This is a genomic window from Cupriavidus sp. CuC1, assembly GCF_044627735.1.
Lineage (GTDB): Bacteria > Pseudomonadota > Gammaproteobacteria > Burkholderiales > Burkholderiaceae > Cupriavidus > Cupriavidus ulmosensis.
Map to the genome: position 1 here is coordinate 1 of NZ_JBIUHC010000046.1, position 56613 is coordinate 56613.

The window sequence follows — 56613 nt, forward strand, 5'->3', positions numbered from 1 at the left end:
CAGTTGGGCGGCGCAAGCCGCGTCAACGAAGTGCGGATAAATCCAATGCTCAACTTTGAGCAGATTTTATGGAACAGATCAAGAACATGGAGGCGGCCTTGGTCCCCGCCGATGGCACTGCCATCGAAATCCTCAAGAAGGAGAAACTGCATCTGAAGGACCAGCTGTACGTCATCCTGCGCAAGGCTTCGGCTTCCTGACGCCAATTTCCAATCCGCCAAATCCGACATTCGAAAGGCCATCCCATGTTCAAACACATCCTGCTCCCCATCGACGGATCGGAACTCTCGCGCAAGGCATTCCCGGCCGCCATCGAGTTCGCGCGGACGACCGGCGCCAAGCTGACCCCGTATATGTGCCTGGAGGAGTATCCGTTCCTGATGTCCAGCGACGCCGGCCATGAGAAGAAGTCGGTCTTCGAGCATCGCATCGAGGCTGCGGCGCGCGAGGAGCTGGCCAAGGTGGAAGCGGCCGCGGTGCTGGCCGGCGTGCCGTGCACGGGGGCTACTTCCACCGCGGCCGCGCCTTATCGCGGCATCATCGGCATGGCGAAGGAGCTTGGCTGCGATGTGATCTACATGGCGTCGCACGGGCGGCGCGGCATCAGCGGCTTGTTACTCGGCAGCGAAACCCAGAAAGTATTGACGCATAGCGATATTCCGGTTCTGGTGTTCCGCTAAATCGCTTTCATGCTCGAATAGGAAATTTCTCCGGAGAAAGCAGAAAATTCCTGCGGCCATCTCATGCTTCCTTGACATAGCATCGCGCTCGATGTGGGGCTTTCGTCTCACGCGAACGTCAAGGAGCACGAATGCATCGACGAACGTTTCTAGCGGGGGGCGTGATCGCTCCCTTTGCTTTGGGTGGCTGCATGACCCGCGCTAGATCACAACCACGGAGACCGAGGCTTATACGGAAACGGTCAGTCAGATCCTGATCTCGCAGGATGGCAAGTCCATCGTGATCCTTGGTGCTACGTTTCATTACGTACTGGATGCCAACCCCAACCTGATGCAGGCGATCTCGTCCAGCTTGCATGCCAAGCTGGTTGCAAGTTTTAGTGAATTTCGAGTGGACCGGGAGAGGGAGTTGAAGGGCCGTGTCACCTTGTCGCTCGACGGCGCGGCCGCGGAGGACGCGCAGCAACAGGCAACGGCCTTGGGTTTCAAGCGGAGCGGGCGTGGGGGTTCGGATGACATGCTGTCCCGTTCCTATTACATGGAAGGGAAGCGCTATCGCGCTGGGCGATTTGCCATGTCGGATCGGGCCAAGCAGCTTAATCAGACCTATACCTTCTCCGTCAATGTCGAGAGGGCCGTCGGCGGCAAGGCTGCCCTGGCACTGCTGACACCGATCACGGTCGCTGCGGACGGCGCGATCTTCCTCCTCGCAATTCCGCTCGCCCCGATTGCAGTGGGGGTGATGGCTGCCATGAAAAACTAGCATTGCCCTGGCGAACCTGCCCGGCCTGGCAGCGATGGGCGCAGCCAGGCCGGGCATTTCAATGCGTGCGTGGTTGCCGTCCGTGGTTGCCTTTTGTGCTTACGCCCCAAGCACCACCGCCACCACCTCCCCCTCATTCACACTATCGCCCTCCGCCACACTGATCTCCCCAACCCGCCCGCTCACCGGCGATTCAATCGGGATCTCCCCTGCCACACGATGGCGTGTGGCAGATGCTGTGGGTCACCAGCCAGCCGCTGGACTACATCACGGCCCAGCGCCGCGTGCAAAGCGTGAGCGACTACGAGCAGGTGCTGGCTGCCATCGCCGGCGGCGATGCCCAGGCCGCCGAGCGCGCCATGCGCAAGATCATGCAGGACTCCCGCAACGAGGTGCTCTCGCATTTGCAGCAGGCGCACCCGGAGCCGATCGAAAGCTTCCGGCTGCAGACGATCTAGCGCATCCCCGGGCGCGGGCCATCGACTCAGGCCGCGGACTCCATCATCTGGCGCTGCCGATATTCCCCCGGCGCCACGCCCGTCCATTTCTTGAACGCCCGATGAAACGCGCTGGGTTCTGAAAAGCCCACGCGCAGCGCCACCTGCTGCAGCGGCAGGTCCGTGTGTTCGAGCAAGGCGATGGCCGCGTCGCGGCGCAGGCTGTCCTTGATGCTCTGGTAGCCGCGGCCTTCGTCGCGCAGGCGGCGGCGCAGGGTTTGCGGGGTCAGGCGCAGGGTTTCGGCCATTTGCTCCAGCGAGGGCAACTCGTCGTCCAGGTGGCAGCGCAAGTGGCGCCGGATGCGCTCGGCGAGGCAGGAGTCGTCGCGGTAGCGGGTGAGCAGGTTGCGCGGCGTGTCGTTCAGGAAGGCCTGCAGGCTGCTGGCGTCCTGGACCACGGGCAGGCGCAGCCAGTTGGCGTCGAAGTGCAGGGCAGTCTGCGGCTGTCCGTAGCGGACTTGCGTGTTGAATACACGCTCGGTGTCGGTGAGCCTGGATGGCCCGCCCGATTGCTCCGGCGCGCGCGCGGCGAGGTCGACGCCGAGCAAGGGGATGCGCTGCGCCACCAGCCAGTTGGCTACGCCGTATGCCTGGAAGGCGAAGGTGGATTCCGCATACAGGCGGCACGCCGTGGCGGGCGCGCGGGGCAGCAGGAGCAGGGTGGCGCGGCCATCGCGCTGCTGCAGCCGCGGCACGAAATCGACCAGGTGCAGGCGGTACTGGTTCAGCCCCGCGCGCATGGCATCTTCCAGCGTGGCACAGTGGACCAGGGCCTGGCAGGCCTGGGCGAACACGCCCGGCGCCACGGGCCGGCTGAGCAAGCCCCAGAATTCATCGCGCATGACGCGCCGCATGGAGCGCATCAGCGCGGCAAACTGGCCCTGGGTCACGCGTGCGTTGGGCGATTGCAGCAACGCGGGCGAAATGGCGGCGCGGCGCAGCAGGGCGTCGATGTCGCAGCCAAGGCGGCGCGCGCCTTGCACGATCTGGTGCAGCTGCAGCACGGCAATGGTGTGTCGGGCGTGCGGCGGGCCGGCATCCGCGCGCGGCGCTTCCCGGCGGCGCGTGAGTATCGCTCCCGGCGGGCGGGCATTGAGCGGCACCGTCATCGATGATGGTGCGGTTGCCCTGAGTGCGGCGATTTGCATTGTCTCCTCGTCCTCAACGGGCTCCGGGCACTGGTCCGGAATTACCCTGGGATGCGTCCCGTTGCACCGCAGCGCAAAGGGCGGGTTTGCCGGGGCGATGCCGGGTTCAATCCCGGCTATGCCCGTCAGTTAGCCCGATGCTGCGCCCCCGCACAATCCGGATTTACCAAAGGCAGGCTTTTCCCTGAACGATTCGGCCAATCATTTTGGGCCGAAAGGTCATTGTCCACGCAGTGCAGCATCGCGCAATCTCATCCCTTGCCGGCCTGTGCATCCGCGGGGCGCGGCGTGGCGGTTCAAGATGGGAGAGCAGGATGCAGGCGGAACGTCGCAGGACCCTGTTACGGCTTGGCGCGGCCTCGCTGGCCGCGGGCGGCAGCTTCTGCGGGATCGCCAGCGCGCTCGCGCAAGGCGCTGTGCCCACCGGATACCCTGCCAAGCCGGTGCGCCTGGTGGTGCCTTATCCGGCGGGCGGCGCCACCGACGTACTCGCCCGTGCCATTGCCGCGCCGCTTGGCCAGCAGTGGCAGCGCACGGTGGTGGTGGAAAACCGTCCGGGCGCCAGCGGCATGATCGGTGCCGATGCGGTGGCCAAGGCGCCGCCCGACGGCTACACCTTGCTGCTCACGCTGACCAGCGTGGTGCAAGTGCCCAGCCAGTATGCAAAGCCGCCTTTCGACCCCATGCGCGACCTGGCCGCGCTGTCGGAGCTGGCGACCACGCACCTGGTGGTGGCCGCCAATTCGTCCATGCCCGGGAGCCTTGCCGAGGTGGTGGAAATGGCGAAGCGCAAACCGAAAGGGTATTCCTACGGCACCTACGGCACCGGCAGCGGTGCGCATCTCTATATGGAAGTGTTCACCGGCGCCGCCGGGCTGGACATGATCCATGTCCCCTACAAAGGCGAGGCGCCGCTGCTCAACGACCTGCTGGGTAGCCAGGTGTCGGTGGGGACCATCTCCGTGATGGGGATCAAGCCGCATGTACGCACCGGCCGCCTGCGCGCGCTGGCGGTTGTGGGCAACACCCGGGCGCCCATGCTGCCCGAGGTGCCGACTTTCCAGGAACTGGGTTACAGCGGCCTGGACGGGCCTGGCTGGTTCGGCCTGTTTGCCCCGGCCGGCACGCCCCGGCCGATCGTGGACAAGGTCTCGGCGGACGTGAACGCCATCCTGGCCGCCCCCGATATCCGGCAGCGCATGACCGACATTGGCGTGATCGTCAAAGGGACCCGGCCGATGGAGTTCGCCGAGGTGGCACGCGCCGACCAGGCTTACTGGACCGGCGTGATCCGCAAACTCAATATCCGGCTCGACTGAGCCCGCAGCATTCCCCAACTCTCTCATGCCCGTGCCGGGCTGATTCAGGAGAAGCGATGCAGCACACGCGCCGCAAGGCATTGCAGCAGATCGGAGCCGGCGCCCTCGCCGCCGGCGGCCTGGGGCTGGGCCTCAGCCCGGCTCGCGCCGACGGCTTCCCGTCCAAGCCGGTGCGGCTGGTGGTGCCCTATCCCGCGGGCGGCGCCACCGATGTGCTGGCACGCGCCATTGCCGAGCCGCTCGGCAAGATGTGGCAGCGCCCCATCGTGGTGGAAAACCGCCCGGGCGCCAGCGGCATGATCGGCGCCGACGCCGTGGCCAAGGCCGATGCCGACGGCCACACCGCGCTGCTTACCATCACCACGCTGGTCCAGGCCCCAAGCCTGTACACCAAGGCGCCGTTCGACCCGGTGCGCGATTTTGCCCCGGTGTCCAATCTCGGCACCACCAGCCTGGTGTTCGCGGTGCACAACTCGGTGCCCGCCACCACGCTGGCCGAATTCATCGCGCTGGTGAAGTCCAAGCCAAAGCAGTTCAACTATGGCTCCTACGGCACCGGCTCCAGCGGCCACCTCTATTGCGAAGTGTTCAACGAGGCGGCGGGGCTCGACATGACCCACGTGTCATACAAGGGCGAGGCGCCGGAGTTGAATGACCTGCTCGGCGGCCAAGTGCCCGCGGCCATCATCTCGGTGATGGGCGCGCGCCCGCACACCGCTACCGGCCGCCTGCGCGCGCTGGCCGTGACCGGCCCCGCGCGCGCGCCGCAACTGCCCGACGTGCCGACCTTTCGCGAGTGCGGCATCGCGGGCATGGATTCGATGGGCTGGTTCGGGCTGTTGCTGCCGGCCGCCGCGCCACGCCCGGTGGTGGCGAAGTTCTCCGCCGACGTCAACCGCGTGCTGGCCATCCCGGCCGTGCGTCAACGCATGAACGACATGGGCGTGGTGCTTGCCGGCAGCACGCCCGATGCCTTCGCCGAGACCATGCGCAGTGATTACGCGCGCTGGGGCAAGGTCATCCGCACCCAGAACATCCGCCTTGACTAACTCCGCCTTGATGAACGCCGAGCCGGCGGCGGCCGGCGATTTTCCTTCTTTGTGTTTCCCATGAATCAAGCTGCTTCTGCTTCCCTGGTCTCCCGGGCCCCGGCCTACCGCTCCCCCCACTGGCCTGCGGGCATGCCCGCCGAGGTGCGCGTGCCGCGCACCAGCCTGGCCTACAACGTCGAGGTGGCCGCCCGGCGCTATCCGGACAAGACCGCGATCCAGTATTTCCATGCCGCCATCTCCTACGCCAGCCTGCACGCGCAGATCGAGCGCATGGCCGGCTACCTGCAGCAGGCCTGCGGCGTGGCGCCGGGCGACCGCGTGGTGCTGTTCAGCCAAAACTGCCCGCAGTTCATCGTGGCCTACTACGCCATCCTGCGCGCCGAGGCGGTGGTGGTGCCGGCCAACCCGATGTGGCTGACCGGGGAGCTCGAACACGTGGTCGCGGACAGCGGCGCGGTGGCGGCGTTCGTCGCGGCGGAGCTTTATCCCCAGATCGCGCCGCTGCATGGCGCCAGGCTGCCGCACGTGATCGTGCATCAGTACGGGGACATGCTTGAGGCGGCCGGTGGCAGCGATGGCGTGCCCGCCTGGCTTTACGAGCCCACCCCGCTGCCCGCCTGCACGCCGGCAGGCGCCACGCTGGCGGCCTGGAAGCAGGCCAATGCCGCGGGCCATGCCCCGCGCGCGCATGAGGCCGGTTATGGCACGCTGTGCATGCTGGCCTACACCTCGGGCACCACCGGCCATCCCAAGGGCTGCATGCATACGCACGGCACGCTGATGAGCGCGGCGGTGGGCTCGCAGCTCTGGCGCAGCGCCAGCCCCGAGAGCGTGTGCCTCTCGGTCGCGCCGATGTTCCATCTGCTGGGCATGCAGAACGGCATCCACGCTCCGCTTTACCTGGGTGCCACCATCGTGTTGCTGCCGCGCTGGGATCGCGCGCTGGCAGCAGACCTGATCGAGCGCTACCAGGTCTCCACCTGGGGCGCGCCGCCCGCCATGCTGGTGGATTTCTTTGCGCAGCCGGGCATCGGCGAGCGCAACCTCTCCAGCCTTGCCTACCTGGGCGGCGGTGGCGCGGCCATGCCGGATGCCGTGGCCACCATGCTGCAGGAGCGCTTTGGGCTGCCTTACGTGGAGGCTTACGGCCTGACCGAGACCGCCGCCTTCTTGCTGTCCAACCCGCGCCACCGGCCCAAGCGCGAATGCCTGGGCATCGCCACGTTCGGCGTGGACGCGCGTGTGATCGACCCGCACACGCTGGCCGAGCTGCCGCAGGGCGAACTGGGCGAGATCGTGACCCATGGCGCGCAGGTGATGCGCGGCTACTGGCGCAACCCGCAGGCCGACGCGGAATCGTTCGTCGAGATCGACGGCAAGCGTTTCCTGCGCACCGGCGATCTCGGCTTCATGGACGAGGAAGGCTACTTCTTCATGCGTGACCGGCTCAAACGCATGATCAACGCATCCGGCTTCAAGGTCTGGCCGGCCGAGGTGGAGAACCTGCTCTACGGGCATCCCGCCATCCACGAAGCCTGCGTGATCGCCGCGCGCGACGCGCGCCGCGGCGAGACCGTCAAGGCTGTGGTGGCGCTCAAGCCGGCCGCGCGCGGCACGCCCGAAGCCAGCGCCGAGCAGATCATGGCGTGGTGCCGCGAGCGGCTGGCGGCGTACAAGGTGCCGCGCATCGTCAGCTTTGTCGATGCCTTGCCCAAATCGGCCACCGGCAAGATCCAGTGGCGGGCGCTGCAGGAGCTGGAGCTGGACCAAGGCGGGGAGCAGCCGGCCGCCGCCGGCAGCGCGGCCTGAACAAGAACAAGGGGAGACATCATGAAGACATCGAGACGAAACTGGCTGGGCCAGGCGGCAGCGCTGGGCGGCGGCGCATTGCTGGGCGGATGGCAGTTGCCCGCGCTGGCGCAGGGCACCTATCCGGGGCGGCCCATCCGCATGGTGGTGCCGTACCCCGCCGGCGGCGGCACCGATACCATCGCGCGCATGATTGGCCAGCGCCTGACCGAGGCCTGGGGCCAGCCGGTAGTGGTCGACAACAAGCCCGGCGCCAGCGGCATGCTCGGCAACGACATCGTGGCCAAGGCGCCGCCCGACGGCTACGCGGTGCTGCTCGGCATCACCGCCATGATCCAGTCGCCCAGCTTGTACAAGCGCATTCCGTACGACGTGGCCCACGACTTCGCGCCGGTTTCGCTGCTGGCCAGGTCCTCCGACCTGTTCGTGGTGCCCAACCGGGTGCCGGCCAGCACGCTTGCCGAGTTCGTGGCCCTGGCCAAGGCCGGCAAGCTCAGCTACGGCTCCTACGGCAACGGCACCTCCTCGCATTTGCATGGCGAGCTGCTCAAGATGCAGGCGCACGTGGACCTTGCACACATCCCATACAAAGGCGCCGCGCCGCTGATGAGCGACGTGCTGGGCGGGCAGGTCGATTCGGCCTTTGTCGATGTGACCTCCGCCAACAGCTATCTAAATAGCGGGAAGTTCAAGATCCTCGCCATCACCGGCACCCAGCGCTACAAGTCGATTCCGTCCGTGCCGACCTTCGCCGAAGCCGGTTTCTCCGGGTTTGAGCCGAGCGGCTGGTTCTCGGTGTTCCTGCCCGCCAATACGCCGCGCGACGTGGTCAGCCGGCTCTCCACCGAGATCGCCCGCATCGTGCGGCTCCCGGACATCTCGCAAAAGCTGTCGGCGATGGGGCTACAGCCGGTGGGCTCCTCCCCGGAGGAGCTGGCGGCGGTGATCGCGACGGACACGCCCAAGTGGGCCCGCATCGTCCGCGACGCCCATATCCAGCTCGACTGAGCCGCCGATCCTATGACGGCTACGACATATATTCACCGGGGCCACCCAGAGGAGTTCGCCATGGAGACCATCCGCTACGCCGTTGCCGACGGTGTTGCCACCCTCACGCTCGATTTCCCCAAGCGCAAGAACGCCCTGAACGGCACCATGCGCCGCGAGATCGGCGATGTCGTGCACCAGCTGCGCCAGGACACCAGCGTGCGCGCGCTGATCCTCACCGGCGCGGGCACGGACTTCTGTTCCGGCGGCGACATCAGCTCGATGCAGGGCGAGATCAGCGCTGACCAGGGCCGGCAGCGCCTGGCGGCCATCCATCCCTGGCTGGAAGACCTGATCCACCTCGACCGCCCGGTGATAGCGGCGGTGGACGGCGCGGCCTATGGCGCCGGCTTCAGCCTGGCGCTCGTGGCCGACATCATCCTGGCGACGCCGCGCGCGCGCTTTGGCCTGCCCTTCCTGCGCCTGGGCCTGATCCCGGATTGCGGCGTGTTCTACACGCTGCCGCGCATGATTGGCCTGCAGCGCGCCAAGGCGCTGATGTTCTCGATGCGCGAACTGAGTGCCGCAGCGGCACTGGAGCAGGGCATCGTGATGGAAATCGTGCCACCGGAGGATCTGCAGGCCCGCGCGCTGGCGCTCGCCTCGGCCTTTACCGACGCCTCGCCGGTGGCGGTTGCGCTGACCAAGAAGGCGCTCAATGCCTCGCTGAACCAGGACCTGCATAGCATGCTGGAGATGGAGGCGGACGGCCAGGGTATCGCTTTCGCCACCGAATACCGCAAGGAGGCCGCCGCACGCTTCCTGGAAAAGCAGCCGCCGCGCTATCGCTGGCCCGACTGAACACCACCCGACAACAACCGCGTGGTGCTGCAACGCAACACCGGCATCACCGGCATCACCGGCAACCATCAAGGAGAACAACATGGGAAATTCCGACAAGAACATGGCGATGGCCGCCCGCAGGGTGCCCTGGATGAGCGAAGACCTGGTCATGTTCCAGGACACCGTACGCCGCTTCGTGGAGCGCGAGCTGGTGCCGAACGAGGCGCGCTGGGCCGAGCGCGGCTACATCGACCGCGAAGTCTGGAACCGCGCCGGCGAGGTTGGCCTGCTGTGCGCCAGCATTCCCGAGGCGTACGGCGGCGGCGGCGGGAACTTTGCCCACGAGGCGGTGATCTGTAACGAAATGGCACGTGCCATCGCCACCAGCCTGGGCAATGGCGTGCACAGCGGCATCGTGGCCCATTACTTGCTCAACTACGGTACCGAGGCGCAGAAGCGCAAATGGCTTCCGCAGATGGCTTCAGGCGCCATGGTGGCCGCCATCGCCATGTCGGAACCCGGCGCGGGCTCGGATCTCAAGTCGGTACGCACCCGAGCGGTGCGTGAGAAGAACCAGAATGGAGACATCTATCGCATCAACGGTGCAAAAACCTTCATCACCAACGGCTACCATGCCGACCTCGTTTGCGTGGTAGCCAAGACCGATCCCGATGCCGGCACGAAAGGGGTCTCGCTCATCATGGTCGAGACCCGGGACCAGCCTGGCTTCAGGCGCGGCCGCATTCTGGAAAAAATCGGGCAGAAAGGCCAGGACACCGCCGAGTTGTTCTTCGACGACGTGTGCGTGCCGGTCGAGAACCTGCTGGGCGACGAGGAGGGCAAGGGCTTCTATCAGCTGATGCAGCAACTGCCGCAGGAGCGCATGATCATCGCGCTTGGTGCGGTGGCGAGCATGCAGCGCGCGATCGAGCTCACCACCGACTACGTACGTGAGCGGCAGGTGTTCGGAAAACCGCTGATCGATATGCAGAACACGCGCTTCAAGCTGGCGGAGTGCAAGACCGAGGCAACCATCGCCGCGACATTCGTCGATGATTGCATGGTGCGCTTGCTCGCCGGCGAACTCGATGCCCCCACTGCGGCCATGGCCAAGTGGTGGTGCTCGCAGAAGAACTGCGAAGTCATCGATGAATGCCTGCAGCTGCATGGCGGGTATGGTTATATGCTCGAATACCCGATCGCTCGCATGTATGCGAACGCGCGGGTCAGCAAGATTTATGGCGGCTCCAACGAGATCATGAAGGAGCTGGTGGCGCGCACGCTGTGATGCGTGGGCGCGGGGCCATGCGGCAAGCCTCTCATGCCAACGTCGTAGTACGTTGGAAGTAGGCCGGCCGCAAAGCCCCGCCCAGCGCGGGTTGCGAGGGGGCAAGCGCGTTTCTCGTTACAAAAGCAGGTGTGCACGGAATAACGGAAAGGTGTAATGTGTGTCACAAGACATGGTTCAAATGCCCGTCGCGAGTGGGGCCTGGAGTGGTAGTACGGTGAGTCGAGCTGATCCGTTGCGCCATTGCAAAGTTCGTCAACCGACTCTCAGCTCTCGCCGTTATTTGACTATGATTAAGTAAAGATTTCGCAACATGGCAGCACCGCCAAGCCGGGGTGGCGGAACCGCAAGCGCTGCCGCGGGATCTTGATTTGTAGTAGATCTACCTTCGCCTCGGACGGGTCTCTGACGGGAGTGAGGTATGGACATTTTCGGCCACTACGCCACACGCTTCGAAGGTCGCAAGGAAGAGGAATACAGCATCCAGGAGTACCTGGATATCTGCAAGAAGGATCCTTCCGCCTATGCGACCGCATCCGAGCGCATGCTCGCCGCCATTGGTCAGCCCGAACTGGTGGATACCCACCACGATCCTCGGCTGTCCCGCCTGTTCTTCAACAAGGTCATCAGGGTCTATCCGGCCTTCCGCGAGTTCTACGGCATGGAGGACACGATCGAGCAGATCGTCGCCTTCTTCAAGCATGCCGCGCAAGGGCTCGAGGAGCGCAAGCAGATCCTTTACCTGCTTGGGCCTCCGGGTGGTGGCAAGTCCTCGCTCGCGGAAAAGCTCAAGGCGTTGATGGAACAGATTCCCATCTACGCATTGAAGGGTTCGCCTATCCATGAATCGCCGCTCGGGCTGTTCTCCCCCGAGGAAGACGGCAAGATCCTGGAAGAGGACTACGGCATCCCGGTGCGCTATCTCAACACCATCGCCTCGCCCTGGGCGGTCAAGCGCCTGCATGAGTTCAACGGCGACATCACGCGCTTTCGCGTGGTCAAGCTGCGCCCGTCGGTGCTGTCGCAGATCGCGATTTCCAAGACGGAGCCGGGCGATGAAAACAACCAGGACATCTCCTCGCTGGTCGGCAAGGTAGATATCAGGAAGCTGGAAGATTTCCCGCAGGACGATCCGGACGCTTACTCGTATTCCGGCGGGCTGTGCCTGGCCAACCGCGGGCTGCTTGAGTTCGTGGAGATGTTCAAGGCGCCGATCAAGGTGCTGCACCCGCTGCTGACCGCGACCCAGGAAGGCAACTACAAGGGTACCGAGGGCTTCGGCGCGATCCCCTTCGACGGCATCATCCTGGCGCACTCGAACGAAGCCGAGTGGACAACCTTCAAGGCCGACAAGAACAACGAGGCTTTCCTCGACCGGATCTACATCGTCAAGGTGCCGTACTGCCTGCGCGTGTCGGAGGAGGTGAAGATCTACGACAAGCTGTTGCGCAGCAGTTCGCTGTCGGCCGCACCTTGCGCGCCCAACACCTTGAAGATGATGGGGCAGTTCGCCGTGCTCACCCGCATCAAGGAGCCGGAGAATTCGAACATCTTCTCCAAGATGCGCGTCTATGACGGCGAGAGCCTGAAGGATGTCGACCCCAAGGCCAAGTCGTACCAGGAGTATCGCGACTACGCGGGCATCGACGAAGGCATGAACGGCTTGTCCACGCGTTTCGCCTTCAAGGTCTTGTCCAAGGTCTTCAACTTCGACAATACCGAGGTGGCCGCCAATCCGGTGCACCTGCTCTATGTGCTCGAGCAACAGATCGAGCGCGAGCAGTTCCCGCCGGAGCAGGAAGCCAAGCTGCGGTCCTACATCAAGGAGTATCTGACCGCACCGTTCGTGGAGTTCATCGGCAAGGAGATCCAGACCGCTTACCTGGAGTCGTACTCCGAATACGGCCAGAACATCTTCGATCGCTACGTGGTGTTTGCCGACCTGTGGATCCAGGACCAGGAGTATCGCGACCCGAATACCGGCGAGATTCTCGACCGCAACGCGTTGAACGACGAGCTTGAGAAAGTCGAGAAGCCCGCGGGGATATCCAACCCCAAGGACTTCCGCAACGAGATCGTCAACTTCGTGCTGCGCGCGCGGGCCAACAACGCGGGCAAGAACCCCGCGTGGACCAGCTACGAGAAGTTGCGCATGGTGATCGAGAAGCGCATGTTCTCCACTACCGAAGACTTGCTGCCCGTGATCTCGTTCAACGCCAAATCCTCTCGCGAGGATCAGGACAAGCACGCGAACTTCGTCAACCGCATGGTTGAGAAGGGGTACACCGCGAAGCAGGTCCGCCTACTTGTGGAGTGGTATTTGCGCGTAAGAAAATCATCGTAACGGCGCCTGGACGAGGCCTCTCCAAGAGAGCAAGCATATGGCCACGGTCATCGATCGGCGCGAGAACGGCGGCAACAAAAGTGCCGTCAACCAGCAACGCTTCATCAAACGCTACCGCGAACAGATACGCCAGGCGGTAGCGAAGGCGGTGTCCGGCCGGAAGATCATGGACATCGAGCAAAGCGGGCAGGTGTCCATTCCGGTCAAGGACATCTCCGAGCCAGCCTTTCACCACGGCCAGGGCGGCCGGCGGGAGTGGATCCATCCGGGCAACAAGAAATTTGTCCGGGGGGATAGCTTCGACCGCCAGCAGCAAGGGGGCGGTGGAGGCGGTTCCAAGGCGAGCGATTCGGGTGAAGGCGAGGACGATTTCGTCTTCACGCTGTCGCGCGAGGATTTCCTCAATTTCTTTTTCGAGGACATGGCGCTGCCGGACATGGCCAAGCGCCATCTTGCCAAGATCGCCGAGGTCCGCAAGGTCAGGGCAGGCTTCTCCATCGACGGCACGCCGTCCAATCTCTCGATCCTGCGCACGATGCGAAGCTCGCTGGGGCGCCGTATCGCCTTGTCGAGCCCGTACCAGAAGAAGCTCGCGCTGCTGGAGCAGGAGTATGGCGAGGTGCTGGAGCAGGACGGACCCTATTCGGCACGGGCGCTCGAACTGATGAAGGAAATGCGCCACCTGCGCTCGTGCGTGGAACGCGTGCCCTTTATCGAAAAGCTCGACCTGCGCTACAACAACCGCGTGCTGAAGAAACGCCCGCAGGCGCAGGCGGTGATGTTCTGCCTGATGGACGTCTCCGGCTCCATGGACGAGAGCCGGAAGGATCTCGCCAAGCGCTTCTTCATGCTCCTGTACCTCTTCCTCAAGCGCAACTATGACCGCATCGACGTCGTGTTCATTCGCCATCACACGGTGGCGAAGGAAGTCAACGAGGAGGACTTCTTCCATTCGCGCGAATCCGGTGGTACGGTTGTGTCCAGCGCGCTCAAGCTGATGGTCGAGGTGATCCACGACCGCTATCCCGCCAGCCAGTGGAATATCTACTGCGCCCAGGCATCGGACGGCGACAACTGGGCGGGCGATTCGGAGTTGTGCGGGCGCCTGCTGCGCGAATCCATCCTGCCGCTGGTGCAGTACTACGCGTATGTGGAGGTGGCGTCGGAGGAGCCGCAGAATCTCTGGGAAGAATATCTGGCGGTGAAGGAGCGCCATGAGAACTTCGCCATGCAGCGCATCATCGGGCCGGACGAGATCTATCCCGTGCTGCATGACCTGTTCCAGAAGAAGGCAGCCTGGCCGTCAAGCCGCTGAGTCCGGCGGCGAGCATGGTGCGCACGTGCGCACCCACCATAAGTTTTTTTCCCCTCTCCCCTCAGGGAGAGGTAGGGGGAAAGGGGTGGTTTTCAGGCGCGGACACTTCGTCGATGCACCCGCCCTCTCCCCCGGCCCCTCTCCCGCTCGCGGGAGAGGGGAGCAACCCAAGGTCGTTGTAGGACTCGTTGTAAGACTGACACGCGGGCAAGGGCTTCACCCGCAACGGGGGTCGTAAATGGCATATCTCTCCACCGGCTCGGAGTGGACCTTCGAGCTGATCCAGCGCTATGACCGCGAAATCGCCCGCATTGCCGGCGATTTCGGCCTGGACACCTATCCCAATCAGGTCGAGATCATTACCGCCGAGCAGATGCTCGATGCCTACGCATCGTCCGGCTTGCCGGTGGGCTACAGCCACTGGTCGTATGGCAAGCATTTCCTCGCGTCCGAGCGCAGCTACCAGCGCGGGCACATGGGGCTGGCCTACGAGATCGTCATCAACTCGAATCCCTGCATCGCCTACCTGATGGAGGAAAACACCATGCCCATGCAGGCGCTGACCATCGCGCACGCCTGCTACGGCCACAATTCCTTCTTCAAGGGCAACTACCTGTTCCGCACCTGGACCAACGCCGACGCCATCATCGACTACCTGCTGTTCGCCAAGAACTACGTAGCCGAATGCGAGCAACGCTATGGCGAGCAGGAAGTGGAGTTGCTGCTGGATTCCTGCCACGCGCTGCAGAACTACGGCGTGGACCGCTACAAGCGGCCCAAGAAGCTCTCCATTGCCGAGGAGCAGGCGCGCCAGACCGAGCGGGAGAACTACCTGCAGACGCAGGTCAACGACCTGTGGCGAACCCTGCCCAAGCACCGCGCGCACGCGCTGGAAGACGATGAAGGCTTCGAGCGCGACGCCGCCTTTCCGCCGGAGCCGCAGGAAAACCTGCTCTACTTCATCGAGAAGAACGCGCCAAAGCTGGCGCCGTGGCAACGCGAGATCGTGCGCATCGTGCGCAAGATCGCCCAGTATTTCTACCCGCAGCGCCAGACCAAGGTCATGAACGAAGGCTGGGCCACGTTCTGGCACTACACCATCCTGCATCAGCTCTATGAAGAAGGCCTGGTCAACGACGCCTTCATGATGGAATTGCTGCAGGCGCACACCAACGTGATTTACCAGCCGCCGTACAACAGCCCGTACTACAGCGGCCTCAACCCGTACACGATAGGCTTCCTGATGTTCCAGGACCTGCGCCGCATGTGCGAGAACCCGACCGAGGAAGACTACCGCTGGGCGCCGGAATTTGCCGGCAGCGACTGGCGCAAGACGCTCGACTTCGCCATGCGCAACTTCAAGGACGAGAGCTTCCTGCTGCAGTTCCTGTCGCCGCGCGTGATCCGCGAGCTCAAGCTGTTCTCCGTGCTCGACGACGACCGCGAAGGCAAGCTGCGGGTGACCGCCATCCATGACGACGAGGGCTACCGCAACATCCGCCAGTTGCTGGCCAACCAGTATGACCTGTCGAACATGGAGCCCAACATCCAGATCACCAATGTGGATGTGGGGGGCGATCGCTCGCTGACCTTGCGCCACCTGCAGAACGACCGCCGCCCGCTGGCGCAGAACTTCGACGAGGTGATCCGCCACGTCACGCGGCTGTGGGGCTTTACGGTGCGCCTGGAAGTGGCCTACGAAGACGGCCGGCGCGAATCCAAGTACGAATGCAAGCCGGAACGCCGGCATCGCAAGGCGGCTTGATGGCCGAGGAGGGCGGCGCACCACGCGCCGCCCTATTTGCAGACAGCGTTACGCCGCTGCGTCGACGCTCCAGGTTCGCACCTGGTCGATGAGGCCCACGCTCGGCTCCGGATACCCGCACACCGCTTCGCCTATCACCCGTCCCCAGTAAGTTTCCGACCCGTCCGCCAGCCGCCAGGCATGCAGGCGGCGCGTATGGATCTGCAGGTCATATTCCTCGGTGATGCCAATGGCCCCGTGCACTGCATGGGCGATGGCGGCCACCGGCGTGACCGCTTCGCTGGCGTTGAGCTTGCCGATGGCAGCGCGCAGCGGGTCTGGCTGCCAGCCACTGGCGGCACAGGCGATCTGCGCGGCCACGCGCGCGGCGGTGACGTGTTCGGCCATCACGCTGATCTGGTGCTGGATCGCCTGGAACTTGCCGATGGCGCGGCCGAACTGCTGGCGGTCGTTGGCATATTGCAGCGTCATGTCGAACACATGTGACATGGCGCCGGCCAGTTGCACGGCGTGCAGACAGGCGCCGATCTGGCGCAGCGCGCCCGCGGGCAGCGCGAACAAAGGCAGTCCGCCCGGGACAGGGCGCTGCAGGACCAGGGCCAGATCCGCATGGGCGCCGGTCGCGCGCACTTGTGCCCGGGTGCGTGGCAGCAGCACGCACTGCGTGCCTTCCTGGACCAGGAACCAGGCCGCTTGCGCGCCCCCTGCGACGAGAACCGCATCCGTGGCGCCGTCTTCCATGTCGAAGCTCGCCAGCGCGATGGGTTCGGCTGGCACCGCCATCCCGGCGGCGTGCAGCAGCGCACGCGCGAACATGGTCTGGCCCAGCGGCAGGGGCAGTGCGTGGCGGCCCAGCGCGAACAGCACCGGCGCCAGTTCGTCCAGCGGCAAGCCCGCGCCGCCGGCCGCTTCGGGCAGCAGGCAATCGGCAAAACCGCTGTCTTGCAATGACTGCCACAAGGGCAGGTGGTTTTCTCCGCGTTCGATGGCGCGGACGACGGCGGGCGTGCAGCAGTCGCGCAGCACGGTGTCGAGCGCGTCCGAGTAAGCGTTATGCATAGGGTACTCCGGTTCAGCGCAGGCCAAGGCCCCGGGCAATCATGCCGCGCAGGATCTCGCGCGTGCCGCCGCGCAGCGAATAGGACGGGGCGACCTGGCTGACGTAGGCCAGGGTGCGGTACAGGTCGGGATCGGCGGCGAGGTGCGGGTCGTCACCCAGCGCGGCCTCCGCCAGCGCCGGCACGGACTGCTCGAATTCCGTGCCCAGGTCCTTGACCAGCGCGGCTTCCACCACCGGGCTCTCGCCCGCGGCGAGCCGGGCGGTCACCGCCAGCGACATGGCCCGCAGCACCGCCAGCCTGGCGGCCAGCCGGCCGATGGTGACGGTGTCGCGCCGCGCGGCGGGCGCGCGCCGCAGCGCCGCGATCCAGGTATCGAGCAGCACCACACTGGAATACAGCCGCTCCGGGCCGCTGCGCTCGAAGGCCAGTTCCGCGTTGACCTGCTCCCAGCCGCTGCCCTCGCGGCCAACCAGCGCCGCTTCAGGCAGCATCACGTCCTCGAAGCTGACTTCGGAGAAATGCGCATCGCCCGCCAGGTCACGGATCGGGCGCACGGTCACGCCCGGTGCGGACAGGTCGATGATGACCTGCGACAAGCCGCGCTGACGGTCCTCGCCCGTGCCGGAGGTGCGCACCAGCGCCAGCATGTAGTGGCAGCGATCGGCGTTGGTCGTCCAGATCTTGCGGCCGTTCAGGCGCCAGCCGCCGTCCGGCTGCGGCACGGCGCGGGTCGCGACGCTGGCCAGGTCGGAGCCGGAATTGGGCTCGCTCATGCCGATGCAGAAGAAGGCCTCGCCCTGGCAGATGCGCGGGAGGTAAAACGCCTTTTGTGTGTCGCTGCCGTAACGCAGGATCAGTGGCCCGCTCTGGCGGTCCGCGATCCAGTGTGCCGAGACCGGCGCGCCACAGGCCAGCAGTTCCTCCACCAGCACGAAGCGTGAGAACGGATCGAGCCCGGCGCCGCCATATTGCGCGGGCAAGGTGATGCCCACCCAGCCGCGGCGCGCCAGCGCGCGGCTGAAATCGGCGTTGAAGCCCATCCACGAACGGGCGCGGATCTCGGGCGGCAGGGCCGGCAGGTGTTCGGCCAGGAAGGCCTTCACCTCGCGCCGGAAGGCGGCCGCTGCCGGCGGCAAGGCAGTCAGCTGGAAGGTGCTGGGCAGGGAAGTCAAAATGGGTCTCCGTGAGAAACGGGGAATCGGGGAGTCGGGGAATCTGGCGAGTCGGGGAGGGGGGCGCGCCACGCGCGCCCGGGCGGATCAGTCCAGCGTCACGCCGGAATCCTTCACCACCTTGTGCCAGCGGTCGATTTCCTGCCCGAGATATTTGCCGTAGTCCTCGGGGCTGTTGCCGCGCGGCTCGGCGCCTTGCGCTGCCAGGCTGGCACGCACGTCCGGCGCGCCCAGCGCGCCGAGCGTGGCGGCATTGAGCCTGCGCACGATCTCCGGCGGGGTCCTGGCCGGCACCAGCATGCCTTGCCACGCACCCACCTCGAAGCCCGGCATCACGGTTTCCGCCACCGTCGGCACATCGGGCAGTTGCGAGCTGCGGGAGTTGCTGGTGACCGCGAGCGCCTTCATGCGCTTGTCGCGGATAAAGGGCAGCGAGGAGTTGATGGTGTCGGTCATGAACTGCACCTGGCCGCCAGCCAGGTCGGTCAGCGCCGGCGCGCTGCCTTTGTACGGCGCGTGCACCGCCGACAAGCCGTTGGCCTGCAGGAACAGGAAGGCCGCCAGGTGGGTCACGTTGCCGTTGCCGGCCGAGCCGTAGGTCAGCTTGCCCGGGTTGGCCTTCAGGTACTGGATGAACTCGGCCAGGTTGTTGGCCGGCACCTGGGCGTTGACCTCCAGCACCAGCGGCACCATCGCCGTCATGGCCACCGGCGTGAAGTCGCGGCGCACGTCGTACGAGAGCTTCTTGTACAGCGCGGGGCTGAGCGCGATCGACGAGGTGTTGTAGAGCACCGTGTAGCCGTCTGCCGGCGCTTTGGCGACCATCTCGGCCGCGATATTGCCATTGGCGCCGGGGCGGTTGTCCACCACCACCTGCTGGCCGAGTTCATCCGACATCTTCCTGGCGATGACGCGCGAGACCAGGTCGGTGGGCCCGCCGGGCGGAAACGGCACCACCAGCTTGACCAGGTGGGCGGGATAGCCGGCGTCGCCGGCGGCGCCGGCCGGACCCGCAATGAGGCCGAGCGCCAGCAGCAGCGGCACGCCGCGCGCGCGGGGGTGCCGGGCCGCCCTGTTGATGCTGAAGTCCTTGTCGCTGGTCTTGCCGTACTTCTCTGTCTTTTTATGTTTCTTATGTTCTTGCATAGGTCTCCTCCGGTGCAGGGGCTAGCGGCCGGCCAGCAAGCGCCGGGCGGAATAAGTCATGACAAGCTCATGGCGCTGGTTGAAGACTTCGATGTCCGAGTCCACCACGGCGCGGCCATTGCGCGACGTGGGGCGGATGCCGGTCACCGTGACCGTGGCCCAGACGGTGTCGCCCACCATCACCGGGGCATGGATCTTCTGCGTCAGCTCCAGCATGGCCAGCCCGGTACCCTGGATCATGGTCTGCAGGATGAAGCCCTCGATCATCGCGTAGGTCAGCGCGGCGGGCACGGGCCGCCCATGGATGGCGCCGCCTTCATATCCCGCCTCGATAAAGATCGCTTCCAGCATGCCGGTGACCGAGATGAAGTTGACCAGGTCGGTCTCGGTCACGGTGCGGCGGAAGGTCTGGAAGGCCTGGCCTACCTTGATGTCTTGCCAGTAAAAGCCCTGGCCGAGGCGGGGGAGTTGGGTATGGGGCACGGCGTCTCCTGGTGAGGGCCGCCATCGGCGGCCGGCTTCCTTTATGTTAGGAGCGGGAATGCGGCAGGGTTAGGCATTAGTGGCCGGCGACGCACAATAGGCCGCGCCGTCCCGGCCCAGCTCGTCGATCTGCTCGCTGCTCAGGCCCGCCTCGCCAAGCAGGCTGCGGGTGTGCTGGCCCAGGCGCGGCGGCAGCGCGCTCGCCGCACGCTCGCCGTCGAAGCGCACTGGCGCGCTGGGAAAGCGCAGCGTGCCCATGGCCGGGTCGTCCAGCGTGTCGAAGAAGCCGGTGGCGCGCAGGTGCGGGTCATCCACCAGCTCGGCGAGCTGGTTGACCCGCGCCACCGGGATCTGCAGCGTTTCGCAAAGCGCCAGCCAGGCGTCGGTGGTGCGCGTGCGCACGATCTCGCCGGTCAGCTCGTAGAGGGTTTCGATATGCTGCGTGCGCGCGGCGATGCCGGCAAAGCGCGGGTCGGCGGCCAGCTCGGGCCGGCCCGCGGCGGTGAAGAAGTCGCGCCAGTGCGCATCGGTGTACGGCATCATGCAGACGTGGCCGTCGGCGCTCTGGTAGGGCCGGCGCAGCGGCGCCAGCACGCGCGGATAGCCGGCGGGCCCGCGCGGCGGCTCGAAGTGCTGGCCATACAGATGCTCGACCAGGTTGAAGGCCACCATCGATTCGAACATCGGCACTTCCACCAGCGTGCCCTTGCCGCCCTGGCGCTCGCGTCCGGCAATGGCCGCCGAGATCGACAGCGCCGCCACCAGCCCGCTGGTCTTGTCCGCCGCGATGGTGGGGAAGTAGCGCATGGTGCCGGTCTGCGCCGCCATCAGCGCAGCATTGCCGGACAGGCCCTGGATAATGTCGTCGTAGGCCGGGCGGCCCCCATAGGGGCCATCCTCGGCAAAACCCAGCAAGCTCACATAGACCAGGCGCGGATGCCGCGCCATCACCTCGGCGGGGTCCAGCCCCAGGCCGGCCAGCTTCTGCGGGCGCATGCTGTGCATGAACACGTCGGCGCTGGCCAGCAGCCGCTCCAGCGCGGCCTGCGCCGCGGGCTGCTTGAGGTTGAGCACCACGCTTTTCTTGCTGCGGTTCACGCCCAGGAAGATGGCCGACATGCCATCCTCGGTGGCCGGGCCGGTGCGCCGCGTGGAGTCGCCCTCGGGGGGCTCCACCTTGATGACCTCGGCGCCGAGGTCGGCCAGCCACTGGCTGGCGTAAGGGCCCATCACGACCGTGGATAGGTCGATCACGCGGATGCCTGAGAGGGGCAACATGTCTGGGTGTCTCCTGTTTGTTCTTGTGCCGGACTTGCGCCGGGGCGGGTGCCCGGGCGCGCGTCAGATGCCACAGGGTAGATCAGGCGGATCGTTTGCGTCTAATATTAGATTTTTAGGATTCGATATCTTCTGGATATCGATGTGGCAATCAGCGTGGACCTTCGTCAACTTCAGCAGTTCGTCGCCCTGGCCGAAACCGGCAACTTCCACCGCGCGGCCGAGCGCCTGCACATGGCGCAGCCGCCGCTCTCCATCTCGATCCGCAAGCTGGAAGATGCGCTCGGCACGCCGCTGTTCGTGCGTACCTCGCGCGGGGTGCGGCTGACCCAGGCCGGCGAAGCCGCGCTGCACGACGCGCGGCGCGCGCTGTTCCATGCCGGCCAGGCTCGCGCGGCGGCACTGGCGGCGGCGCATGGCGAGCGCGGCGCACTGCGCGTGGGCTTTGTCGGCTCGGCTACCTACGCCTTGCTGCCCAAGCTGATCCCGGCGTTTCGGGCAGCGCACCCGGGGATCGAGCTGATCCTGCACGAATCCACCTCGGCCTCGATCCTGGACCGGCTGGAACGCCATCAGCTCGATGCCGGGCTGGTGCGCTTTCCCATCTTGCATAGTGGCGGCTATGCGCTGATGCCGCTGGAGAACGACGAGTTCGTGGCCGCGGTGCCGGCCGATAGCCGCTTTGCGCAGCGCGATGCGATTGCGCTCAAGGCGCTCGCCGGGGAACCCTTCATCATGCATCCCAGCGCCGAGGTGCCCAACCTGCAGGCCGTCGCCATGCTGCTGTGCCAGCAAGCCGGGTTCGTGCCGCGAGTGACGCAAGAAGCGGTGCAGGTGCAGACCATTGTCAGCCTGGTGGAAAGCGGCCTGGGCGTGGCGCTGGTGCCCAGCGTGGCGGCGCGCTATATCAACCGGCGCGTGTGTTTCCTGCGGCTGACCAGCCCGCGGCCGGCGGCGCGCATCGGCATCGCGCTGGCCACGTCCACCGATAGCGATGACCGGCAGGTGCAGCGTTTGCTGGAGGTGGCCCGCGCCGTGGTTGCCTAGGCTGCCGGATCAGGCGGGCGTGTGGCCGCCACGCGCCGTGCCGGCGCGCTCCAGCGCCACGCCCGGCAGCAAGTGCAGCAGGCGAACCAGCTCGCTCTGGCGATGGGTGCCGGTCTTGCGCAGGATGTCGCGGATATGCACGCGCACCGTGTGCGGCGAGACGAATTCGTGATCGGCGATCTCGGTAAGGGTTTCGCCGGCGGCAAGGCGGATGGCGACCAGGCTTTCCTTGCGCGACAGGCCGAACAGCGAAGTGAGCACCGAGCTGTCGAGCACCGAGCGCGATTCCGAATTGCCCATCAGCACCATCGCGAACGGCAGTTGCCACGGGCCTTCCACGGGCTGGCGCGCGACCAGCGGCAGCACGATGATGGGCACCGGCTGGCCGCCCGACGTAATGTGCATCCACGAGCCTGCCGCCGCCTCGCCACCACGGGATTGCATGGCGCGGTCGAGCAGCTTGTGCAGGGTGGCATGCAGGGTCTGGTCGTGGGCCTTGAACACGCCGTTTTCCAGCGCGAGCTGGCTGTCGGCCTGCACCAGCGCCTCGGCCCAGATATTGGCGTAGCGCACGCGCATATCGGCCTGCAGCACCATCACGCCGAAGTCGAGCGTATCCAGCCCGGCCAGGCCAAGGGCTGCCAGGCCGCTCAGCTCGAAGTTGCGCTGCTGCATGCGCGCGGCGCGGGCCCAGTGCGGCAGCACGCGCGCGAGCCGCTTGCTGCGGTGGCTCAAGCCCTGCGTCCCGTCGGAACTGGTGTCCAGCCGGCCGCCCCGGCCCGTGCCGCCCATCAGCACGCAGACCTCGGCGGTATCCAGCAGGCGGATGCCATGCTCCAGGTCGGCGCCATGCGCCGGCGCGCGCCAGGGCGCGCCCTCCTGCTGGTCGCCGGGGTGATCGCCCGCGAGCGCGCGCTTGGGCAGGCTTGCCAGCGCATGCAGGCCTTCGGGCACGTAGGTGCCTTGCGCCGAGAAGCAGCCATGCGGGGTGACGCCGAGGCGCGCCTGGCCCGACAGCTTGTCCCAAACCAGGTAATGCGGGCTGTCGGTGTCGGTATAGCTGGAGAAGAGGTCCAGCGCGGCTGGCATGGCAGTGACGTCAAGCGCCGACTCGTAGATCGAATCGATCAGACGATGGAAGTCTTCATCCGCCGACGGATGTTCGCCCATAGTGTTTTCCCCGGTGGCTCTCGCCCAATCCTGCTTTCTCTTTTTTATTGGCCCGCTGGTAGCGGTACGGCTGGCTCGCTCTGGCCGGCTCCGATGTGGCAGATGCCACCGACGGGGTCAGGCACCCGGTATGCCGGGTACGTCAGCGCTGCGCGTTACCGTGTGGCGGCATTATGCGGATGCGAGCATAACTTCGCAAACGCGGAATGTCCCCTGGGCGATTATTAAAAATTATTTCAGCGCTGAAATGCCCGCGAAGCCGGGCACGGCCGCGCAAAGCGTACCCATTTCTGCGTGCGATTTGCGAGCCAGCCGCATGCTGACTCAGCCGGCTCAGCCAGGCCCGGGCGCACCCTTTGAAAGCGCGGCAGCGCCCCCGGCCGCGGCTTCCAGTTCAGCGGCCTGCGCGGCCTCCGTGGCCTGGGCCGGTGTGACCCCCGAGCCACCCTCGACCTGCACCGTCACCCGCTGCGTGGCCATGCTGATGCCATGCTGGTCGAACTTGCGCTTGAGCCGCACGTTGAAGGCGCGCGTGATTTCCGCCTGGGTCAGGGGGCGGGTCCTGAACTGGGCTAGCACCACCGAGCCGTTGGGGTCGAAGCGATCGAGGCCCAGGATGTCGAGTCCGGACAGCAGGTTGCGCGCGTAGCGGAAATCGCGCGCCACCTCGGCGCCGGTCTCGCGGATCAGCTCGATGGCCTGGTCGAGATCGCTGCCATATGCCACGCCGATATTGAACACGGCAACGGCGTAGCCGCGCGACATGTTCTTGATGGCCTTGATCTGGCTGTAGGGCAGTATATGCAGCGCGCCCTTGCCGTCGCGCAGCTTGACGGTGCGGATGGTCATGGCCTCCACCGTGCCGATATGGTCGGGCAGTTCCACCGAGTCGCCGATGGCGATCGAATCCTCCACCACGATGAACAGGCCGGTGATCAGGTCCTGCACCAGGCTTTGCGCGCCAAAGCCGATGGCCAGGCCGACCACGCCGGCGCCGGCCAGCAGCGGCGTCACGTTGACGCCGAGGTTGGCCAGCACCACGATCAGCGTGATGACCAGCAGCGCGACGAACAACGCATTGCGCACCAGCGGCAGGATGGTCCTGGCGCGCAGGCTGGGCTCCTGCCCGCGGCCGTGCGCGGGCGTCAGCGTCTGGGTGATGGCCGTATCGATCAGCAGCCACAGCAGCCACGACAGCAGCACGGTGCTGGTCACGCTGAACACGGCCTCGCCGATGCGCTTGCCGACTGCGGTGGATTCCATGACCGAGAACAGCGAGGCGCCCCAGATGCGGCTGGCCAGCTCGAAATAGGCAAACCAGATCACTACCCGCACCAGCGCCACCGCGAAGCGGCCGAAGCGCGACAGGTAGGCCGAGCGCTGGCGGTCGCGAAAGCGCGGTGCGCGGTGCGCGGACTTGGGCGAGCGCCCGGTCACCAGCGTCAGCATCAGCGCGGCGACGAACAGCGCCACCGAGCCTACGGTGCGCCGCAGGAAGATGTCCGCGTAGCCGGTGGCCAGCACCGTGCCGGCCACCGAGACCACCACCACCGCCAGCACCGGCAGGTGCCAGCTCGCGCCCACCAGGCGCAACAGGTCCATGAGAGCGGGGTGCCCCTGGCGATAAGCCAGCGGCCGGTTGCTGATGATCTGGCCGATCTGCCGGCGAAAGCGCAGCGTGAAGGCGCCGATCAACAGCGCCGCGGCGATGTTGGCCCCGGTTGACACCAGCGCTGACAGGTTGGTGCCGAGCGAGGCGATCACGCGCGCGTCGGTCGTGACGTCACCCAGCGCCGCCAGCGCGCCGGTGGCGAACAGCAGCCTGCGGGAGTGCAGCAGCATGTCGCGCACCGCGTGTGCGCGGTGGGCCGAGGTGAACAGCGCGAAGATGACCTGGCACACCGCGCCCATCACGGCACCGGCCACCACCGAATAGGCAATCACCATGCCAGCTACGCTGGCGGGCGAGCGCCCGAACACACCGTTGGAGAGCAGCATCGCCAGGGCGAAGGCCACCACCCACGGCGCCACCCTGCGCAGCATGTACAGCCCGACGTCCATCCAGGACGGCACCGCCGGCAACTCGTGGCGTATCGCTGGCCGCAGGCGCCGGTTGCGTACCCTTCGCACCGCCTCCCGCAGCAGCCATCCGGCGAAGAACCAGGCCGCGAGCACGGTGGCGAACTCCCGTGCCGATTGCCATGGCGAGCGCGCCCCGTTGATGGTCAGCGCGGCCAGCCATTCCTCGCGCGCGAAACCGATGCGCCAGCGCCAGTAATGCCACGGCCCCTTGTCCTTGCCGAGCGACGCATCGAGATGGTCGACCGCCTCGGCCAGCGCCCCGAGCAGGCCGGGCTGTGGCGCCGACGCGGCACTGGCCGCGCCAATGCCCTTGCGCAGCGTCTGCAACTGGTCGACCAGGGCCTTGCGGTCCTTGTCGTTCTGCAGCGTGGTGATGACCTGGTCGAGCGACTGCGCGAGCGGCTCGCTGGCCGCAGGCTGCGAGGCCGGCGCGGACCCGGCTTTGACGACCGCCGCCAGCGAGGGCAGTCCGGGCGGCGCCGCCAGTGCCGGCTGCGCCGCCAGCGCGAGCCAGAGCAACAGCATCAGCATCAGCATCAGCAGCGCGCCGGGCCGGCACGCGGCCGGTAACGTTAGGTGGGTTAGGTGGGTTAGGTGGGTTAGGTGGGACCTGATCACGAGCGTCATCCCATGCGGGTACAGAGTGCCCGGGCAACGCCGGGGGGATGCCTGACACTGTAGCCCATTGCGGATACCGCACACGCCGTGGAATCGTGCAGCGCCGCAACAGGCCTTGCCGGTCACACAGCGCATCCGGCATGGCGCATCTCGCGCGGGCAGCAGGTGGGGCGTGCTGCCCGCGTACCATGGTCACGTGCCCGTGTCTGCCGTTTGCGGTCAACGGAGTGGCGGTGCGGGCCGTTGAGTGAGGTATTGCGTGTCGGTCGGGTTGCGGCTGTATGCAGCCCTGTCGTTTCGTTGTCCCAATGGCATTGTTACCGCAGGAGCCTGTCATGAATGCTATGAAAGCCTTGAACTCCGTTACCGCGTCGCCAGCCCCGCTCGGCCGGCGCATTGGCTTGCCCCTGCTGCTGGCCGCAGCGCTCTTCGCCTCGGTCCCGCACCTGGCGCGCGCCCAGGCCACGCCCGCAGCACCCGCCGCACCCGCTGCTGCTGCGCCAATGGCCAAGCCTGCGGCGCCCGCTGCCTCCGTGCCGATGGCCAAGCCGGCCGCGCCCGCCGCTGCCGCCGCCCCGGGTGGCGGCCCTGGTCAGGTATGGGTCAACAAGACTTCCAAGGTCTACCACTGCCCCGGCACCAAGTACTACGGCAAGACCAAGAACGGTGCCTACATGAGTGAAGCCGACGCCACCGCGCAAGGCTTCCATGCAGACCACGGCAAGGCATGCAAGTGAGCCGCGGGAAGCGTCGTCAGGAGGGCATGGCATGCACCTGATCTGGGTCATTCTCATCGGCTTTCTCGCCGGACTGGTGGCGCGCCTGCTCACGCCCGGGCGCGGGCCAAGCGGTTTCTTCCTGACCGCCGGCCTGGGCATCGTCGGCTCGCTGGCAGCGACCTTCCTTGGGCAAGCCCTGGGCTGGTACCGGCCCGGCCAGTCCGCCGGCTTTGTCGGCGCCGTGCTGGGCGCGGTGATCCTGCTGGCGCTGTATCACCTGGCAACGCGACGCTAGGCAAGCCGCCGATTCTTCAAGTGGCCAATGCTGCTGCCCGCGGGCATGTCCCGTGGGCAGCAGCGTTCGCGCCGCGCGCTGGCGTACTCACGCTTTCTTGCGCTTTCTTGCGCTTTCATGCATTCGTCGCTTCCGACGATGCGTTGCGCGCCGTCATCCCTGAATCTCCATACCACGCCGGCAAGCCTGTCTATTGGGCTCGCCGGACTCAGGCATTCCGCCGTTGCGCGTAGCGTTGCGCGCCGACGGGCAACGGGGAATGGTTCAGCACACATCAAGAAGACGTGGAGACAAGATGGAACTCAATGCATCGGTAACGGCAGTGATCACGGGCGGCGCGTCGGGCCTGGGCGAAGCCACCGCGCGGGCGCTGGCGGCGCACGGCGTGCGCGTCGCGCTGTTCGACATGAACGCGGAGAAGGGCGAGGCCGTGGCGCGTGAGCTCGGTGGCGTGTTCTGCCAGGTCAACGTGACGTCGGAAGCCGAAGTCGAAGCCGGCTTCGCCAAGGCACGCGCGGCACTCGGGCAGGAACGCATCCTGGTGAATTGCGCCGGCACCGGCAACGCCATCAAGACCGCATCGCGCGCCAAGGAAGCGCCGGACCAGATCCGCTTCTTCGCCTCGGACGCGTTCGAGCGCATCATCCAGATCAACCTGATCGGCTCCTTCCGCTGCCTCGCGCGCTCGGCCGCCGGCATGCTCACGCTGGATGCGCGCGACGGCGATCGCGGCGTCATCATCAATACCGCCTCGGTGGCGGCGCAGGACGGGCAGATGGGCCAGGCGGCTTACTCGGCCTCCAAGGCTGGCGTGGTCGGCATGACCCTGCCGATTGCGCGCGACCTGTCCGGCGAAGGCATTCGCGTCAACACCATCATGCCCGGCATCTTCAATACGCCGCTGCTGCAAGGCGCGCAGGAACACGTCAAGGCCGCGCTGGCCGCCTCGGTGCCGTTCCCCAAGCGGCTCGGCGCGCCGGAAGAGTTTGCCTCGCTCGCGCTGGAGATGTGCCGCAACAGCTATTTCAACGGCGAAGCGGTGCGGCTCGATGGCGCCATCCGCATGGCCCCGCGCTGATCCGGCAACTCAGAAAAAATAATAAAGGGCGCGCGCATGCAGCAGGACCGAGAGAAGGAGACGCTGATGGATTTCAGTTACCTGGCCACACTGCCGCATGCGCTGCGCCACTTCGCGCAGCGGCGGCCCGATGCGGTGGCCTACGCCTTCGAAGGCAGGCTGACCACCTATCTGGAGCTGGACCGCCAGAGCGACAGCGTCGCCCAGGCGCTGGCGGCCGCGGGGGTCGGGCCCGGCGAGCGCATCGGCTATATCGGCAAGAACTGCGATCACTACTTTGAGCTGCTGCTGGGGGCGGCCAAGATGGGCGCCGTGATGGCGCCCGCGAGCTGGCGCCTGGCGCCGCCGGAGGTTGGCTATATCGTTGGCCACTCCGATGCCGCGCTGCTGTTCGTGGGGCCGGAATCGGCGGACCTGGTGCGCAAGCTGCTGCCCACGCTGCCGTTGGTGCGCGAGGTGATCGCCATGGAAGGCGGCCAGCCAGACTGGCCCGCCTATGCGGACTGGCGCGACGCGCATGCCCCCACGCCGCCGGTGCACCAGCCCGCCGCGCATGATGTGGTGCTGCAACTGTATACGTCGGGCACCACCGGCCGTCCCAAGGGCGCCATGCTGACCCACCGCAACCTGACCGCGGGCACGGAGGCCAGCGAGCGCGAAGATATCGCCTGGTCGCGCTGGACGGACGACGATGTTTCGCTGGTGGCGATGCCGGTGGCGCATATCGGCGGCTCGGGCTGGGGCTTGCGCAGCTTGCTTGCCGGGGCCAAGGGCGTGGTGGCGCGCGATTTCGATCCCGGCGCGGTGCTTGACTTCTTTGAGCGCGAGCGCATCAGCAAGCTGTTCCTGGTGCCCGCGGCGATGCAGTTCGTGCTGCGCGACGCGCGCGCGCGCAGCATCGACTACTCCCGCCTGAAGACCTTGCTCTATGGCGCGGCGCCGATCCCGGCAGCGTTGCTGCGCGAAGGCATTGAAGTCTTCGGCTGCGGGTTTGCGCAGCAGTACGGCATGACCGAGACCACCGGCACGGTGGTGGCGCTGCCGCCGGAAGACCACACCACCGACGATGTGCCGCGCATGCGGGCCGCCGGCAAGCCGCTGCCCGGCGTGGAAGTGGTGGTGGTGGACTGGGAAGGCCGGCGCCTGCCGCCGGACGAAGTCGGCGAGCTGATGATCCGCTCGCCGCAGAATATGGCAGGCTACTGGAAGCAGCCCGACGAGACGGCGCGCACCATCGACGCCGACGGCTGGCTGCGCACCGGCGACGCCGGTTTTCTCGACGCCGAGGGCTATGTCTACATCCACGACCGGGTCAAGGACATGATCATCAGCGGCGGCGAGAACGTGTATCCCGCCGAGGTCGAGAGTGCGATCTATGGCCACCCGCAGGTGGCGGATGTGGCCGTGATCGGCGTGCCCGACGAGAAATGGGGCGAGGCGGTCAAGGCCATCGTCGTGCCGCGGCCCGGGCAGGCGCCAGATCGCGACAGCATTGTGGCGTGGGCGCGCGAGCGGCTGGCCGGCTACAAGATCCCCAAGAGCATCGAGTTTGTCGATGCGCTGCCGCGCAACCCGTCCGGCAAGCTGCTGCGCAGGAAGCTGCGCGAGCCATACTGGGAAGGGTACAACCGGCGGGTCAATTGAGGCTGGCGCACACGAATGCAAGACGCTCGGTAGGCTGCGCTCTCCCATTTCATGGGAGAGCGCAGCGAGTCAGTGATCATCGGGACACATTCTTCTTGAATGCCTCCACCTGCCCCACGGAACACGTTACGTAACGCGTAACACGCAGCCGGCCCCCCGGGGGGCGCTCTTGGCTGGCGATACGCGCAGCCAAGTCCTTCCTGCCTGGCACGCCATCCCGCAAGGCGTTATGGCGCCTGCCTTCCCGGCCGGCGCCATCCCTCACGCAATTCCCCTCGCACCCGCTGCGCTCAATGCCTTGCAGTTGGCACACGGCTTGCTGTATTGCCTGTGACAACGTTGCCGCGGATACCAGCCAAGCCGGATGGGCATGTCGTTGCCAAGGAGGGAGCAGATGGAACCGGAACGCAGCAGGTCGCACGGAGGTACGCGGTCATGAATGCACTCCTGATTGAGGACAACCCGCTCTTGCGGCTCGGCCTGCTGCGCATGCTCGGAGGCGTCGAGTGCTTGGGCCATGTGATCTGCCTGGACCCGGCCGATTTCGCCCTGCTGCAGGGGCAGATGAACGACTTTGCGCTGGTGATCCTCGGCTTGCCGCAGACGCAGGATCGCGCACGCGCGCCGCTGGAGACCGCACGCACCGTGCTATCGGCGCAGTACCTGCTGCTGCTGGTCGATGGCACGTTGCCGCCCGTGTTGTCGCCGGATCTGGCGCGGGGCGTCTGCACGTGGCTGCCGAAGGCGTCGTCGCTCGCCGCGATCGAGGCGGCGATCCGGCTGGTGCTGGCCGATGACACGCGTTGGCATGGCGCGCCGGTCCCACATCCCTACGCGCCGTTGCAGGCGCTGGCGGCGCAAGGTGGGCGCATCGACCTGCTGCGCGACGAGGCGCGCATGTTGAAGCTCACGCCGCGCCAGTACGAGGTGCTGGTCCTGCTGTCGCACGGCTATCCGCTCAAGACCGTGAGCCAACTGCTCAATATCTCGGTGGCTACCGTGAAGAGCCATGTCGCGCTGCTGTACCAGCGCCTGCAGGTCAGCAACAAGAGCGAAGCCATCCATGCCGCCCGCCAGCGCGGCGCCAGGTTCCAGGCGGGCAGCAGTCACGGCAGCAACGATCGTGGCGCGGTCCACGCCTGGCCCTAACCCCGGTTTCCCGTTCAGGAGAGCACCATGCGCAACCACACCGCGAGGGACGCGGAAATCGCCGCCGCCATCGACGCCACCCTGCTGCGCCGCCGGCAGCAGTTCGACGGCCAGCCCGCCGCATGGCATGTGCTGTGCGAAGCCGCGCACGTCGCCACGCTGGGCGAGCCGGCGCGCCGGGCCTTCGTCGCGCGCGTGGCAGCCAGCCGTGGCGCCGACATCGCCCTGCGCCTGCTGCTCAAGGCACAATCGATCCGGGCTACCGTGACCGCGGCGCTGGAAGCCGGTGAAGACGTGGACGCCGGCCAGCCGGCGAGGCCGCCGGGCGGGAACGCAGCCCGGCTGGCGGGCCGCTGCACGGAAGGTGCCGCTTATCTGCTTACCTGCTTACAGCCCTAGCACCAGCTTGGCGATGATGTTGCGCTGGATCTCGTTGGAGCCGGCGTAGATCGATGCCTTGCGATAGTTGAAGTAGCGCGGCGCCAGCGGCGCGGCATAGCCGGGGCCCACCTGCGGCCCCGTGGCGCGTCCCTGCAATTCGCCCCAGCCGTCCTGCACGAAGGGCAGCGCGTACGGCCCGGCCGCTTCCACTGCCAGCTCGCTGATGGCCTGGATGGTCTCGGTGCCCACCAGCTTTAGCATGCTGGAGGCGGCGCCGATCGAGGTGCCCGACGCCACGCTGGAAAACAGCCGCAGCTCGCTCGCCTCCAGCGCGGCCGCGCGCACGTGCAGCTCCGCCAGCTTGCGGCGGAACGCCGGATCGTCGAGCAAGCGCCCACCATCCTCGCCGGGCTCCTGCTCCGCGATGCGCGCCACCTTGGCCAGTTGCTGGCGCAGCATCGGGCCGTAGCTGCCGCCGCGCTCGAATTCGAGCAGGTACTTGGCGTAGGTCCAGCCCAGGCCCTCCTCGCCGATGCGGTTCTCCACCGGCACGCGCACATTGTCGAAGAAGACCTGGTTGACTTCCTGCTGGCCCTCGACCGGGCCATCCAGCGTGGGCAGCGGCGCCACCGTGATGCCGGGCGTGCGCATGTCAACCAGCACGAAGGAGATGCCGTCCTGGCGCCGCGCGTCGCGGCTGGTGCGCACCAGGCAGAACATCCAGTCGGCCCACTGCGCATGCGTGGTCCAGATCTTGGAGCCGTTGAGGATGTAGTGCTCGCCATGCGCATCGCGCCCGCGCTCGGCGCGCATCTGCAGCGAGGCCAGGTCGGAGCCGGAATTGGGTTCCGAATAGCCCTGGCACCACCAGATGTCGGAGCGCAGGATGGGCGGCAGGAAGCGCGCCTTTTGCTCCGGGCTGCCGTATTTCATGATCACCGGCGCCACCATCTTCAGGCCCATCGGCGACACGGTCGGGCAGCCGGCGGCGGCCGTCTCCGCCTGGAACAGGTAGCGCTCGGCCGGAGACCAGCCCGGGCCGCCATATTCCTCGGGCCAGTTGGGCGCGGCCCAGCCACGTTCGAACAGCTTCTTCTGCCAGCGCACCTGGCCTTCCTTGTCGAGGTAGCCATTCTTGGTGCGCGCCATCAGGGCCTTGAGGCCGGGGTCGAAGGCTTCCTTGATCCAGGCACGGACCTCGTCGCGGAACTGCAGCTCTTGCGGGGAGAAATCGAGATTCATCGATGGGCCTCGGGATGTTCGTCAGTGCGGGGCTGGGATGCGTGGGCTCACGCGGCAGCCGGATACAGCAGGTCGGCGTAGCGGCGCAGGTGGTGTTCGGCGGAGCCAAACTGCAGGTCGATCGCGGTGACGCGCTTGAAGTAGTGGCCAACCGCCAATTCCTCCGTCACGCCCATGCCGCCATGGATCTGCACCGCGGCCTGGCCGACGAACCTGCCGGCCTGCCCCGCCTGCGCCTTGGCGGCGCTGGCGGCGAGCGCGCGCTGCGCGGGCTCGGCGCCGGCCTGCATGGCGGCGACTTGTGTCAGCGCCACGGTTTGCTCTAGCTGTACATACATGTCGGCCATGCGGTGCTGCAGCACCTGGAAGGTGGCAATCGGCACGCCGAACTGCTTGCGCTGGCGCGCGTAGTCGACCGTGTCGCCGAGCATCCGGCTCATGGCGCCGCCGGCTTCGGCGCACAGCGCCACCGCGGCCTCGTCGCTCAGGCGCTCGATCAGCGCCAGCGCGCCGCCCTCGGCGCCCAGCAAGCCGCCGTCCGGCGCGAAGACGTTGTCCAGGTGCACGTCGGCCGCCCGGGAGCCATCCAGGGTAGGGTATTCCTGCAGCGTCACTCCGGGCGCGTTGCGCTCGATCCAGAACAGGCTGATGCCGTCCCGGTCGCGCCGGGTGCCGCTGGTGCGCGCGCTTACCACCAGATGCGTGGCCCACGGCGCGGCCACCACCACCGCCTTGTGGCCGCTAAGGCGCCAGCCACCCTGCGCGCGGACGGCGCCGGTCTGTACATCGTGCAGGCAGTAACGGCTGCGCGGCTCGGCGTGCGCCCAGGCCACGGTGGCTTCGCCGCCGATGATCGCCGGCAGCCAGCTGGCGGCCAGTGTCTCGCTGCCATGCAGCAAGGCGCCGCCGCCAAGCACCACGGTAGACACGTAAGGCTCCACCACCAGGTGGCGGCCGAACTGCTCCATCACGATCGTGTGGTCGACGGCATTGCCGCCGAGGCCGCCGAAGCGTTCCGGGAACGCGGCGCCCAGCAGCCCTAGCTCCTGCGCCAGGGCTTGCCAGCAGGACGCCCGCCAGCCAGCGGGCGAGCGGATTGCCGCCTGGCGAGCCTCGAAGCTGTAGTGGTCGGCCAGGTAGCGCGCGAGCGTGTCGCGCAACATCGATTGTTCTTCGCTGAATTGGAAATCCACGGTGGTTCCTTGGCGCGGTTGCTGGGGCACTTGCCATTATGTGAAGGGGCCGCCGGTTCGCATCGTCGGATGCGACGAATCGCCTTGCCGCGAGGCGCGCCGCGCGTGCGGCGGCACGGGCGTTTGCGGCACCGCATCAAGGCGCGTTCGTCGCATCCGACGATGCCCGCCAGGGGGGCATGTCCCGACAATGTGCGCACGCAATGCCATCCCTGCCAGTTCCGCGATACCGAAGTCTTCAAGTCACCCAGTTGCCCAGTCACCCAGTTCGGCCACACCCACTTCCAGGAGGGTCAGTCATGCACCCGCATGTTCATGCGCAGCGCACCCCGGACAAGCCGGCCATCATCATGGCCGGCGGCACCGTCGTCACTTACCGCGAGCTTGACGAGCGCTCCAACCAGGTGGCGCGCCTGTTCCGCGACCACGGACTGCAGCCCGGCGACCGCGTGGCCTTCCTGCTGGAGAACCACCCGCGCCTGTTCGAGCTGTGCTGGGGCGCGCAGCGCTCGGGGCTGATCTACGTATGCATCAGCACGCGCCTGAACGTGGACGACGCGGCACATATCGTGGCCGACAGCGGCGCCAGGATGCTGGTCACCTCGCACGCGCAGGCCGCGGTGGCGCAGGGTCTGGCTGCGAGGGCGCCAGGCCTGGTCGCACGCCTGATGATGGATGGCACGGTGCCGGGCTTTGCCGCCTACGAGACGGCGCTGGCCGGGTATCCCGGATGGCGCATCGAGGACGAATGCGCGGGCACCGACATGCTGTATTCCTCCGGCACCACCGGCCGCCCCAAGGGCGTCTTCACGCCGCCGGCCAACCAGCAGATCGACGTGCCCGGCACGGTGGCGCTGATGTGCCAGTCGCTCTACCAGTTCGGGCCGGACACGCGCTACCTGTCACCCGCGCCGCTCTACCATGCCGCGCCGCTGCGCTACAACATGGCGGTGCAGCAGCTCGGCGGCACCTCGGTGGTGATGGAGCATTTCGATGCCGAGGAATTCCTGCGGCTGGTGGCCGCGCACCGCATCACCCACACCCAGGTCGTACCGACCATGTTCTCGCGCATGCTCAAGCTGTCCGAGGCAGTGCGCCAGCGCCACGATGTGTCCTCGCTGCGCTTTGCCGTGCATGCGGCGGCGCCGTGCCCGGTGGCCGTCAAGGAGCAGATGATCGCATGGTGGGGGCCGATCATCTGGGAGTACTACGCGGGCACGGAGGGCAACGGATCCACGGCGGTGGGCTCGGCCGACTGGCTTAGCCACAAGGGCACGGTTGGCCGGGCATCGGTTGGCCAGCTGCGCATCTGCGACGACAGCGGCGCGCTGCTGGGCCCGGGCGAGCCCGGCACCATCTACTTTGCCGAGGGGCGCAGCTTCGTCTACCACAACGACCCCGACAAGACCGCGCAGTCGCGCCACCCGGTGCACCCCGGATGGACCACGCTGGGCGATGTCGGCTACGTGGACGAGGAGGGCTATCTCTACCTGACCGACCGCAAGGCCAACATGATCATCTCCGGCGGGGTCAACATCTATCCGCAGGAGGCCGAGAACCTGCTGATGACCCATCCCAAGGTCATGGACGTGGCGGTGATCGGCGTGCCCAACGAGGACTTTGGCGAGGAGGTCAAGGCGGTGGTGCAGCCACTCGACATGGCGCAAGCCGGCCCGGCGCTGGCCGACGAGCTGCTGGCCTTCTGCCGCACCCATTTGTCCGCCATCAAGTGCCCGCGCTCGGTGGACTTTGCCGCCGAGCTGCCGCGCCTGCCTACCGGCAAGCTGCTCAAGCGGCTGCTGCGCGAGCGCTACTGGACGGGGCGGGAGAACAAGCTGGTGTAGCTGGTATTGGGGCCGCCGACGCGGCATCGCGCACGCGCCGCGTGCCGCGCGGGCGTTTACGCCATAATCAGCCGTTCGATCCCTGGCGCATGTGGCGCCAGCAGCCGGCAACCATAAGCCGGTGCCGATCGCGTGGCATCCACCTTTTCGTGGATGCCGCCGCCAACAGGAAGACACGGCGAATGGCAACAATCGAGGAGACCAGCGCGGGCCAACGGGGCGCCGCCCGCGCCGCCACCCTGGTGGCGAAGCTGCGCCCGCCCATGCTGACCCCGTTCCAGGTGGAGCGCCGCGCCATTTGCGACGCGGTGTGCGCCGCCGGCTTCGTCAAGCTGGTGCTGGTGCGCGCACCCGCCGGCTTCGGCAAGACCACCGCCATGCTGCAATGCCGGGCGCGGCTGGATGCTGAGGGCGTAGCCACGGCCTGGCTCACGCTGGACCGCGCGGACAACGATGCCACGCGCTTTCTCGGCTCGCTGGAAGCCGCCTTCGAACTGGTGCTGCGCAAGAGCGGCACGCCGCTCGCCGCGGCCCAGCCGGCGCCGCAGTCGGTGGGCGAGCATGCGCTCGCGCTGATCGACCGCATGGCGGCCCACGACCGCCCCTTCACGCTGTTCCTGGATGACTTCGAGGCTTTGCAGAACCCCGCCGTGGCCGGCCTGGTCTGGCAGGTGGTCGAGCAACTGCCGCCTGGCGCCCGCCTGGTGGTGGGCACGCGCTGGGTGCCGGAGTCCGGCCTGGCGCGCTTGCGCGCCCGTGGCGAGCTGCTGGAGATCGAGCCGGCCCAGCTGCGCTTTACCGCCGACGAGACCGATGCCTTCCTGCGCCGCGCGCGCGGCCTGGCGCTGCAGCCCGCCGCCATCTCCACGCTGCACCGGCGCACCGAGGGCTGGGCCACTGCGTTGTGGCTGGCGTCGGTGGCGCTGGAGCGGCGCGGCCAGCCGGATGCCTTCATCGCCGGCTTTTCCGGCTCGAACGCTGCGATTGCCGATTACCTGGTGGAGGACGTCTACCTCCACCTGCCCGATGCGGTGCGTGCCTTCCTGTTGCGTACCTCCATCCTCGACCAGCTCAGCGGGCCGCTGTGCGATGCCGTAAGCGGCACCGCCGACAGCGAGGAGATCCTGGCCTGGCTGGAGCGAGCCAACCTGTTCCTGATGCCGCTGGATGGCGAGCGCCACGGCGGCGCCGAGCCGCCCGCCCAGACCAATCAGCCCAATGCGCGCTGGTACCGCTACCACAGCCTGTTCTCCAGCTTCCTGCGCGCGCAGCTGCAGCAGGCCAGGCCGGACGAAGTGCCCGCCTTGCAGATGGCCGCCTCGCGCTGGTACGAGCAGCAAGGCCGGCCGGTGCCGGCCATCGAGCACGCGCTGGCGGCCGGGGCAGTGGCCCATGCGCTGCCGTTGCTGGCGGGCTCGGTGGATGAGCTGCTGGCGCAAGGCCGCATGCGCTTGCTGACGCGCTGGCTGGACGCCGTGCCGGCCGAAGCGCTGGCCGCGTGGCCCAAGCTGCAGATCGCCCATGTCTGGGCGCTGTCGTTTACGCGCGGCCCGGCCGACGCCATCGCGCTGCTGCAGACCATCCCGCTGGCCGGCGCCGAGGGCGACCTGCTGGCGCACGTGCGCGCGCTGCGCCACATGCTGCTGAACATGATGGACCGCTTCGACGAGGCGCGCGCCTACAGCCGCGACGATCCGCTGCCGCTGCCCATGGGCTATCCGTTCCCGGACTCCATCCTTGCCACCTCGATGGCGCGCATGGCGGCCGTCACCGGCGACTACCGCGAGGCGCGGCGCCTGCTGGGCGTGGCCCGGCAGGTGGTGCGCGGCTCCGACAGCAATTTCAACAAAATCTTCTCGGAATCGGTGGAGGGGCTGATCGACCTGCGCCAGGGCCGCCTGCAGCAGGCGCTGGCGCGGTTTCGCATTGCCGCCAGCACCATGCTGCCGAACCGCTATGGCCCCACCAACGGCAACGCCATGGCCGGCATCCTGCTGGCCGATGCGCTCTACGAGATCAACGAGCGCGAGCGCGCGGAGCGCCTGCTCAATGTGTACGTGCCGCTCGCGCGCGACCTCGGCCTGCCCGACCAGATCATCACCGGCCATACCGTGCTGGCCCGCATCGCCTGCGACCGCGGCGACGTGGACGGCGCGCACGAGCGGCTGGCCGCGCTCGAGCACCTTGGGCATCATCGCGGGCTGCCGCGGCTGGTGCTGGGCGCCATGCTCGAGCGCGCGCGCCTGGCGCTGCTGCAAGGCAACCAGCATGCCGCCGAGCAAGCGCTGCAACACGCAGCGGACCCGGCGCTGTGGCGCGCCCGGCCCGGCCTGAGCGCGGTCAGCTCTTTCGCCAACGACCTGGAAGACGTGGTCCTGGGGCGCTTGCGGCTGGCGCTGTTCACCGAGCCCTCCGTGCGCACGCGCGAGGCCATCGAGACGGAGCTCGCCGCCGCCGAGCGCGCGCAGCTGATGCGGCGCGCGCTCAAGCTGCGCATCCTGCTGGCACTGGCCTGCCAGCGCAGCGGCGACGCCGCGCAGGCGTTGCAGGCGATGGGCGAGGCGCTGCGCTTTGGCGCGGCCGAAGGCTTCATCCGCATCTTCGCGGACGAAAGCTCGGACGTGCGCCGGCTGGTGGCCGAGGCCTGCCTGCGCCAGGGCAGCGCGTTGCCAGCGGGCTATGTGGAGCGCCTGCTGCAAGCCTGCGGCGGCGCGCCGGAGCCGGAGGACCCCGCCGCCATGCAGGCGCGCCATGGGCTGCTGGAGCCCCTCACGCCCAAGGAGCACAAGGTGCTGAAGCTGCTGGCCGAGGGCTTCTCCAATGTGGCGATGGCAGATCGGCTCTTTGTCTCGGAGACCACCGTGCGCACCCACCTGCGCAATATCAGCGCCAAGCTGCGCGCCAGCAACCGCACGCAGGCGGTTGCCATCGCGCGGCAACTGGGCTTGCTGTAGCGATCCTCAGGCCGCGTTGGGCAGCCGCAGAGCCATGATGTCGTCATACAGCGCCCGTGGGATGCGCACGCCATGAATCAGGCTGCTTTGCCGTGCCTGGTAACGCCGCTGCGACGGTAGACGCGCCCCTTGGCCGACCATCGCGTCGAACAGCGACTCTGCCCGCGCCAGTTCCGCATCGCACTGCCCGCCCAGAAAGCGCGTGGGATCGATGGCAATGATCAGTTCGCCGCCCATCGGCGACGACTTGGTGCCCGCATCGTAGGCCAGTGAATCCACGCTCGTCATATCGGCAATCAGCGGGCCGGCGAGCAGCTCGACCATGGCGGCGAGGGCCGCGCCCTTGTGGCCGCCGAAGCTCAGCATGGCGCCGTGATCCAGCACGGTGGCGGGATCGGTGCAGGGCCTGCCGCTGGCATCGATGCCCCAGCCTTCCGGAATCGGCTTGCCCGCGCGGCGATGCAGTTCGATTTCCCCGCGCGCCACCGCGCTGGTGGCGAAGTCGAAGATAAAGGCCGGCTGGCAGGGACGAGGCCAGCCAAAGGCCAGCGGATTGGTGCCGAACAGCGGCTTGCTGCCACCAGCCGGCGTCACCCACGCATGGCTGGGCGTGCAGGCCAGGGCGACCAGGCCCGCATCGGTCAGCGGCTCGATGTCCGCCCACAGCGCGGAAAAATGCACGCAGCGATTGATGCCAAGCGCAGCGATGCCTTGCGTGCGGGCCTTGTCGATCAGGTGCGGCAGCGCCGCCTTGTAGGCTACCTGCGAGAAGCCGCCCCGGGCGTCGACCCGTAGCAGGGCGGGCGCCATCTCGTGCAGCTCCGGCACGGCGTCCGGCGACACCTTGCCGGCCTTGCGCGTGGCAATGCAGCCGAGCAGCCGGTAGAGGCCATGGGACGCGCAGCCATCGCGCTCGCCGGCCACCAGTGTGTCGGCGACGCCCTGCACATGCGGCTCGCTGAAGCCATGATGCTGCAGGGTGGAGGTGGCGAGCGCGCGTACCTCCCGCAGGGATAGCTGCACGGGGCCGGTGCCGTGCGCGCTGTGCTGCTGTGCGGCGATGCGATCGTTCATCGGTGCTCCGGAGGTTGGATTGTTCTGAATGCAGGACGCGTGCGTCGGCAGGTGGCGGCAAACCGCACAAACCGCCATCTCCCTAGACTAGTCGTCATCGTCGCCGCCGAGATCCATCTGCGCGGACGGAATGCCGGTGCAAGCGCCCCACCAGTAGAGGCCCACCGCGATGAGTGCCACCAGGGCGGTATCCCAGGGATGCGCGATCGCGCCGATGCCGCCGAAGGCGCCGAGGTAAGACGTCAGCATGATCAGCAGGTAGAAGGCGATCAGCCAGAGCGACGAGTACACCTGTTGCCGCAGACTCAGCCGATGCGTGGGCACCGCGCGCTTGCACAACAGGTAGACCACGAACATGGCGATCTGCAGTCCAAGCAGCCAGGAGACCGTGCCCCAGCCGGACCAGTACACGATCAGCGCGGCGATGATGAACGAGAGCGGGCCGAGCACGGCCAGTCCCTTGACCCGGAACGGGCGTTGCAGGCCGGGCGCATTGCGGCGCAGCGCGGCGACCGTGACCGGCGCGACCGCATAGCTCAGCACCAGCGCGGCCGACACCACGTTGATCATGGCCTCCCACGAGGGGAAGGGCAGGGTCCAGAAGACGGACAGCGCGAAGGTCAGCCACAAGGCCGGCCGCGGAATGCCTGATGCCGCATCGATGCGCGAAAACAGCTTGAAGAAGGTGCCGCCGCGCGCCCAGCCGTAGACCACGCGGGGCGTGGCATTCATATAGATGTTGCCGGTGCCGCTCGGCGAGATCACCGCGTCCGAGACCACCAGGAAAGCCAGCCAGCCCACGCCGAGCGCCAGCGCGATATCGCGGTAATGCAATGAGAACGCCTGGCCAACGCCGGCCCAGCCCTCCGACAATGTCTCGGTTGGCACGCCGCCGAGGAAGGCAAGCTGCAGCAGCACGTAGATGAGTGTGGACAGCAGCACCGACAGGATCAGCGCGATGGGAATGGTGCGCTGTGGCGAGCGGACTTCGCTGGCGACCGAGATGATCGGCGTCAGCCCGAGGTACGCGAAGATGATGCCCCCGGCGGAAACGGCGGCCTGGATGCCGGACAGCCCGAACGGTGCAAAGCCCTGCACGTGCAGGTTGGCCGGCTTGAAATGCGTGAACAGCACCACGATGACCAGCAGCGGCACGACGAACTTGAACACGCTGATGATGTTGTTGGCGCGCGCGAAGGTCTTGACGCTGTAGTAGTTGAGCACGAAGAACAGGCAGAGCATCGCGAACTGCGCCACCCAGCCGAGCGGCGTGGGATGGCTCGACCCCGGCTGGCTCAGCAAGGGGAACCAGGCCGCCGCATACTGGCGCGCGGCCACCACCTCGATGGCGATCAGGCTGGAGAACGCGATCAGCGTGATCATGCCCATCAGGTAGCCCATCAGCTCGCCGTGGGAAAAGACCGGGTAGCAGATGATGCCGCCCGCGCGCGGCAGGGCCGCGCCCAGCTCGCAGTAGACGATGCCGAGCAGCAGCACGGCGAAGCCGCCCAGCAGCCAGGAAACGATGCCGGCTGGCCCGGCGATGGCGGAAACGTGGCTGGCGGCGAACAGCCATCCGGAGCCGAAGATCGCGCCCAGACCGATAAAGGTGAGATCGGTCAGCGAGAGCTGCCGCTTGAACTTGCCTTGCACTGGAGACATGGAGGTTGCTCCTTGGTCATCGAGGGGATGGCCATTCAGGCACGGCGCCCGGCGCGCCCGCCGTCGCGGGTGAGCGCATGGCAGGCGGCGGCCGCGGGCCGGTGGCGTTGTCTCAGGCCCGCAGGCCAACGTCCGGCAGCGCCGGGCGCGTAGCCATCGCCTGCGTGACCACGGCCGTGACCTGTTCCAGCGCCTTGCCCTGTAGCGGCAGGCGCGGAGGCCGCGTCACCGCGCTGCCGCGCCCGGCCAGCGCCTCGCACAGCTTGATGCACTGGACCAGGTCAGGACGCGAGTCGAGGTGCAGCAGCGGCATGAACCAGCGGTACAGCGCCAGCGCCTCGTCGAAGCGCTGTTGCCGGACCAGGCGGAACAGCGTTTCTCCTTCCTTCGGGAAGGCGTTGGACATCCCCGAGATCCAGCCTTCGGCCCCCACGGCAATGCTCTCGAGCACCACGTCGTCCAGCCCTGCAAACAGCACGAAGCGATCGCCCACGGCGTTGCGCAGGTCGATAAAGCGGCGCGTATCGCCGGAGGAATCCTTGAAGCAGACGATGTTCTCGCAATCGGCAAGCGACACCAGGATATCCGGCGTGATGTCGCTGCGGTAGACCAGCGGGTTGTTGTAGAGCATGACCGGCAGATCCGTGCCCGTGGCGATGCAGCGGAAGTGCGCGGCGGCCTCAAACGGAGTGGCGGAGTAGACCAGTGCCGGCATGACCATCACGCCATCGACGCCGACCCGGGCGGCTTCGTTCACCATGTCCCGGGCGAAGGCGGTGGTGAACTCGGCGATGCCCGCGATGACCGGGATGCGGCCCTTGGCGGCGTCCTTCGCGGCCTCGATGACGGCGATTTTTTCCTTGGTGGTCATCGACGTGTTTTCGCCCACGGTGCCACAGACCACCAGGCCGGATACCCCATCGGCGGCCAGGTTGCGCATCACCTTGTGGGTGGCGTCGATATCCAGCGAATAGTCGGCCTTGAATTGCGTGCTGACGGCGGGGAACACGCCGGTCCAGTGGATCGCGTTGCGGCTCATATCGTCTTCTCCTGTTGTTGTCAGAGCGGGGCGCGCCGATGCGGCGCTGCTCGTTAACCCATCGTCAGGTTCGCAGCTGCGCGGCGTTCAGGCTTGAGGCTTTCCGCATGGAAGAAGGACGAAATCGGCACAGCATGTCACGACTTGGCACAACGCGCATCGCGTGGCATCGCGTGCATCACGCGCAGCCCTCGCATGTTCGATGCTCAGCCAGGCGCCGCGTGCTTCCCGGCAGGCGGCCTGAACTGCCGCGGCGTCAGCCCCGTCAGGGCCTTGAACTGGCGGCTGAAGGCGCTGTGATCGGTATAGCCGCACTCCAGCGCAATGTCGGTGATCGGCATATCGGTGGACAGCAGCTCGGAAGCCCGCTCCAGCCGCACCTTGTGGATCATCTGGCGCGGTGTCAGGTGGAAGATGCGCTTGCAATAGCGTTCGAGCTGCGCGGCCGAAAGCCCGGTCAGCGTGGTCAGTTCGGACAGCGCAATGGGACGCGCGTAGTGCTCACGGATATAGGTGTCGACGGCCGCCAGGCGCTGGTAGGCCGGATGCGTATCCCTGGCGAGCTGCAGGTCGTGGGAGATGCCGGCCATGCCGATGATGCGGCCATTGCTGTCGAGCAGGGGGCGCTTGCAGGTCATGCACCAGCCTGCATCGCGCGCGGGATAGAGATGCAACTCGAGCTGCCCGGCAATGGCGCAGCCAGTCTCGAGGACACGGCGATCTTGTTCCGTGTAGCGCTGGCCGAGATAGGCCGGAAATACCTCGGCCGAGGTCTTGCCCAGCAAGGGCTCCACACGCTTGAAGCCGCAGCGGGTGGCGAGGGTGAGATTGGCGACCAGGTAGCGCGCGCGGCAATCCTTGATGAAGAACACCACGTTGGGAATGGCGTTCAGCAAGGGGGTGATGAGCGATATCGCGTCGAGCAGGCTGGCCATGTCGTGGGGGCGCTGCTTCGACATTCCCGCGCAGATGTCGACGAGGTGGGCGATGTCGTCGCCGTCGTCGTGGCTTGCCGATGCCGGTGCCGGTGCGGGCGAGGATTGCCCGGTCCGCGCGGCGTGTCGGGCCGGCAACGCGGGGCGGGAAAGAGATGGCGCGGGCGGCATATTGTCTCCTCATGGCTCTGTTGGGCTAATCGCGCACCGTGGCCGCCGTGCTCAGGGCGGGGCGGGACTGTCTTCCAGCATCAGCGTGCCAATGCGCGCGGGAGACAGCGGCGGGCGCGGCGTGGGCACCGGCCAGCCAAACAGGATGCGGTTGGCCGTGGCGCAGACCCGTCCCTGGCAGGCGCCCATACCGCAGCGTACTTGCATTTTGGCCTGCCAGGCGTCCGGATGCGCGCGGATGGCCGACAGGGGCACATCCTCGCAGCGGCAGATCGGCGTGTCCGGGCGGGCCAGGGTCTTGAGCACGGGGTCGAGGGTGAAGGTGGTCCGTACCTGCTCCGCGAACGCGCGCCAGCGGTCGCGCGACGCCACCAGCGCGACCGCGCGGTCGTCGGCGCCTGCTGCCGCGTAGCCGGCGATCATGCCTTCGAGCAGCGCCAGCTCGCTGCCGCCAATGCCGGTGCATTCGCCTGCGGCGTAGACGTGCCGCAGGCTGGTGCGCTGGCATGAATCGACGCCGATCGCATCAGGGCCGGGATCGAGCCGGCAGCCCAGCAGCGCGGCCAGCCCGGTATTCGGCACGAGTCCGAAGCCGCACGCCAGCCGGTCGCAGGCAAGCTCCGTGGTACCGCTGCCCTGGCGGATGCGCACCGCGCGCAGGCGGTCGTCGCCCAGCGCTTCCACCACGTGGGACCCGGCCCGATAGCGGCCGTCCAGCAGGGCAATGGCCTGTACGGCCTTGGCCGGCCAGCGCCACAGCGTGCTGGCGAAGCGCATCAGGCGAGGCAGCGGCGCCTGCTCGGCGATGCGCGCAATGTGCGCGCCGTGGCGACGCGCGGTGGCCGCCGCCGCCAGCAGTAGCGGGCCGCTGCCGGCAATGACGATGCGCTCGCCCCCGACCGGCGCGCCGGCCTTGACCATGGCCTGCAAGCCGCCTGCTCCGGTGACGCCAGGCAGGGTCCAGCCGGGAAAGGGAAGCAGCAGCTCGCGCGCGCCGGTGCAAAGGATCAGGTTGTGGAAATGAAGATGCAGGGCGGTCTCGTCGTTCTCGACCAGCAGCGCATGGGGTGCCGGCGCCGCGATCACACGGGTCGAGGCGAACAACGCGATGCGGCGGTGCGCGGCGACGGCGTGGCGGAGGCTGCGCGCGGGTGGTGGTAGCAGGATGCCTGGGCCATCGCGCCAGATCTGCCCGCCGGGCGCAGGGTTGTCATCGACCAGCGCGACGCGGCTTCCACTCTCGGCCGCCGCGCGCGCCGCCGCCATGCCGGCGGGCCCGGCACCGACGACCAGCACATCGTACTGGTGCCGACGAGGGCCCGGTGTCCGCACGGCGGTTGTTGCGCGCCGCGCCCTCATGGCGTGCGCTCCAGTACCATGGCCTCCCGGCATACCGTCAGGCACGCCAGCCCGCGCTGGCCGTCGATGGTCATGCGGCATTCCTGGCAAATGCCCATGCCGCAAAACGGGGCGCGTGGCTCGCCGCCGCAGGAGCGGCGCGCAAACGGCAAATCGCTATACGCTAGCGCCGCTGCCACGGTGATGCCCGCCGGCACGCGCAGTGCGCGGCCATTCAGGAGGACCGTCACGGTCGGGATCTTGGCCAGGTTGCGTCTCATGCGTTCTCTCCCTGCCCGGGCGAAGGCGCCGTCTCCATGCCCCCGGGCGAAGCGGCCGAAGGAAAAAGGCGCGGGATCGATGGGCGCCCGGTGGCCCAGCAGCAGTGCCGCCAGCAAGCGCGCACTGCCGGGTGCCGTGGTGACGCCCAGCCCCTCGTGTCCCACCGCCAGCCAGAGGCCCGGCTGGCCAGGGTAGGCGCCGATGATGGGCAGCCCATCCGGCGTGGCGGCGCGAAAGCCGGTCCAGCAGCGGATCGCGTTCATGCCGGCCAGGGCGGGCAGGTAGGTGGTGGCGCGCTGGAGCATGCGCGCCATGACGCGGGTGTCCACCGCAGGGTCGAGGCTGTCGAACTGGCGTGACGAGCCGATCAGCAACTGGCCCGTGGCACGCGGCTGCACATTGAAGGCGACGGAGGTGCCGTCGCTCTGATGTGCGCTGGCGGCATAGCCGAGCTCCACCAATTGATGGCTGACGCAAGCCGGGTAGCGGTCGGTGATGACGAGATGGCCTTTCCTGGCGCGGATCGGCAGCGCGGGCAGCAGTTGCGTGGCCTGGATGCCGTTGGCCACGATCACCGCGCCGGCGGTCAGCCGCCGGCCATCTTCCAGCGTGACGCGGTTTGCCGCCACCGCGCTCACGGTGGCGTGCCGCAGGCGGATGCGCGGCGCTCTGCGCGCCAGCAGCCATGACGCCGCGGCCGGGGCGTAGACGATGGCATCGCCCGAGACCTTGAGCGCGCCCGCCAGGCCTGGCCGTAGCATGGGCTCCTGCCGGGCCAGTTCACTGGCGCTCAGCAATGCGCACGGGATGTCTTGCGAGCGCAGCGCGTCATGCCGAAGATTGGCGAGTTCCAGCTCCGCGGCATGGCTGGCCACCCACAGGGTGCCGCACTGGCGATACGCGCAGGCGGCCGGCATATCGTGGGCCAGCTCCCGCCACAGCCCAAGCGAGTAAGTGCATAGCTCGCGCTCGGCCGCGTTGTCGTCCATCATCACCAGATGGCCCATGCCGGCGTGGGTGGCACCGCCGCCGCGGCTGTCCAGCACGCAGACGTCCAGCCCCTGCCCGGCCAGCTCAAAAGCGCAGGCAGCGCCCACGATGCCGGCGCCGATCACGATCACATCGCCGCAAGCCTGCGCCTGCTCCGGTGTCGACAGCATCGCCGGCCTCACGTCGCGATGCCCCAGCCGAAGGGATCGTCGTGCCCGATCAGCAGCGTCGCCTCGGCGCAGACATGGGCGCGCCCATGCACGGTCGGGATGATGCGGCCGGGCTCGCCGGCGAGCGCGTAGTGCGCCACGAACCGGCTGCCGGTCACGCTGGCCTGGCGCCACTGTGCGCCGGGCGCCAGCTTGCCATCCGCCGCCAGGCAGGCGAGCTTGGCGCTGGTGCCGGTGCCGCAGGGCGAGCGGTCATAGGCCTTGCCGGGGCACAGCACGAAATTGCGGCTGTCGGCTTCATCGGCGTCTTCCGGGGCACCGAACAATTCGATATGGTCGATCGGCGCCCCGTTCTCGGCGGCAATGCCCGCGTGCTCGAGCGCTTGCCGCACGGCCCATGCGAAGGTGGTCAGCGTATCGAGATTGTCGCGGGCGATGCGCTGGCCATGGTCTTCGCACAGGAAGAACCAGTTGCCGCCCCACGCAACATCCCCGATGACCGGGCCATGACCTGGCACGTCGACGGCCACCGCTTGCCGGTGGCGCCACGCGGGCACATTGCGCACGCTGACCGAGCCATCTTCATGCAGCGTCGTCTCCACGCTGCCCACCGGCGTGTCGATCTTGTGCCGGCCCGGGCCAATGCACCCGAGGTGCGCCAGCGAGGCGACCAGCCCGATGGTGCCATGGCCGCACATGCCCAGGTAGTCGCTGTTGTTGAAGAAGATCACGCCCGCGCAGGCATCGGCGGAAACCGGCGGGCACAGCAGCGCGCCGACCATCACGTCGCTGCCGCGCGGCTCCAGCACGGTGGCGGTGCGCCAGCGGTCGTGTTCGCGCGCGAGCCGGTCCAGCCGTGCCGCCATGCTGCCATCGCCGAGATCGGGAAAACCGTCGATGACCAGGCGGGTGGGCTCGCCGCCGGTGTGGGAGTCGATCACCTTGATCGGCCGGCTGGCGAGGCTGGAAGACGGCGGGGAGGACGTGGCGGAGATGACGGAGGTGACGGAGGGGGAAGGGACGCTCGGACGCATGGCGGATCTGCCTGTGGGGGCCAAGTGTGGACGATCCCCACAGCGTGGCATGGCCGCCCGCCGTTGACTTGTCGCTTTCCCCCAGTAGCGATGACGAAATCGGCATAGTCGCAGGCCGGGGCCCGCCGCTTGCCCGCGCGGGCTTCAGATACCGATGAACTCGGTGAATTCCGCCAGCGGCGCGCGCGCGGCGCGCAACTGGTTGACTGTGGCTTCCGTGTCTTCATAACCGATCGCCATGCCGGTAAACAGCATGCGCTCGGCCGGGATGGAGAGAAAGCCCGAGATGGTTTCCGGGTAGATCGCCCAGCACTCCTGCGCGCAGCTGTCCAGGCCGTGTTCGCGCAGCAGCAGCATCACGGTCTGCAGGTACATGCCGAGATCCGACCATTGCGGCGGCCCCATGCGGCGATCCACGCTGCAGAACAGGGCCAGCGGCGCACCGAAGAAGGTGAAGTTGTTGGCGAACTGGGCAAGGCGGGCACGCTTGTTCTCGCGCGGGATGCCCAGGCAGCGGTAGAGATCCTCCCCCACCTGGAAGCGGCGTTCGCGGTAAGGCGAAACCAGCTCGCGCGGGTAGATGTCGTATTCGGCCTTCTCGCCACCGGGCGCGCCGGCGACGCGCTCGCGCATGGTGGCCTTGAGCCGCTCCAGCGGCTCGCCGCCCACCACGTGGATATGCCAGGGTTGCAGGTTGCCGCCGGAAGGTGCCCGCGCCGCCTGCTCCAGCACGTCGCGGATGATCTCGGGCGCCACCGGCGTGGGCAGGAAGCCCCGCACCGATTTGCGGGTCTGGACTGCGGTGCTGACTTTCACGCTGCTCTCCTTGGGGGCATGGGTGATGGCGTAGCGGGGGGATCGGCGGGGATCAGCGGGGGATCAGATAAAGGGCGGCTCGTTGCCCCAGTCGAAGAAGTCCGGCATGTCCTGCGACACGCGCTCGGGGAAGCTGGCCGTGCGCTTTTCCAGGAAGGCGCTCACCCCCTCCTTGACGTCGGCCGACTGGCCGCGCGACTGGATCGCGCGGCTGTCCAGGCGGTGCGCCTCCATCGGGTGGCTGGCGCCGGCCATGCGCCAGATCAGCTGGCGCGAGATGGCCACCGATACCGGCGCGGCGTTGTCCGCGATCTCGCGGGCCAGCGCCTGCGCGGCCGGCAGCAGGTCCTCGGGCGCGTGCAGCGAGCGCACCAGCCCGCGCTCCAGCGCCTCCTGCGCCGAGAACACGCGCCCGGTGTAGCACCATTCCAGCGCAGTGGAGATGCCCACCACGCGCGACAGGAACCACGACGATGCCGCCTCGGGCGTGATGCCGCGGCGCGCGAACACAAAGCCGAACTTGGCGTCGGTAGATGCCAGGCGGATATCCATCGGCAACTGCATGGTCACGCCGATGCCCACCGCCGGGCCGTTGACCGCCGCGATCACCGGCTTGAGGCTGCGGAAGATGCGCAGCGCCACGCGCCCGCCGCCGTCGCGGTGGGCGGCTTCCTTGCTGGCGCCGTAGCGCTTTTCGTAGTCAAAGGTGGAGCCGCCGGAGGACAGGTCGGCGCCGGCGCAGAAGGCGCGCCCGGAGCCGGTGACGATCACCGCGCGGACGTTGTCGTCGGCGTCGGTGGCGTCGAAGGCGTCGATCAGGTCCTGCATCATGCGCGGGGTAAAGGCATTGAGCTTTTCCGGGCGATGCAAGGTGATGGTGACGACGCCCTTGTCGACGGCGTATTGCAGGGTCTCGAAGCTGGGGGGAACGGCTGGGTTCGGGGTGCTCATGGCTGGCCTTGGCTCTCTCGAAAGGGGTGTGGGTAAGGTAGTGCAGAATCGGGCGCCTGCAATCGTCGATTCCGACGAGGTAGGCAGCGCGGCCGCGCCGTAGACTGGCGGCCAGGACGCCTGGCGGCCTGAGCCAGGCAGAAGACCGAGCATAGAACACAAAGACCAGAAGCCAGAAGGAACATCATGAAGACGCGCATTACCGAATTGCTGGGCACCCGCTACCCCATCATCCAGGGCGGTATGCAGTGGGTTGGCTACGCCGAGATGGCCGCCGCGGTGTCCAATGCCGGCGGGCTTGGCGTGCTGACGGCGCTGACCCAGCCTACCCCGGAGGCGCTGGACGCGGAGATCCGCCGCACCCGCGAGCTGACCGACCGGCCCTTCGGCGTCAACCTGACGCTGCTGCCCTCCATCAATCCGCCGCCTTACGCCCGCTACCTCGACGTGATCATCGAGAGCGGCATCAAGGTGCTGGAGACCGCGGGCAACAACCCCAAGGAGCACATCGCGCGCGCCAAGGCAGCCGGCATCAAGGTGATCCACAAGTGCGTGGCGATCCGCCATGCGCTGTCGGCCGAGCGCCTGGGCGTGGACGCGGTGTCCATCGACGGTTTCGAGTGCGCTGGCCATCCCGGCGAGGACGACGTCCCCGGCATGGTGCTGATCCCGCTGGCCGCGCGCCGGCTGGGCATCCCGGTGATCGCCTCGGGCGGCATTGCCGACGGGCGCGGCATGGCGGCGGCGCTGGTGCTGGGCGCGGAGGGCATCAACATGGGCACGCGCTTTTGCGCCACGCGTGAGGCACCGATCCACCACAACGTCAAGCAGGCCCTGGTGGACGCCAGCGAGCGCGACACCAACCTGATCTTCCGCACGCTGCACAACACCGCGCGCGTGCTGAAGAACGCCATCTCCGACGAGGTTGTCACCATCGAGCGCCAGCCGGGCGGCGCCCAGTTCGAGGACGTCAAGCATCTGGTGGCGGGCGTACGCGGCAAGGCCGCGCTCGCCGCCGGCGAGACCGATGGCGGCATCATCAGCGCCGGCCAGTGCGTAGGCCTGATCGACGACATCCCGACCTGCGCCGAGCTGATCGAGCGCATGGTGGCCGAATGCCGCGAGCAGCTCGGGGTGGCCTCGCGCTACTTCGCGGGCTGAGGCGGCGCACCCATGGCTGAAACCAATCAAACTTCCGATGCTGGCACGGGCGCCGCTGAGGCCGAGGCGGCCCCGCCGGGCTTTGTCGCCCTGCGGGGCGCAAAAGGCTTCCTCGAGCATTTCGGGCAGATCTACGTGGAGCGGGAGCGGCGGGTCATGGCCATCCGCATCGGGCCGCATCACCTCAACCCGCTGGGCATTCCGCACGGCGGCATGCTGGCCACGCTGGCCGACACCGCCATCGGCATGATGATGGCGCTGGAGACCGACCGCAAGCAGCCGGCGGTGACGGTCAGCCTCAGCATGGATTACTTCGATGCCGCGCGCGTGGGCGACTGGGTGGAGGCGCACGTCGAGTTCGACAAGCTGGGCTCGCGGCTGCGCTTCGGCAGTTGCCGCCTGATGGCCGGGGAGCGCTGCCTGTTGCGCGCCACCGCCATCTTCTCGGTGCTCGCGCCGCGCACCTGATGCGCAGCCGCCGACGCCTGGGGCGCCGGCAGCGCCGCGCAATCGTCGCTTCCGACGACGCCGGGCGCCCCGCTGCTGCGCCAGAATCCGCAACAGGATAGCGAGGCTTGCCGTGCCCTTCCCGGCACGCGGCCATCACGGGCGGGTTCGCCCCGGAACGACAAGAGGAGACGACATGGCAGAGGCATACATCGTAGCGGCCGCGCGCACCGCGGGCGGGCGCAAGGGCGGCAAGCTGGCAGGCTGGCATCCGGCGGATCTCGCCGCGCCGGTCCTGAACGCGCTGGTTGCGCGCAGCGGCGCGGATCCGGCGCTGATCGACGACGTGATCATGGGCTGCGTGGGCCAGGCGGGCGAGCAGGCCGGCAACGTGGCGCGCAATGCCGTGCTGGCATCAAAGCTGCCGGAAAGCGTGCCCGGCACCTCGGTCGACCGCCAGTGCGGCTCGTCGCAACAGGCCCTGCACTTCGCCGCGCAGGCGGTGATGTCCGGCACCATGGACATCGTGATCGCAGCCGGCGTGGAAAGCATGACGCGCGTGCCGATGGGCCTGCCCTCCACGCTGCCGTTCAAGCACGGCTTCGGCAGCTCGATGAGCCCGGCCATGCAGGAGCGCTATCCCGGCGTGAAGTTCAGCCAGTTCACCGGCGCCGAGATGATGTCGCGCAAGTACGGCCTCACGCGGGACGACCTGGACCGCTACGCGCTGGAAAGCCACCGCCGCGCCATCGCCGCCACGCAGGCCGGCCGCTTCAAGGATGAGATCGTGCCGGTGGCCGTGCGCGCCGCGGACGGCAGCACCAACGGCGAGCTGCATACGGTGGACGAAGGCATCCGCTTTGAAGCTAGCCTGGAATCCATCTCCAGCGTCAAGCTGATCGAGGAAGGCGGTACCGTTACCGCCGCCAGCGCCAGCCAGATCTGCGATGGTGCGGCCGGGCTGATGGTGGTCAACGAAGCCGGCCTGAAGAAGCTGGGCGTCAAGCCGCTGGCACGCATTCACCATATGTCGGTGCTGGGCCATGATCCCGTGATCATGCTGGAAGCGCCGTTGCCGGCAACGCTGCGGGCGCTGGAGAAGGCCGGCATGAAGATCGGCGATATCGACCTGTTCGAGATCAATGAAGCCTTTGCGCCGGTGCCGCTAGCGTGGCTGCAGACCACGGGCGCGGATCCGTCGCGCATGAACGTGAATGGCGGCGCCATTGCGTTGGGGCATCCGCTTGGTGGGTCGGGGGCTAAGCTGATGACTACTCTTGTGCATGCGCTGCATGCGCAGGGCAAGCGGTATGGGTTGCAGACGATGTGTGAAGGTGGGGGGATGGCTAATGTGACTATTGTTGAGAGGCTGTAGGGTTGTGGTTTTTGGGTTGCCTTCGCTGCATTTGTTGCGGCGTTGGTTTTTGGACCCAAGAGCCATACGACATCCCCCTGCGGGGGCTGCCGGTCACTCTTCTTTGCGCGGCAAAGAAGACTAACGAGAAGAAAGCCGCCCTGCCGGGGGCAGAGCAATGAGGCTGTTTTTGCCTCTGTGGTTGCGTCGTACGGCCCGGAGTGTTGGCTGGCGTGCCTTGCCTGCCCAAAGGTCATCGCAACTGCATGATCCACAGGTCTCGCCGTAAGGCCCCTGATCGCTTTGCTCAGTGACCATTCCCACATCTGCCGTACGCGGTGCGGAGGGCCACGATGCTGTCTAGCGTGCTGGTTTCGTGGTTTTGTCTCTGGCGGCGAATGCCTGGCCATTTGATGTCCTGCCGTACCGGTGCTGCCGGCAACTTGCTATCGACTCCCCTGGTTTCGTGGTGGGCACGGTGGCCCGGTCCGCGAGGGTCACGCTCGGACATCACCGCGCTTGCCCTCCGAGACAAAACCACGAAACCAGCCACACCCGAAACGGTGCAGCCCCTCGCGCCGCGAACGGCAGATGGTCGAACGTTCACCGCAAGCGAGGTCGGGGGCCTCACCACGAAACCCGCGGGTCATGCAATTGCGATGCCTTTTGGGCTGGTAGAACACGCTAGCCAACACTCAGGGCCGTACGACGTAACCACCGAGGCCCAAACAGCCTTATTGCTCTGCCCCCGGCAGCCCCCGCAGGGGGATGTCGTACGGCTCTTGGGTGCAAAAGCCAACGCCGATCAAAAAAACACCAACCCCAACAGCAAGAGCAAATTGTTCTGTCCTTGGCTCACTCGCACTCAAGCAAACGTAATAGCATGCCGCCGATCAACCCGATCCAAATGCGGCAAACTATTAAAACTAAGCAACCGCTGCGTCCCGCGCCCAGAAATAATCTCGCAAAAAGCCGTATTCCGAAACTGCAGGTTCAACTCAATCGCAGTCTGCGCCGGCGCACCCAGCAAGTCCGCCGTCGCCCGCCCGATAGCCCCACCCGAACTCACCACCAACACCGCGTCTTCCCGCGCAGCCCCCTCAGTAGCATGCGCCAGGCCGGCGCGGATCCGCCCGCCAAACTCCGCCCACGACTCAGGCATGCCAACCAGCTGATCCAGCGTCCAGGCCTGATAGGCCGCGCGGAATGTGCGCCAGTAGTCGTTGTAATCCGAGTTCTGGTGCGCGCGATGGTCCGCGCCGCCGGTATGGCTGCGATACAGCGCCTCGCCATCGTATTCGTTCAGGCCGAGGTGGGTCTCGATGCCCGCCGTGATCGCGCCCGGGGCTGTCGCGACGGGCATATCGCCGGCCTCCATGCCGGCCAGAATCTCCAGCGCGGTGTCCTGCTGGCGCACCAGCGAGCCCGCAACCACGCGTTTGAACGAGACGCCGCGCTCGCGGAAATACTCGCCCAGCCAGCGGGCCTGTTGCCGGCCGGTGTCAGAGAGGCAGTCGTAATTGGCGGCGCCGAAAGAGGCTTGGCCGTGCCGTACCAGGAAGAGCGTTGCCATGCGTGATGTCGGCGCCGGTAGGCACCCGGGAAGCGGTAGAACGGGAATCGGCGCGCGAACGCGGGTGCGCCGCGCGGGGTGCAGCCATTGTATGAGTGCCGGCCGCGGCGGCCAAGCTAAGCCGCGGCGGATTCATAGCGGCTATTTCCGCGCTGCATTATCCCGCTGCGGCGCGGCAGCCGCATTCCAGCCTCTGTCCAGCTTCCGTCCAGCCTCAGTCCAGCGTCACGCCCGTATCCGCGGTCAGCTTGAGCACGCCCGGCAGGTAGGCCTTGTAGGCGGTCACGGCTTCTGCCGGCAAGTTGCCGATCGCCTCCGCGCCCATGTCCTCGATGCGCTGGCTGGTCTGCGGCGTCTTCACCAGTGCGCTCACCTCGCGGCCCAGGCGCTCGACGATGTCGTTGGGCGTACGCGCCGGGACCAGCAGCGTGATGGGGCCGGTCAGTTTGTACGGCTCGTCGGGATAGCCGGCTTCGGCAAAGGTCGGCACGTCGGGCAGGGCCTTGGCGCGCCGGGTGCCGGTGACGGCGAGCGCTCGCAGCTTGCCGCTGGCGAAGTGCTGCTTGAGCGAGGTCACCGAGCCAACCGTCATGTTGACCTGGCCGGCCAGCAGGTCGCTCACCATCGGCCCTTCGCCGCGATAGGGCACGTGCAGGATATCGATGCCATAGGTCTTGTCGAGATAGGCCTGGATGGTGTGCGGCTGCGTGCCCGGGCCCCATGAGCCCATGCGCAGCTTGCCGGGTTCCTTCCTGGCATAGGCGATCAGTTCCGCCACGGTCTTCACCGGCAGCGTGGCGTTGACGGCAAGCACCGTGCGTGCCATGGCGATGTCGGACACCTGGCGCAGGTCGGTGCGCGGGTCGTAGGGCAGCTTCTTGTAGAGGGCGAGGTTGGCGGTGATGGGGCCGGGGATGGTCAGCAGCAGCGTGTAGCCATCGGGCGCGGACTTGGCCACATAGTCGGTGCCGATGATGCCGCCGGCGCCGCCTTTGTTCTCCACCACCACGGTTTGTCCCAGCCGTTTGCCCAGGCCTTCGGCCAGCGTGCGCGAGAGCGTGTCGGTCAGGCCGCCGGCCGGGTAGGGCACGATCAGGTGCAAGGGCTTGGTGGGGTAGCTGGCTTGCGCCTGGGCTGCCAGCGGCAGCAGTGCCGCGCAGGCGCAGGCCAGCAGGACGGCCGCCTTCCCGCAGAACGGGCTGCGTATTGTCATGTTTTGTCTCCTCGGTGCTTTATAGGATCCGGCGCGCGCTCCGAGCGCAATGCGCGCGCCGATATAGGGTCAGGCTATAAGACGGGGAAAAACGCGCGGGACCGCGCGTTGCGACATGATGGCATCAGGCCGGCATCGCCAGGTAGCCGGCCACCAGCCGGGTCATCTCGCCGGGCAGCCGTTCGTCATCGAGCGGCAGCGGGCCGGCGTCGTTGAGGATGGCGTTGACCACGATGCTGAACACCGCCTGCATGGCAAAGCGCACGCGCATCTCCGCCTGCTCCGGCGGCACAGTCATGCGCGGCACCAGCAGCGCCACCATGCGTTCCACCACGGCCTCCCCGCTTTCGCGGTGCGGCAGCCATTCTTCCGGGCGGTTGGAGGCGTGCTTGAGCGATGCCTTGATCACGCCACGGTTGGCGTGGCAGCCGAGCACCACGTAGCGCATGGTTTTTTCCAGCATCACATCGGTGGGCACGTCTTCCCAGCGCTCCACGCGCAGGTAGCGCGCCACGGAGTCTCCCGTTTCCTGCATCACCAGCGTGCGCAGGGACTCGAAGAACGCCTGCTTGTCGCGGAAGCGGCCGTAGAAAGCCCCGACGGACACTTCGCAGGCGGACGCGATCTGGGCGACCGAAACCGCGGAGAAATCCCGCTGCGCCAGCAATTCGCGGCCCGCGTCCAGCAGCGCCTGCTCGGTCTCGCGCGCACGGCGCTGGCGCGGGGGCTGCAGGATCGAGGGAGTCGCTACGGTGGGGAATGCGGAGGTCCCCTTGGATGGCTTGGCGGGAGACGCTGCAGAAGACGAGAGGGGCATGGTAATTCCGTATGCGAATTCTGATTCGGTTTTGTGAACCATATGGTTACCACGGCGTTTCGTCAAGAAACGGTCTACATTTCCAATATGTGGAAATGCATTCCGTTCTTTGACACAGAAAAATAGGCCACCCACACTGGGGTGCAAGGAGACAAGATGAACACGCCGGTCGAACAATTCATAGCCGAGCGCAGGAAGGAGGATCCGTCCTTCGGTGGCTTGCTGGCCAAGGGCTTTGCCTTGTTGCGCTGCTTCATCGACGAGCCGCGCCCGCTCGGCAACGGCGAGCTTTCCGAGCGCTTGCAGATGCCGCGCGCCACGGTGTCGCGCATCTGCCGCACGCTGTTCGAGCTGGGCTACCTGGATTGGGACCCCAAGCTCGACAAATACTTCGTCGGCGCCCAAGTGCTGGCCCTGGGTTATCCCTACCTGGCCGGGCTGCAGGTGCGCCATGTGGCACGCCCGCTGATGCAGGCGCTGGCCGATCGCATCGAGGGCGCGGTATCGATGGGCGTGGCGCACCGGCTGGACGTGACCTACCTGCAGAGCTGCACGCATCACGAGGGCACGGCGGCGCGCCCCGGCGTGGGCGCGGTGCGCTCGGTGCTGAGCACGGCGATGGGCCGTGCCTTCCTGTGCACGCTCTCCAAGATCGAGTTCGAGCAACTGATGCAGGCCGCGCGGCGCGAACGTGCCGAGGAATACGCCGCCTGCTACGACACCATCTGCCACAACGTGGCGCATTACCCCAAGCGTGGCTTTGCCATCAATGAAGGCGACGCCGGCAGCGGCGTGCATGGCGTGGGCGTGTACTCGCGCATCGTTTACCTGAACCGCCCGCTGCTGTTCAACTGCGCCATCGCCGGTTCGCAGGTGCGGCGCGGCATGCTGGAGAAGAAGATCGCGCCGCTGCTGATGGAGATGACCCGCGCCATCGAATCCATGGCGGGCCTGCGGCAATAGCCCGGCCCGCATGGCAAGGCACACGAAGCCACACACGAAGCCACACACGCAGCGCCGGCACAGGCGCAACCAAAACAAGCATTCAAGGCAATCCGGAGACAATGTCATGCCCAGCCTAGATCCCCTGCTGAAACCGCGTTCGGTCGCGGTCATCGGCGCGTCCACGCAGCCCGAGAAGGTGGGCGGCATGCCGATTCGCCTGCTGCGCGAGCTTGGCTACGCCGGGCACATCTATCCCGTGCATCCCACCGCCAGCG

General features: G+C 67.2%; 49 protein-coding genes and 2 pseudogenes (1 of these 51 only partly in view). 27 read left to right on the top strand and 24 right to left on the bottom strand.

What is annotated here, in order from left to right:
* Positions 1 to 71 precede the first annotated feature (71 nt).
* The 3 genes and pseudogenes from ACGLHR_RS20435 to ACGLHR_RS20445 all read left to right on the top strand — a co-directional run.
* Positions 72 to 200: pseudogene (locus tag ACGLHR_RS20435) on the top strand (YdcH family protein); the annotation flags it as partial.
* Between the two features lie 45 nt (positions 201 to 245).
* Positions 246 to 680 carry a universal stress protein gene (locus ACGLHR_RS20440; RefSeq protein WP_400096094.1) on the top strand — a complete coding sequence of 145 codons (435 nt, stop codon included), beginning with the start codon at positions 246 to 248 and terminating at the stop codon, positions 678 to 680.
* Between the two features lie 280 nt (positions 681 to 960).
* Positions 961 to 1443: a hypothetical protein gene (locus tag ACGLHR_RS20445; protein ID WP_400096095.1), complete on the top strand. Its 483-nt coding sequence runs from the start codon at positions 961 to 963 to the stop codon at positions 1441 to 1443.
* A gap of 99 nt (positions 1444 to 1542) precedes the next feature.
* Here the strand turns inward: ACGLHR_RS20445 and ACGLHR_RS20450 are convergent, their stop codons facing one another.
* The gene (locus tag ACGLHR_RS20450; protein ID WP_400096096.1) at positions 1543 to 1659 is read right to left on the bottom strand and encodes a biotin/lipoyl-binding protein; all 117 of its coding nucleotides are present in this window, start codon (positions 1657 to 1659) and stop codon (positions 1543 to 1545) included.
* Positions 1660 to 1676: 17 nt separating this feature from the next.
* Here ACGLHR_RS20450 and ACGLHR_RS20455 point away from each other — a divergent pair, with 17 nt between their 5' ends.
* Complete coding sequence (locus tag ACGLHR_RS20455) at positions 1677 to 1901, top strand: FCD domain-containing protein (protein ID WP_400096097.1); 225 nt, start codon at positions 1677 to 1679, stop codon at positions 1899 to 1901.
* A gap of 26 nt (positions 1902 to 1927) precedes the next feature.
* Here the strand turns inward: ACGLHR_RS20455 and ACGLHR_RS20460 are convergent, their stop codons facing one another.
* Entirely contained in the window at positions 1928 to 3088 is a 1161-nt protein-coding gene (locus ACGLHR_RS20460) for an AraC family transcriptional regulator (RefSeq protein ID WP_400096098.1), read from the bottom strand.
* A gap of 314 nt (positions 3089 to 3402) precedes the next feature.
* Between ACGLHR_RS20460 and ACGLHR_RS20465 the strand changes: the two genes are divergently transcribed.
* The 9 genes from ACGLHR_RS20465 to ACGLHR_RS20505 all read left to right on the top strand — a co-directional run bounded on the left by ACGLHR_RS20465 (position 3403) and on the right by ACGLHR_RS20505 (position 15810).
* Positions 3403 to 4407 (top strand): tripartite tricarboxylate transporter substrate binding protein, encoded by a 1005-nt coding sequence (locus ACGLHR_RS20465; RefSeq protein WP_400096099.1) that lies wholly within the window; start codon positions 3403 to 3405, stop codon positions 4405 to 4407.
* Between the two features lie 56 nt (positions 4408 to 4463).
* Complete coding sequence (locus ACGLHR_RS20470) at positions 4464 to 5456, top strand: tripartite tricarboxylate transporter substrate binding protein (protein ID WP_400096100.1); 993 nt, start codon at positions 4464 to 4466, stop codon at positions 5454 to 5456.
* Positions 5457 to 5516: 60 nt separating this feature from the next.
* Positions 5517 to 7268, top strand: coding sequence for a long-chain fatty acid--CoA ligase (locus ACGLHR_RS20475; RefSeq protein WP_400096101.1), 1752 nt, complete (start codon positions 5517 to 5519; stop codon positions 7266 to 7268).
* Between the two features lie 21 nt (positions 7269 to 7289).
* Positions 7290 to 8276 (top strand): tripartite tricarboxylate transporter substrate binding protein, encoded by a 987-nt coding sequence (locus ACGLHR_RS20480; RefSeq protein WP_400096102.1) that lies wholly within the window; start codon positions 7290 to 7292, stop codon positions 8274 to 8276.
* Positions 8277 to 8336: 60 nt separating this feature from the next.
* The gene (locus ACGLHR_RS20485; protein ID WP_400096103.1) at positions 8337 to 9116 is read left to right on the top strand and encodes an enoyl-CoA hydratase/isomerase family protein; all 780 of its coding nucleotides are present in this window, start codon (positions 8337 to 8339) and stop codon (positions 9114 to 9116) included.
* An 82-nt stretch (positions 9117 to 9198) separates the two neighbouring features.
* A complete protein-coding gene (locus ACGLHR_RS20490) occupies positions 9199 to 10386 on the top strand; it encodes an acyl-CoA dehydrogenase family protein (RefSeq protein ID WP_400096104.1) in 1188 nt (395 codons plus the stop codon).
* A 421-nt stretch (positions 10387 to 10807) separates the two neighbouring features.
* Positions 10808 to 12730 carry a PrkA family serine protein kinase gene (locus ACGLHR_RS20495; protein ID WP_318235460.1) on the top strand — a complete coding sequence of 641 codons (1923 nt, stop codon included), beginning with the start codon at positions 10808 to 10810 and terminating at the stop codon, positions 12728 to 12730.
* 37 nt (positions 12731 to 12767) lie between these two features.
* Positions 12768 to 14045: a YeaH/YhbH family protein gene (locus ACGLHR_RS20500; protein ID WP_318235459.1), complete on the top strand. Its 1278-nt coding sequence runs from the start codon at positions 12768 to 12770 to the stop codon at positions 14043 to 14045.
* Between the two features lie 238 nt (positions 14046 to 14283).
* Positions 14284 to 15810, top strand: coding sequence for a SpoVR family protein (locus ACGLHR_RS20505; protein WP_318235458.1), 1527 nt, complete (start codon positions 14284 to 14286; stop codon positions 15808 to 15810).
* 48 nt (positions 15811 to 15858) lie between these two features.
* Here ACGLHR_RS20505 and ACGLHR_RS20510 read toward each other — a convergent pair whose 3' ends face one another.
* From ACGLHR_RS20510 to ACGLHR_RS20530, 5 genes are all read right to left on the bottom strand, one after another.
* Entirely contained in the window at positions 15859 to 16869 is a 1011-nt protein-coding gene (locus ACGLHR_RS20510) for an acyl-CoA dehydrogenase family protein (protein WP_400096105.1), read from the bottom strand.
* 13 nt (positions 16870 to 16882) lie between these two features.
* Positions 16883 to 18043 (bottom strand): acyl-CoA dehydrogenase family protein, encoded by a 1161-nt coding sequence (locus ACGLHR_RS20515; RefSeq protein WP_400096106.1) that lies wholly within the window; start codon positions 18041 to 18043, stop codon positions 16883 to 16885.
* Between the two features lie 87 nt (positions 18044 to 18130).
* Entirely contained in the window at positions 18131 to 19189 is a 1059-nt protein-coding gene (locus tag ACGLHR_RS20520; protein WP_400096107.1) for a tripartite tricarboxylate transporter substrate binding protein, read from the bottom strand.
* Between the two features lie 21 nt (positions 19190 to 19210).
* Positions 19211 to 19672 (bottom strand): MaoC family dehydratase N-terminal domain-containing protein, encoded by a 462-nt coding sequence (locus ACGLHR_RS20525; protein WP_318235454.1) that lies wholly within the window; start codon positions 19670 to 19672, stop codon positions 19211 to 19213.
* A gap of 69 nt (positions 19673 to 19741) precedes the next feature.
* On the bottom strand, positions 19742 to 20950 hold the full coding sequence (locus ACGLHR_RS20530) for a CaiB/BaiF CoA transferase family protein (RefSeq protein WP_400096108.1): 1209 nt from the start codon (positions 20948 to 20950) through the stop codon (positions 19742 to 19744).
* Between the two features lie 156 nt (positions 20951 to 21106).
* Between ACGLHR_RS20530 and ACGLHR_RS20535 the strand changes: the two genes are divergently transcribed.
* The gene (locus tag ACGLHR_RS20535) at positions 21107 to 21997 is read left to right on the top strand and encodes a LysR substrate-binding domain-containing protein (RefSeq protein ID WP_318235488.1); all 891 of its coding nucleotides are present in this window, start codon (positions 21107 to 21109) and stop codon (positions 21995 to 21997) included.
* 9 nt (positions 21998 to 22006) lie between these two features.
* Here ACGLHR_RS20535 and ACGLHR_RS20540 read toward each other — a convergent pair whose 3' ends face one another.
* Complete coding sequence (locus ACGLHR_RS20540) at positions 22007 to 23167, bottom strand: helix-turn-helix transcriptional regulator (RefSeq protein WP_400096109.1); 1161 nt, start codon at positions 23165 to 23167, stop codon at positions 22007 to 22009.
* 333 nt (positions 23168 to 23500) lie between these two features.
* Positions 23501 to 25780 (bottom strand): mechanosensitive ion channel family protein, encoded by a 2280-nt coding sequence (locus ACGLHR_RS20545; protein ID WP_400096133.1) that lies wholly within the window; start codon positions 25778 to 25780, stop codon positions 23501 to 23503.
* Positions 25781 to 26202: 422 nt separating this feature from the next.
* Here ACGLHR_RS20545 and ACGLHR_RS20550 point away from each other — a divergent pair, with 422 nt between their 5' ends.
* The 6 genes from ACGLHR_RS20550 (at position 26203) to ACGLHR_RS20575 (ending at position 31151) form a co-directional block, all read left to right on the top strand.
* Entirely contained in the window at positions 26203 to 26604 is a 402-nt protein-coding gene (locus tag ACGLHR_RS20550) for a signal protein (protein ID WP_400096110.1), read from the top strand.
* 31 nt (positions 26605 to 26635) lie between these two features.
* On the top strand, positions 26636 to 26881 hold the full coding sequence (locus ACGLHR_RS20555; RefSeq protein ID WP_318235450.1) for a GlsB/YeaQ/YmgE family stress response membrane protein: 246 nt from the start codon (positions 26636 to 26638) through the stop codon (positions 26879 to 26881).
* A gap of 295 nt (positions 26882 to 27176) precedes the next feature.
* Positions 27177 to 27959, top strand: coding sequence for an SDR family NAD(P)-dependent oxidoreductase (locus ACGLHR_RS20560; RefSeq protein ID WP_043357193.1), 783 nt, complete (start codon positions 27177 to 27179; stop codon positions 27957 to 27959).
* Between the two features lie 66 nt (positions 27960 to 28025).
* On the top strand, positions 28026 to 29603 hold the full coding sequence (locus tag ACGLHR_RS20565; protein ID WP_400096111.1) for a fatty acid--CoA ligase: 1578 nt from the start codon (positions 28026 to 28028) through the stop codon (positions 29601 to 29603).
* Between the two features lie 435 nt (positions 29604 to 30038).
* Positions 30039 to 30752 (top strand): response regulator transcription factor, encoded by a 714-nt coding sequence (locus ACGLHR_RS20570; RefSeq protein WP_400096112.1) that lies wholly within the window; start codon positions 30039 to 30041, stop codon positions 30750 to 30752.
* A gap of 27 nt (positions 30753 to 30779) precedes the next feature.
* On the top strand, positions 30780 to 31151 hold the full coding sequence (locus tag ACGLHR_RS20575) for a hypothetical protein (protein WP_400096113.1): 372 nt from the start codon (positions 30780 to 30782) through the stop codon (positions 31149 to 31151).
* On the opposite strand, the gene ACGLHR_RS20580 is transcribed toward ACGLHR_RS20575, so the two are convergent.
* Positions 31140 to 32375, bottom strand: a complete 1236-nt coding sequence (locus tag ACGLHR_RS20580) for an acyl-CoA dehydrogenase family protein (protein WP_318237466.1) — start codon at positions 32373 to 32375, stop codon at positions 31140 to 31142. The genes ACGLHR_RS20575 and ACGLHR_RS20580 overlap by 12 nt on opposite strands.
* 47 nt (positions 32376 to 32422) lie before the next feature.
* Positions 32423 to 33568, bottom strand: coding sequence for an acyl-CoA dehydrogenase family protein (locus tag ACGLHR_RS20585; protein WP_400096114.1), 1146 nt, complete (start codon positions 33566 to 33568; stop codon positions 32423 to 32425).
* Positions 33569 to 33867: 299 nt separating this feature from the next.
* Here ACGLHR_RS20585 and ACGLHR_RS20590 point away from each other — a divergent pair, with 299 nt between their 5' ends.
* Complete coding sequence (locus tag ACGLHR_RS20590; protein ID WP_400096115.1) at positions 33868 to 35412, top strand: AMP-binding protein; 1545 nt, start codon at positions 33868 to 33870, stop codon at positions 35410 to 35412.
* A gap of 182 nt (positions 35413 to 35594) precedes the next feature.
* Entirely contained in the window at positions 35595 to 38366 is a 2772-nt protein-coding gene (locus ACGLHR_RS20595; RefSeq protein ID WP_400096116.1) for a LuxR C-terminal-related transcriptional regulator, read from the top strand.
* A gap of 6 nt (positions 38367 to 38372) precedes the next feature.
* Here the strand turns inward: ACGLHR_RS20595 and ACGLHR_RS20600 are convergent, their stop codons facing one another.
* The 10 genes and pseudogenes from ACGLHR_RS20600 to ACGLHR_RS20645 form a co-directional block, all read right to left on the bottom strand.
* Positions 38373 to 39440: an Ldh family oxidoreductase gene (locus ACGLHR_RS20600; RefSeq protein WP_400096117.1), complete on the bottom strand. Its 1068-nt coding sequence runs from the start codon at positions 39438 to 39440 to the stop codon at positions 38373 to 38375.
* A gap of 87 nt (positions 39441 to 39527) precedes the next feature.
* Positions 39528 to 41102 carry an APC family permease gene (locus ACGLHR_RS20605; RefSeq protein WP_400096118.1) on the bottom strand — a complete coding sequence of 525 codons (1575 nt, stop codon included), beginning with the start codon at positions 41100 to 41102 and terminating at the stop codon, positions 39528 to 39530.
* 112 nt (positions 41103 to 41214) lie between these two features.
* Positions 41215 to 42141, bottom strand: a complete 927-nt coding sequence (locus ACGLHR_RS20610) for a dihydrodipicolinate synthase family protein (protein WP_400096119.1) — start codon at positions 42139 to 42141, stop codon at positions 41215 to 41217.
* Between the two features lie 206 nt (positions 42142 to 42347).
* Complete coding sequence (locus ACGLHR_RS20615) at positions 42348 to 43247, bottom strand: helix-turn-helix domain-containing protein (RefSeq protein ID WP_400096120.1); 900 nt, start codon at positions 43245 to 43247, stop codon at positions 42348 to 42350.
* A gap of 51 nt (positions 43248 to 43298) precedes the next feature.
* Positions 43299 to 44606, bottom strand: a complete 1308-nt coding sequence (locus ACGLHR_RS20620) for an FAD-dependent oxidoreductase (RefSeq protein WP_400096121.1) — start codon at positions 44604 to 44606, stop codon at positions 43299 to 43301.
* Positions 44603 to 44866 (bottom strand): (2Fe-2S)-binding protein, encoded by a 264-nt coding sequence (locus ACGLHR_RS20625; protein WP_400096134.1) that lies wholly within the window; start codon positions 44864 to 44866, stop codon positions 44603 to 44605. Before ACGLHR_RS20625 ends, ACGLHR_RS20620 begins: the two co-directional genes overlap by 4 nt.
* 48 nt (positions 44867 to 44914) lie before the next feature.
* Positions 44915 to 46027 (bottom strand): annotated as a pseudogene (locus ACGLHR_RS20630) (NAD(P)/FAD-dependent oxidoreductase); the annotation flags it as partial.
* 8 nt (positions 46028 to 46035) lie between these two features.
* Positions 46036 to 47061 carry a 4-hydroxyproline epimerase gene (locus ACGLHR_RS20635; protein WP_400096122.1) on the bottom strand — a complete coding sequence of 342 codons (1026 nt, stop codon included), beginning with the start codon at positions 47059 to 47061 and terminating at the stop codon, positions 46036 to 46038.
* A 144-nt stretch (positions 47062 to 47205) separates the two neighbouring features.
* Positions 47206 to 47877, bottom strand: a complete 672-nt coding sequence (locus ACGLHR_RS20640) for a nitroreductase (RefSeq protein WP_318237477.1) — start codon at positions 47875 to 47877, stop codon at positions 47206 to 47208.
* 63 nt (positions 47878 to 47940) lie between these two features.
* Positions 47941 to 48828, bottom strand: a complete 888-nt coding sequence (locus tag ACGLHR_RS20645; RefSeq protein ID WP_400096123.1) for a crotonase/enoyl-CoA hydratase family protein — start codon at positions 48826 to 48828, stop codon at positions 47941 to 47943.
* A 186-nt stretch (positions 48829 to 49014) separates the two neighbouring features.
* Here ACGLHR_RS20645 and ACGLHR_RS20650 point away from each other — a divergent pair, with 186 nt between their 5' ends.
* From ACGLHR_RS20650 to ACGLHR_RS20660, 3 genes are all read left to right on the top strand, one after another.
* Positions 49015 to 49989 carry an NAD(P)H-dependent flavin oxidoreductase gene (locus ACGLHR_RS20650; RefSeq protein WP_400096124.1) on the top strand — a complete coding sequence of 325 codons (975 nt, stop codon included), beginning with the start codon at positions 49015 to 49017 and terminating at the stop codon, positions 49987 to 49989.
* Positions 49990 to 50001: 12 nt separating this feature from the next.
* The gene (locus ACGLHR_RS20655) at positions 50002 to 50457 is read left to right on the top strand and encodes a PaaI family thioesterase (protein ID WP_400096125.1); all 456 of its coding nucleotides are present in this window, start codon (positions 50002 to 50004) and stop codon (positions 50455 to 50457) included.
* 175 nt (positions 50458 to 50632) lie between these two features.
* Positions 50633 to 51811, top strand: a complete 1179-nt coding sequence (locus ACGLHR_RS20660) for an acetyl-CoA C-acetyltransferase (protein ID WP_400096126.1) — start codon at positions 50633 to 50635, stop codon at positions 51809 to 51811.
* Positions 51812 to 52655: 844 nt separating this feature from the next.
* Here ACGLHR_RS20660 and ACGLHR_RS20665 read toward each other — a convergent pair.
* From ACGLHR_RS20665 to ACGLHR_RS20675, 3 genes are all read right to left on the bottom strand, one after another.
* Positions 52656 to 53363: a histidine phosphatase family protein gene (locus ACGLHR_RS20665; protein WP_400096127.1), complete on the bottom strand. Its 708-nt coding sequence runs from the start codon at positions 53361 to 53363 to the stop codon at positions 52656 to 52658.
* Positions 53364 to 53577: 214 nt separating this feature from the next.
* Positions 53578 to 54576 carry a Bug family tripartite tricarboxylate transporter substrate binding protein gene (locus ACGLHR_RS20670; protein ID WP_400096128.1) on the bottom strand — a complete coding sequence of 333 codons (999 nt, stop codon included), beginning with the start codon at positions 54574 to 54576 and terminating at the stop codon, positions 53578 to 53580.
* Positions 54577 to 54700: 124 nt separating this feature from the next.
* Positions 54701 to 55393 (bottom strand): TetR/AcrR family transcriptional regulator, encoded by a 693-nt coding sequence (locus ACGLHR_RS20675; protein ID WP_318236365.1) that lies wholly within the window; start codon positions 55391 to 55393, stop codon positions 54701 to 54703.
* A 156-nt stretch (positions 55394 to 55549) separates the two neighbouring features.
* Here ACGLHR_RS20675 and ACGLHR_RS20680 point away from each other — a divergent pair, with 156 nt between their 5' ends.
* Complete coding sequence (locus ACGLHR_RS20680) at positions 55550 to 56356, top strand: helix-turn-helix domain-containing protein (RefSeq protein WP_318236366.1); 807 nt, start codon at positions 55550 to 55552, stop codon at positions 56354 to 56356.
* 106 nt (positions 56357 to 56462) lie between these two features.
* Positions 56463 to 56613, top strand: partial view of an acetate--CoA ligase family protein gene (locus tag ACGLHR_RS20685; RefSeq protein ID WP_400096129.1) — the 5' portion only. Its footprint extends 2006 nt past the window's final position; the window shows 151 of its 2157 coding nt (coding positions 1-151); the start codon lies at positions 56463 to 56465; the stop codon falls past the right edge of the window.

Coding starts and splice junctions, on each gene's coding strand:
- ACGLHR_RS20440 (WP_400096094.1), top strand. CDS start 246: ATGTTCAAACACATCCTGCTCCCCATCGACGGATCGGAACTCTCGCGC.
- ACGLHR_RS20455 (WP_400096097.1), top strand. CDS start 1,677: ATGCTGTGGGTCACCAGCCAGCCGCTGGACTACATCACGGCCCAGCGC.
- ACGLHR_RS20460 (WP_400096098.1), bottom strand. CDS start 3,088: ATGCAAATCGCCGCACTCAGGGCAACCGCACCATCATCGATGACGGTG.
- ACGLHR_RS20465 (WP_400096099.1), top strand. CDS start 3,403: ATGCAGGCGGAACGTCGCAGGACCCTGTTACGGCTTGGCGCGGCCTCG.
- ACGLHR_RS20470 (WP_400096100.1), top strand. CDS start 4,464: ATGCAGCACACGCGCCGCAAGGCATTGCAGCAGATCGGAGCCGGCGCC.
- ACGLHR_RS20475 (WP_400096101.1), top strand. CDS start 5,517: ATGAATCAAGCTGCTTCTGCTTCCCTGGTCTCCCGGGCCCCGGCCTAC.
- ACGLHR_RS20480 (WP_400096102.1), top strand. CDS start 7,290: ATGAAGACATCGAGACGAAACTGGCTGGGCCAGGCGGCAGCGCTGGGC.
- ACGLHR_RS20485 (WP_400096103.1), top strand. CDS start 8,337: ATGGAGACCATCCGCTACGCCGTTGCCGACGGTGTTGCCACCCTCACG.
- ACGLHR_RS20490 (WP_400096104.1), top strand. CDS start 9,199: ATGGGAAATTCCGACAAGAACATGGCGATGGCCGCCCGCAGGGTGCCC.
- ACGLHR_RS20495 (WP_318235460.1), top strand. CDS start 10,808: ATGGACATTTTCGGCCACTACGCCACACGCTTCGAAGGTCGCAAGGAA.
- ACGLHR_RS20500 (WP_318235459.1), top strand. CDS start 12,768: ATGGCCACGGTCATCGATCGGCGCGAGAACGGCGGCAACAAAAGTGCC.
- ACGLHR_RS20505 (WP_318235458.1), top strand. CDS start 14,284: ATGGCATATCTCTCCACCGGCTCGGAGTGGACCTTCGAGCTGATCCAG.
- ACGLHR_RS20510 (WP_400096105.1), bottom strand. CDS start 16,869: ATGCATAACGCTTACTCGGACGCGCTCGACACCGTGCTGCGCGACTGC.
- ACGLHR_RS20520 (WP_400096107.1), bottom strand. CDS start 19,189: ATGCAAGAACATAAGAAACATAAAAAGACAGAGAAGTACGGCAAGACC.
- ACGLHR_RS20530 (WP_400096108.1), bottom strand. CDS start 20,950: ATGTTGCCCCTCTCAGGCATCCGCGTGATCGACCTATCCACGGTCGTG.
- ACGLHR_RS20540 (WP_400096109.1), bottom strand. CDS start 23,167: ATGGGCGAACATCCGTCGGCGGATGAAGACTTCCATCGTCTGATCGAT.
- ACGLHR_RS20545 (WP_400096133.1), bottom strand. CDS start 25,780: ATGCTGATGCTGTTGCTCTGGCTCGCGCTGGCGGCGCAGCCGGCACTG.
- ACGLHR_RS20550 (WP_400096110.1), top strand. CDS start 26,203: ATGAATGCTATGAAAGCCTTGAACTCCGTTACCGCGTCGCCAGCCCCG.
- ACGLHR_RS20555 (WP_318235450.1), top strand. CDS start 26,636: ATGCACCTGATCTGGGTCATTCTCATCGGCTTTCTCGCCGGACTGGTG.
- ACGLHR_RS20560 (WP_043357193.1), top strand. CDS start 27,177: ATGGAACTCAATGCATCGGTAACGGCAGTGATCACGGGCGGCGCGTCG.
- ACGLHR_RS20565 (WP_400096111.1), top strand. CDS start 28,026: ATGGATTTCAGTTACCTGGCCACACTGCCGCATGCGCTGCGCCACTTC.
- ACGLHR_RS20570 (WP_400096112.1), top strand. CDS start 30,039: ATGAATGCACTCCTGATTGAGGACAACCCGCTCTTGCGGCTCGGCCTG.
- ACGLHR_RS20575 (WP_400096113.1), top strand. CDS start 30,780: ATGCGCAACCACACCGCGAGGGACGCGGAAATCGCCGCCGCCATCGAC.
- ACGLHR_RS20580 (WP_318237466.1), bottom strand. CDS start 32,375: ATGAATCTCGATTTCTCCCCGCAAGAGCTGCAGTTCCGCGACGAGGTC.
- ACGLHR_RS20590 (WP_400096115.1), top strand. CDS start 33,868: ATGCACCCGCATGTTCATGCGCAGCGCACCCCGGACAAGCCGGCCATC.
- ACGLHR_RS20595 (WP_400096116.1), top strand. CDS start 35,595: ATGGCAACAATCGAGGAGACCAGCGCGGGCCAACGGGGCGCCGCCCGC.
- ACGLHR_RS20600 (WP_400096117.1), bottom strand. CDS start 39,440: ATGAACGATCGCATCGCCGCACAGCAGCACAGCGCGCACGGCACCGGC.
- ACGLHR_RS20605 (WP_400096118.1), bottom strand. CDS start 41,102: ATGTCTCCAGTGCAAGGCAAGTTCAAGCGGCAGCTCTCGCTGACCGAT.
- ACGLHR_RS20610 (WP_400096119.1), bottom strand. CDS start 42,141: ATGAGCCGCAACGCGATCCACTGGACCGGCGTGTTCCCCGCCGTCAGC.
- ACGLHR_RS20615 (WP_400096120.1), bottom strand. CDS start 43,247: ATGCCGCCCGCGCCATCTCTTTCCCGCCCCGCGTTGCCGGCCCGACAC.
- ACGLHR_RS20620 (WP_400096121.1), bottom strand. CDS start 44,606: ATGAGGGCGCGGCGCGCAACAACCGCCGTGCGGACACCGGGCCCTCGT.
- ACGLHR_RS20625 (WP_400096134.1), bottom strand. CDS start 44,866: ATGAGACGCAACCTGGCCAAGATCCCGACCGTGACGGTCCTCCTGAAT.
- ACGLHR_RS20635 (WP_400096122.1), bottom strand. CDS start 47,061: ATGCGTCCGAGCGTCCCTTCCCCCTCCGTCACCTCCGTCATCTCCGCC.
- ACGLHR_RS20645 (WP_400096123.1), bottom strand. CDS start 48,828: ATGAGCACCCCGAACCCAGCCGTTCCCCCCAGCTTCGAGACCCTGCAA.
- ACGLHR_RS20650 (WP_400096124.1), top strand. CDS start 49,015: ATGAAGACGCGCATTACCGAATTGCTGGGCACCCGCTACCCCATCATC.
- ACGLHR_RS20655 (WP_400096125.1), top strand. CDS start 50,002: ATGGCTGAAACCAATCAAACTTCCGATGCTGGCACGGGCGCCGCTGAG.
- ACGLHR_RS20660 (WP_400096126.1), top strand. CDS start 50,633: ATGGCAGAGGCATACATCGTAGCGGCCGCGCGCACCGCGGGCGGGCGC.
- ACGLHR_RS20665 (WP_400096127.1), bottom strand. CDS start 53,363: ATGGCAACGCTCTTCCTGGTACGGCACGGCCAAGCCTCTTTCGGCGCC.
- ACGLHR_RS20670 (WP_400096128.1), bottom strand. CDS start 54,576: ATGACAATACGCAGCCCGTTCTGCGGGAAGGCGGCCGTCCTGCTGGCC.
- ACGLHR_RS20675 (WP_318236365.1), bottom strand. CDS start 55,393: ATGCCCCTCTCGTCTTCTGCAGCGTCTCCCGCCAAGCCATCCAAGGGG.
- ACGLHR_RS20680 (WP_318236366.1), top strand. CDS start 55,550: ATGAACACGCCGGTCGAACAATTCATAGCCGAGCGCAGGAAGGAGGAT.